Here is a 56,585-nt window from a genome sequence, read left to right on the forward strand (position 1 = left end):
TCACAAATTGGATAACAGATCGCATCCGCCGCTGTGATCTGGCGCCATGGGGAATGGGCCGTCCGCATTGTTTGAGGCTGTGGGGATCAGGACCGCAGCACAGAGCAGATGATTGCCAGCAGATCGGTCTGCTGACAGATTGACGCATCTTCGTCCATTGATGATATTCTGTCCAATATCTATCTCGTCTTTCTGAAATACGTTTTACAGATATCACGATGGAACTCCGGCATATCCGATATTTCCTGGCGGTTGCGGAGGAGCGCAACGTCACGCGCGCCGCCGAGAAGCTGGGCATCGGGCAGCCGCCGCTGAGCCAGCAAATTCACGCGCTGGAGGACGAACTGGGCGTCCGGCTGTTTCGTCGTACCGGCCATGGCGTGGTGCTCACCGAAGCCGGTGAGGCGTTCATGGTCGATGCGAAGCGCGTGCTGGAGAACGCCCGGCAGGCGGTCCAGAACGCCCGAAGCGCGGGACGCGGCGAAGTCGGGCAACTGAATATCGGCTTTACGGGATCCGCGGCTTTCAATCCGGTCGTGGTGAATCTGATCCGCAAGTTTCGCCAGTCCTGGCCCGCCGTCTCGCTGACACTGGCCGAAGGCAATACGGCGCAGCTGCTTTCCTATCTGGACGATGGCCGGCTCGATGTCGCGTTTGTGCGTCTTGGCAACCAGTCGCCCGCCGGCGTGGCGTTCCACCATATTGCGGTCGAGCCCATGAAGCTCGTTTTGCCGACCACGCACCCATTGGCCAGGAAGCGAAAGATCCCGCTCAATGCGCTCGCTCAAGATCCCTTCGTGCTGCTGCCGCGCGAAGCCAGCCCGACTTTGCATGACGTGATCGTCGGAGCCTGTCTCGATGCCGGGTTTGCCCCCGTGATGGGCCAGCAAGCGCCGCAACTCTCGTCGGTCGTCAATCTGGTCGCGGCGGAATTCGGCGTATCGCTGGTTCCCGCGTCGGTATGCCAGATCCGCGTCGAGGGCGTAGTCTATGCGGACGTCCTCGGCGACAACATTTCGATCCGCCTCGCGCTCGCTTCGCGCAAAGACGCCGCGACCGCCAAGATCGCCAATTTCCTCGCTATCGCGAACATGCCCGCGACGCCGCTCTCGTCCTGAGCGGCAGCTCCAGCCCTATTCGGCCCAAAAAGCGGTCGCGCCACCGGGGCCCGATCCCGGCGTTGGCTCGCAGCTTCCATTTGGTTGCACGCGCAACCAGTTGAGCCGATGTCTTGCCGATGCGCGCCAACCCCGCCCGAGCCTTGCCTGGCGGGCCTTTGGCCTGATCTCGCCGTATTCCGCAGACCATTTTCCTAAGTGAAAACGATGATGCGCCCGGTGCGACTTGTTCTTGCGCGCTCAAAAATTATGCTAGAGAATCCTTAAAAAATCCCACAAACGATGTTGTGGCATACAAATAGCCCTCGACCCGCTACTTGACGCCCTCCCGGAGACAGCACGAATGAAGGAATTGACCGCCCAGAATGTGGGAGCCAAGTCTGACGCTGGCTGGTATCGCAGCTGGTTTCTACTGCTTCTCGTCCTGATTTACGCATCGAGCTTCATCGACCGGATCATCATCGCCGTGGTCGGGCAGGCGATGAAGGTGGAGATGAACCTCAGCGACCTGCAACTCGGCCTGCTGAACGGGCTGGCTTTCTCGATCTTCTATTCGCTGCTCGGGCTGCCGATCGCGCGGCTCGCGGAGCGCTTCAATCGCGTCCTGCTGATCGCGCTTTCGATTGGCGCGTGGTCGGTGATGACGACGCTCTGCGGCACGGCGGGCGCGTTCTGGCAACTGCTGGTTTTCCGGCTCGGCGTGGGCATTGGCGAAGCGGGCAGCACGCCCACGGCGCACTCGCTGATCTCCGACCAGTTCGGCCCGCGCCGCCGCGCGAGCGCGCTGTCGATCTACGCGCTCGGGCCGCCGGTGGGCGTGCTCGTCGGCGCGCTCGGCGGCGGCTGGATGGTGCAGCACATGGGCTGGCGTCCGGTGTTCTATGTCGTCGGCCTGCCGGGGCTGATCTTCGGCCTGCTCGCCTGGATCACGCTGCGCGAGCCGCGGCGCGGCGCGGCCGAGGAGGGCGGGGCCGCGCTCGCGGCCGGCGTGCCGCCGCTGCGCGACGTGCTCAAGGTGCTGCTGGGAAGCCGCGCGTTCGTGCAGATGCTGCTCGGCACCGTGGTGGGCGCGTTCGCGCAGTACGGCATCAACCTCTTCATTCCGGTCTATCTGACGCGCGTCTACGGACTCAGCTATGCGCAGGCCGGCCTGATCTTCGGGCTCGTGATCGGCGTGGGCGGCCTGATCGGCAACGTGCTCGGCGGCGTGCTCGCCGACTGGCTGGGCGCGAAGAGCCGCCGCTGGTATGCCTGGGTGCCCGCGTTCGGCACGGCGATCGGCTTCCCGCTCGTCGTGACCGCGTTCACGCTGGGGCAATGGCCCGTTGCCGTGTCGCTGATCTTCGTCGCCACGGTTTTGCTGAGCATGTGGAACGGCCCGACCTTCGCGGTCGTGCATGGCATCGTCGAGCCGCGCATGCGCGCCACGGCGTCGGCCTGCGTGTTCCTCGTCATGAATCTCGTTGGCCAGGGGCTGGGCCCGGCGAGCGTGGGCTTGCTGAGCGACCGCTTTGCTGCGCGTCTGTTCACGCAAGGCTCGTTCAAGCTCGCCTGCACGGCGGCCGGTCCGCACGGCCCGCATGGCGCGCCCGCGCCGTTGCACGGACCGTTCGCGGCAGCGTGTCACGACGCCTCGGCCTATGGCATCCGCTACGCGATGCTGGCCGTTAGCGTGGTGCTCGTGTGGTCGGCCGTGCATTACTTCCTCGCGTCGCGCCATCTCGCGGCAGGTCGTTCGACGCAGTAGGCGATGGCAGCACAAAGCGGCTCAGCCACGCATCGATTTGTAAGGATCACTAAATAAAGCGGACACTATAGTCCGCCCTCTCAGGAGATCGAAAAGTGAGCAAGAAGTGGGTGATGAGCGCGATGGCCGCCGCAGTGGCAGCCGCATCGGCGGGCGCGGCGCACGCGCAAAGCAGCGTCACGCTGTACGGCATTATCGATACCGGCGTGACCTATGTGAACAACACGGCGGGATCGAGCCAGGTCAGCATGGCTTCGGGCATCAACCAGGGTTCGCGCTGGGGCTTGCTCGGCAACGAGGACCTCGGCGGCGGCCTGAAAGCGATCTTCAATCTGGAGAGCGAATTTTTCGTCAACAACGGCGAGATGGCGTTTCAGAACATCCTGTTCAACCGCCGGGCCTACGTGGGCCTGCGCAGCGACCAGTTCGGCACACTCGTGGCCGGCCGCGATTACGACTTCCTCTACGACTACGTGTCGTACTACACGAACGTCGCGCAGTTCGCGCCCGCCTACGCGTTTCACCTCGCCGACGACATAGACCGCCTCGCGGGCGAGCAGGTGCAAAACGCCGTGCGCTATGAAACGCCGCTCTGGAATGGCGTGCAGGCCGGCGTCATGTATGGCCTCGATGGCGGCAACTCGGCTGTCACGCCGCACGTGCTGAGCGTCGGCATCAAGTACAGCCCGACCGGCTCGTTCCACGCGCCTTACTCGATTTCGGCGGCCTATACGAAGACCGTGGGCGGCGGCACGACGATCGCGACGCCGGCCGGCACGGGCGCGACGCTGGCGCAGATGGCCTCGGGCGCCGACTCGATCTATACCGCGGCCGTGGCGGGGCAGGTGACGCTCGACAAGTTCTCGATCAACGCTCTGTTCACCTATACGAACCAGGACGGCATCACCCGCATGGGGCCGATGGTGGCCAAGGTGACCAGCGTTTATGAGGCCGGTGTCCAGTACCATCCGTCGCCGGTCTGGACGTTCGGCGTGGGCGATGCGTGGATCGACCAGCACAAGTCGGGCCAATACAACCAGTTCAGCTATGGCGTGGACTACCGGCTCTCCAAGCGCACCGACGTGTTCGTGTTCGGCACCTGGCAGCGCGCGTTCGGGGCGGCCACCAACGCGGGCCTGTTCCTCGCGACCACGCCGGGCCTGATGAACCAGCCCGCGCTCGGGCCGGAGGCGAATACGGCCGCTGGCCTCTCGACGACGCGCGACCAGTTCGCCACGCAGATCGGCATCCGCCACCTCTTCTAAAGCGGTCCTGCACGCCGCGCCGCCAGGGCGGCGTGCAGGAAGCGGAGCACTGTGGTTCGCGGCGGACGCATTCGGGTAACACACGATTGGGCGTTTGGTATACCTGCGGGGTATGATACGGAGATTAAACGCCGCCGCTGGTCCTGCTTAAGGCAACGCGGTCCTCCGAAACTCCCTGTCTGCCATTCAATGAGTCAGCCCCCCAAACTGAGCCTGTCGGCCGAAATCAAGGCGCTGCTGGAATCGGAAATCGAACGAGGCGATCTCGTTCCCGGCGCGGCGCTCGACGAGCGCGCGCTCGCCGCGCGCTTCAACGTCTCCCGCACGCCTATTCGCGAGGCGCTGCAGCAGCTCGCCGCGCAACAGTACGTGCAGATCGTGCCGCGCCAGGGCGTGTTCGTGACCAAGATGACGGTGCCGCAGTTGCGCGACATGCTCGAACTGCTGCACGAGCTCGAAGCCGTCTCCGCGCGCCTCGCGGCGCGACGCATGAACGATGCGCAGCGCGTCGAGCTGCAGCGCACGATCGACGAAGGCGTCGAAGCGCTGAACCAGAGCGACGCGCGCCGCTTCGCGCGCAGCAATGCGGAATTCCACGAGGTGATTTGCCTGGCCTGCCATAACGACTATCTGGCCGAGCAGATCCGTTCGATCCGCCGCCTGATTTCGCGCTACCGTCCCAAGCTGTTCCTGGCACCCAGCCGGCGCGAAAAGGTGATCGCCGACCACAAGCGGCTCGCGCAGGCGCTGCTCTCGGGCGACGAGGTGACGGCCGAGGAAGTGATGGCGCAGCATTCGCCGGGCGGCGACGCGGGCTTCTCCGAATTCCTCGCGACCTTGCCGGCCGAGTTCTTCAACGATGCACCGATGGCCGCGCCGCGCGAAACGGCGGGCGCGGGCGCCGAGGCGGCCGCGCGCGAGGAAGCGCAGGGCAACGACTGAATCAGAGATCGGCGAACCGGCCGTTTTCGGCGGCGAGCTTTTCGAGCAGCGGCGCCGGTTTCCACCAGTAGCCGTACTCGTCGTGAAGCCGCTTGACGTCGCGATAAACGTTCGCAAGGCCGATCTGATCCGCGTAGTACATCGGCCCGCCGCGATGGGCGGGAAAGCCGTAGCCCGTCACGTAGACCACGTCGATGTCGCTCGCGCGCAAGGCGATGCCTTGCTGCAGCAGCTTCGCGCCTTCGTTGATCATGCCGTATACGCAGCGCTTGACGATCTCGTCGGCCAAAATCGGCCGGCGCGCGATGCCAAGCCGCGCCGATTCCTCGACGATGAACCGTTCGAGCTCGGCATCGCGCAGCGGCTCGCGGCTGCCCGGCTCGTAGCGATACCAGCCCTTGCCGCTTTTCTGGCCGAGTCGCCCCATCTCCACGAGCTTCATGATGAGGTCGTTCCAGCGGCGATCGGTGGGACGCGTCGCCATCTGCGCCTTGCGCGTCTGATAGCCCACGTCGTTGCCGGCCATGTCGTGCACGGCGAAGATCCCCATCGCATAGCCGAAGTCCTTGAGCGCCGCGTCCACTTCGTGCGGCAGCGCGCCGTCTTCCACGAGGAAATGCGCCTCGCGGTTGTAGTGGCGAAAGAGCGCATTGCCGATGAAGCCCGGATAAATGCGCGCGAGCACCGAGACCTTGCCCATGCGGCGCCCGAGGTCCATGAGCGTGAGGATCACATCGTCGGCGGTGTGGGTCGCGCGCACGACTTCGAGCAGACGCATCACGTGTGCGGGACTGAAGAAGTGCGCGCCTACCACGTCGGCGGGGCGCTGCGTCACGGCGGCGATGGCGTCGATGTCGAGACCCGAGGTATTGGTGGCGAGCACCGCGCCCGGCTTCGCGTGCGCATCGAGCTCGCGGAAGATGCCTTGCTTGAGCGCGAGATCTTCGTAGACGGCCTCGATCACGATATCGGCCTGCTTGACATCGGCGATCGCGAGCGAGCCCGCGATGCGCGCGAGACGCTCGTCGCGCACGGCGGGATCGAGCTTGCCGCGCTTGACGCTGCTCTCGTAGTTCTCGCGGATGCGCGCAAGACCGCGCGCGAGGCCGTCTTCGCTGGCGTCGATGAGCGTCACGGGAATGCCCGCCGCAGCGAACGCCATCGCAATGCCGCCTCCCATGGTGCCCGCGCCGATCACGGCCGCCTGGGCGATCGGGCGCAGCGTGGCCGTCGCGGCGCTGGCGACGGGGATCTGCGCGGCAGCCAGTTCGGCCGCTTTCACATGTGCGAGCGCCGCCGCTTGTGAGGCTTCAGGCGCGGTGGATTTCTGCGGATTCAGTTGGTTGGTTGTACTCATGGTGTCTCGTGCCTCATGCGGGGGACGTTTGCGCATCGGGACGCCCGAGCGGTTTCGCCTTGCCGTCCACGAACTCCTGCAAACGCTTTGCGGTCTCGGGCGAGCGCGCCATGTTCGAGCTCATGTATTCGAGGAAGAGCCCGTCCTCGTGCGAGAGATCGTTCACGCGCGGCAGCAGGTTGGTGATGCGCCAGTTGGTGTCGGGCGCATTCTGCGCGATCTTCGCGGCCAGTTCCTTCGCTTTCGCGAGCGCTTCGCCCGGCGGCGTGAGATAGGTGACGACGTGCTCGCGCAAGCCTTCTTCGGCCGAGAGCAGGCGGCCCGTGAGCATCAGGTCGGCCATCAGGGTGTAGCCGATCACGCGCTGGATGCGCACCGTGCCGCCGCCGCCCACGAAGATGCCGCGCTGGCCTTCAGGCAGGCCGAAAAACGCCGTGGTGTCGCCCACGCGCACGTGCGCGGCCGTGGCGAGCTCCAGACCGCCGCCGACCACGGCGCCGTGCAGCGCGGCGACGAACGGGATTGGCCCGCGCGCGACGATGTCGAACACCTCATGCCACGAGTGGCGGCGGCGCTTGCGCGGCGGCGCGTTCTGGCCCGTGGCGCGCGCGAGCGCTTCGCGCAGGTCGAGGCCCGCGCTGAAGTTGCCGCCGTGCCCGAACAGCACGCCCACGTCGGCTTCGTCGCCGGCGCGCACGACCGCGTCGCGCAGTTGCGCGATCACGTCTTCGTTGATGGCGTTGCGCTTGTCGGGACGGTTCAGGCCGATCAGCGCGACCGCACCGTCGAGTTCATAGGTAACGAGAGATGCACTCATTTCGGATTCCATAGGGATATTAGAGGTCGAGCACGAGGCGGCCGCTCTTGCAGCGCGAAACGCACACCTGCATGACCTTGCCGCTCGCCTTGTCGGCGTCGCTGAGATAGGTGTCGCGATGCTCGATCTCGCCGCTCGCCACGCGCGTCGAACAGAGGCCGCAGTAGCCCGCGCGGCAGTCGTACATGACATCGGCGCCGTGTTCTATCAGCGTGTCGAGCAGCGATTTATCGGCGGGCACGGTGAGGCGCTTGCCCGACGACTTCAGTTCGACTTCGAACGCGGTGTCGCCTTCCTGGGGCGCCGCCTCGGTGAACAGTTCGTAGTGCAGATCGCACTCGTGCCAGCCGCGCTTGCGCGCGGCGGCCAGCACCGCGTCGATCATGCCCGCCGGCCCGCACACGTAGATGGGCTGGTTCACCTGCGCGTTCTCTAGCAGCGCGTCGATCGAAAAGCGCGTGGCCGGCTCGTCGTCGGCGTGCAGGATGAGACGTTCGCCCGCGAGCGCGCGCAGCTCGTTGACGAACGGCAGCGCCTCGCGCGTGCGGCCGCTGAAATGCAGCACATAATCGCGCTGCTGCGCCGCGAGCGCGCTGGCCATCGAAACGATCGGTGTGATGCCGATGCCGCCCGCGATGAGCAGCACACACGGCGGCGCGGCGAGCGGGAAGTGGTTGACCGGCGCGCGCACGGTGAGTGTGGCGCCCACTTCGAGCGCGTGCATGTGGCGCGAGCCGCCGCGGCCTTCGTCCTCGCGCCGGATGCCGAGCCGGTATGCACGCACGCCTTCGCGCGGGTCGTCGTGCGGGTCGAGGTGGATGAGCGAATACGAGCGCCACTGCGGCGCGCCGCCGTTCGCACAGGGGATTTCGACCTGCAGGTGCGCACCCGGCGTATAGCCGGGCAGCAGTGCGCCATCGGTTGCTTCGAGCGTGATCGACTTGATGAGCGATGTCGGGGCCTCGATCGCGGCGACGCGCAGCGTGAGAAGCGAGGGGGCAAGTGTCGGGGCAAGCATCGGGGTCATTTCGTGAGTCCGGCTCAAGCCGCCGTGTCGGTCAGCGCGCGCCAGTCCGCGCCCGCCGGCAGCACGCCGCCGATCGAGATCGCGCGCGAATAGTCGAGCTCGGGGTTCTCGGCGAGCGTGGGCGTGTTGCCCGCCATGAATTCGCGCGCCGATTTGAGCAGCAACGCGCGCACGCGCAGCACGGCGCCATCTGCGGAGCAGAGCTGCTCCGTCGTGCGATCGGCAATGGGCCCCTGGCCGAGGAACATCGCGAAGTCTTCGGTGCCCAGATGCTGATGAAAGCCCGTGGCGTGGCCGCGTTTCATGAGGTCGCGGTTCTGGCCGAAGCTCTGCTCGCGCGGGCCGGGCGGCAGCGGCGGAAAATTCCAGACGTCGGGCGTAGCCGACATCACGGTCATGCCGAGCTTGCGCGTGGGATTGAAGTGCACGAACCACGCGCGGTGCGTGACGTCGTCCACGGGCGTGGAGAAGAACACGGTGCTCGGGCTGTTCGCATCGGGCGCGCAGATGATGCCGTACCACGGCATCACGAAGTTGTTCACGCGCGCATAGATCTTGTCGTCGGGCAGGTCGCGCAATGCGGCGTAGCGATAGCCATAAGGGCGCTCCTCAAATTCGAGCCGTGGCGCGAGCGCCTTCGTCATATGCAGGCGTTCGTTGCCGCCGCCCGCCGTGATCTGCGTGGTCGATTCGTGCAGCACGCCCACGTGCGAGGAATCCATCGACGCCTCCACGCCATGGACCCAGTTCGTGGGTACCTCGACGCACGTGACCGAGCGCTGGTCGGCGGGGAGCTGCGTGAACGGCAGGTCGGGAAAGCGCGGCGGCCTGTCGCTCTCGCTGTTCTTGCTGTTCTTGCTGTTCTTGCCGAGCCACACCCAGACGATGCCGCCGCGCTCCTCCACGCCATACTGGCTCGTCTTCACGCGCGTGCAGAACTGCGCCTGATCGCCCACCTGGTTGGGCGCCTCCACCACCTTGCCTTGCACATCCACCTTCCAGCCGTGGAAGATGCAGCGCAGGCCGTTGTGCTCGTTGCGCGCCATCATCATCGAGGTCTTGCGGTGCGGGCAGAGCTCGTCGATCAGGCCGGCCTTGCCGTCGGTGGTGCGAAACGCCACGTAGTTCGAGCCCAGCAGGCGCACCAGCACGGGCGCGCCATCCGCTTCGAGCTTCGCCGAGGGCACGGCCGGAATCCAGTAGTGCTGGCGTATCATCTCGCCCATCGGCGCGCCATTCTCGACGCGGGTGAGCAGGGCGTTTTCTTCGGCGGTCATCGCCATGATCAGGCCTCCTGATAGTTCTGGAACGCGCGCGAATAGAGCCGGGTGCAGTTGCACTCGAAGACCTTGCGGCGCTGTTCCTCGGTGAGCCACTCGATGCTTTCGATCACCGGCTTCATGTCGTCATAGTCGCGGCCCGAGATGGGGTCGCGTGCGCTGCCCGTGCCCGGCTTTTCGGTGCCGAACAGCACGTTGTCGGTGCCGGCCACCTTGAGCAGCAGCTCGATCGATTCCTTCGAATAGTTGCAGGTGTCGAAGTAGAGCTTCTTCAACTGCTCGTCGAAGGTTTGCGGATGGTTGCGGCGCGCGGCCCACGAACGGAAGCGCCCCATCTGGTAGGGAATCGCGCCGCCGCCATGCGCGACCACGATCTTCAGGTCCGGGAATTTCTCGAACACATCCGATTCGAGCAGCGAAATGACCGCGATGTTCTCTTCGTTGATGAACTTCAGCGTGTACGACTCGCGCGGGCTGCAACTGCCGGCCGAGTGGATCAGCGCGGGCACGTCGAGCGCCGTCATCGCCTCGTAGAGCGGATGCCAGAACGGATCGCCGAGACCCGGCGGCGTGGGGCCCGCGGACTCGGTCGGGTCCGGATTCAGCAGGCAGCCCACGAAGCCCAGCTCGTTCACGCAGCGCTCGAGCTCCGCCACGACGCGCACGGCCGGCGATTCGTTCATGGACTGCGGCAGCCCCGCCACGCCGCGGAAGCGATCCGGGAACATCGCGACGAAGCGCGCGATCAGGTCGTTGCAGTGGCGCGACCAGAGCTCGGTCACGCGCGCGGGCTTGACCGAATGCATCTGCAGATAGGGGCGCGGCGAGATGAACTGAATATCGGTGCCGACCGTGTCCATGCTGCGCACGAGCTCTTCGGCCATCTTGCGCACGGAGGCGTCGGGCACGTTGGGCTTCGTTGACGGATTGGCGCGGCCGCCGACCAGCTCCGCCATATAGCGGAAGCTTTCGGGCGGCATGACGACGTGGGCGTGGGAATCGATGATCACGTTGGGACCTTTGTGGAAGCGTTACGTTGAGAGGGGGAGCGAGGTGCTAAGGATTGCGAATCGGGAATCAGGACAGCACGGCGAGGATTTCGAGCTGCAGCGCCATGCCGTGCTGGAGCTCGTGCACGACGATGTGGCGAGCGGGGCGCTGCGCCGGGTCCGGCCAGCAGGCAAGCCAGTGCGCATTGACGGGCTCGCGCACGGCGTTGTCCTTCACGTACACGGTGAGCTTCACCACGTCGGCGAGCGTCGCGCCGCCCGCGTCCAGAAAGCGCCGGAGATTGTCGAACGCGAGCCGGGCCTGATCGGCCGGGTCGGCGGCGAGCTTGCCGGTGGCCGGGTCCTTGCCGGCGATCGCCGACGAGCACAGCACATTGGCCACGCGCGCGCCCAGGGGAATCGGGGCGTTGTGCGCAAGGCCGGGAACGTCGATGGAGCGGGGCATGTTGTCTCCGTACTAAATTATTCAGGATACCTTGATGTTAGTTAGGCTCTCAGGCCGACTCTCGGCCCGACTATCAGTCCGCGCCGAAGTCGAAGAAGTGGCGCGGCACCGCCGCGAGGAATTCGGAAAAGCCCGTGGTGCCGGCCGGCACGTGCCGGCGCATCGCGTCGGCGGCCTTGGCTTCGTCGCCGGCCTGGATCGCACGGGCGATCTCGAAGTGCTCCTGGAGCGACCGCCCGATCTGGCTGCGGTTGCGCAGGTCGGCCACGCGGTAGCGCGCCGACTGGCGCCGCGCCGTGCGAATCTGGTCGGCCAGGCATTCGTTGCGGCTGCCTTCGTAGAGGGTGTCGTGGAAAGCTTCGTTGGCGCGCGCGTACTCGCCCGCGTCGCCCACCACGGCGGCTTGCTGGCACGCCATCAGCGCGTGGTCGAGCGCCGCGTGCAGCGTGTCGCTCGCGCGCCGCGCGCAAAAACGCGCGCACAACGCTTCCAGCTCGCCGATGTATTCGAGCATCGAGCGCACCTTCGCAATCGAAAGCCGTGCCACCGCAATCCCCTGGCGCGGCGAGATCGCGACGAGTTCGCGCGCCGCGAGATGCTGAAGCGCTTCGCGCACCGGCGTGCGCGAGACGTTGAAGCGCGCGGCGAGCGCGCGCTCGTCGATCGGGGTGCCCGGCGCGATTTCGCCCTTTTCGATCTCGGCCTGCAGCGTCTCGCGGATGTCGTTCGCGAGACTGGCCCGCGTGCGCGGCGCAAGCGCGGGCAGGCTGGAGGCCGGGCCTTCGGGGTCGACGCTCAGATCGGCTACGGATTTCATGAGAGTGGGCGGATGAACTGTAGAGGGCTTAAATATACCAATATGACGTTGTGGCATTCAATAAGATGTTTTGCTTATACGAACGCGACGCACGGTGAATGCGACCATCTGACGGCATAAATATCATTAAAATCAAATAGATGAATGCGAGTTCCGCGCCGTTTGGCCCTGCACTAGGGGAAAACACCAGCCATCAAAAACACACTCTGGTGTATTGAGATAGCGCTTCTGGTATGCCAGAATGTGTCTCATCCGATCCGATTCCGGCACGCGAAGGCCGGCGTCCCTATCAAGAAGAGGCATGACCTGATGAGTAAGTCACTCCCCGATGCGGCCGGCCTGTTGCCCGTCGAACGCGTGCTCAAGCCACGCTCGATCGCGATCGTCGGCGCATCCGCCGATCCCCGCGCGTTCGGCAACTTCGTGCTGCAAAACCTCGAGCGTTTCGGCTATGCGGGCGAGATTCATCTCGTCTCGCGCAGCAGCCAGGAGATCAATGGCCGGCCCTGCGTGGCGAGCGTCGAGGCGCTGCCCGAGGGCATCGACCTCGCCGTACTCGCGATTCCAGAAGCGGGCGTGCTCGACGCCGTGCGCACGCTGGGGGCGCGGCGCGCCGGTGCGGCCGTGATCTTCGCCTCGGGCTACGCCGAAGCGGGCGAGCAAGGCCGCGCGAAACAGCAGGCGCTTACCGAAGCGGCCCACGCCGCGGGCATCGCGCTCATCGGCCCGAACTGCATGGGCTTCACGAACTTCGAGGCCGGCGTGCCGGTCACCTTCGAGGCCATCGCGCCGTATCCGTGCGCGGGCCGCCGGGGTGTGGGCGTGGTCGCGCAAAGCGGGGCGATGGCCGCGAACCTGCGCGACGCGTTCATGGGCCGCGGCCAGCCGATCACGGCAGCGGTGTCCACGGGCAATGAAGCGGTGCTCGGCATCGAGGACTATCTCGCGTGGTTCATCGCCGACCCGCAGACGAGCGCGATTGCCGTCTACGCCGAGCAGGTGCGCCGCCCGCAGACTTTTCTCGCGCTGGCGCGCGAGGCACGTGCGGCGGGCAAGCCGATCGTGATGCTGATGCCAGGCAAGAGCGCGCGGGCGCGCGAAGCGGCGCAGTCGCACACGGGAGCGCTCGCGGGCGACCATGCCACGGCGAGCGTGCTGCTCGCGCGCGAAGGCGTGGTGGTGGTGGATTCGTTGGACGAACTATTCGATACCACGACGATCCTCGCGCGCTTTGCGCTTCCCCCGGCGGCGGGCACGGCGGTCATGACCGCCTCGGGCGCGGTGAAGAACATCACGCTCGATTTCGCCGACGACATCGGCCTGACGCTGCCGCCGCTCACCGCGCCGACGCTCGAAAAACTCACCGCGCTGCTGCCCGACTTCGCCGTGGCCGATAATCCGCTCGATTACACGACGATCGGCGTGCGCAATCCGGGCCTGATCGGCGAACTGATCGACACCGTGCTCGCCGATCCGAACATCGGCAACCTCGTGCTCTCGATCATGGGCGGCCCATCGATCGCGCAGCGCGACAAGGCCGATCACCTCGTGCCCGCGCTCGCACGCGCGACGAAGCCGGCCGTGCTCGCCGTGATGGGCGACAACAACGCGCTCGAACCGTTCTTCGTGGAAGCGATTGCGGCGAGCGGCGTGCCGTTCTTCCGTTCGCCGGACCGCGCGCTGCGCGCCTGTGCGCGCGTCGCGGCCTATGGCGAGTCGCTCCAGCGCGCAGCGCGTGCGCAAGCGGTACCGCCGAAGGCGATCGCGCTGCCCGGTCCCGTGCCGGCCAATGGCATCTTCGCGGAATACCATGGCAAGCAATGGCTTGCCGCCGCTGGCCTGCCCGTGCCGCCGGGGCGTCTTGCCACGACAATCGACGAAGCGCTGAGGATTGCAGAGGAAATCGGCTATCCGGTCGTGCTCAAGGCCCAGGCGAGCGAGCTGCCGCACAAGAGCGACGTGGGCGGCGTGGTGGTGGGACTGGCCGATGCGAGCGCGCTGCGCGCGGGCTGGGACAAGCTGCACGCGAGCGTTGCCGCGCATCGTCCGGAACTGCAACTCGACGGCGCGCTCGTGGAGGCAATGGGGCCGCGTGGGCTCGAACTCGTGGTCGGCGCTAAGCGCGATGCCGAATGGGGCCCCGTCGTACTGGTGGGGCTGGGCGGCATCTGGATCGAGGCGCTCAAGGACGTGCGCCTGATTCCCGCCGACATGGCCGAAGCCGATATCGTGGTCGAGCTACGCCGCCTGAAGGCCGCCGCGCTGCTCGAAGGCGTGCGCGGCGCGGCAGGCGTGGACGTGGCGGCCATCGCGAAGGCCGTGGCCGCCATCGGCGCCCAGATGCGCGCGAACGAGCGGATCACCGAGATCGACGTGAATCCGCTCGTGGCGTATCCCGACCGGGTGCTCGCCCTCGACGCGCTCGTGGTATGCGGCGCACCTGCGCAAGACAGCGGCGCGCATGGATCGCATGGATCATAAGGAAAACGAATCAATGAGACTGGAATTCTCCGCAGAGGACGAGGCCTTTCGCGCCGAGGTGCGCGAGTTCGTCAAAAGCAACCTCTCGCCGGCGCTCAAGCGCAAGGCCGAATTGGGCCTGCGTCTGGAGCGCGCCGACTATGTCGAGTGGTACACGCGGCTCTACGAGCGCGGCTGGATCACACCGTCGTGGCCGACCGAGGCCGGCGGCCCCGGCTGGACGCCGCTGCAGCGCTATATCTTCGACGAGGAAACGCTGCTCGGCGGCGCGCCGCGCATCATCGCGAGCGGCATCAACATGCTCGGTCCCGTGCTCAATGCGTTCGGCACGCCGGAGCAGAAAGCGCGCTATCTGCCCGCGATCCGCCGTAGCGAAACCTGGTGGGCGCAGGGCTTCTCGGAGCCGGGCGCGGGCTCGGATCTCGCCAGCGTTCGGACCACGGCGGTGCTCGCCAAGGACGATGAGGGGGAGCATTTCATCGTCAACGGCCACAAGGTCTGGACCTCGTATGCGCACTGGTGCGAGATGATGTTCGCGCTCGTGCGCACCGACCCGCATGCGACGCCGCAGGAAGGCATCTCGTTCCTGCTCATCGACATGAAGTCGCCGGGCGTGGAGCTGCGGCCCATCCGCATGCTCGAAGGCGGCTCCGACCTCAACGAGGTCTATCTCGACAACGTGCGCGTGCCGGTCCAGAACCTCGTGGGCGAGCTGAACAAGGGCTGGTCGTACGGCAAGTATCTGCTGGGTCACGAGCGCACGGGCATTGCCGGCATCGGCTCGTGCAAGCAGCAGCTCGCGCGCGCGCGAGCGCTCGGCAAGCAGCAGGGCCTCGCGGGCGATCCGCTGTTCGAGGCGCGCGTGAGCCGCTTCGAGATCGAGCTGATGGCGCTCGAATTCACGGGGCTGCGCATGCTGAGCGCGAATCAGCAAAGCCGCGTGCCGGCAGTGGAAGCGTCGATGCTCAAGGTGCGCGGTACGGAGCTGCGCCAGGCGATCTACGCGCTGCTCGCGGACATCGCTGGGCCCGAAGGCATTCCCTTCGACGAGGCCGCGCTGCTCGATCAGGCGGGCCACGAGCCGCCGAGCCCCGAGGAACTGATCGGCGTGGCGGCCAATTACTTCGACGCACGCAAGCTGTCGATCTACGGCGGAACCAACGAAGTGCAGCGTAACTTGATCAGCCGCGCGTTCTTCAACGCCTGAAGCGGGACACGAACCATCATGGACTTTTCTCTGACTGAAGATCACGTCGCGCTGCAGAATGCGGTGCGCCGATTCTGCGACGGCGAATATCCCGCGCATCAGCGCGGCAATGCGGAAGACGCGGCGCTGGCTGCGCACCGCCGCCAGGGGCTAGCCGAACTCGGCGTGACGGGCCTCGCCATCGACCCGGAGCAGGGCGGCAGCGGCTATGGCGCGGTCGAAACGATGCTCGTCGCGCAGCAACTGGGCCGCGCGCTGGGCGGCGCGGGCTGGCTCGCGAGCGGGCTGCCCGCCGCCGCGCTGATTAGTGCTGTGGGCAATACTCAGCAGTGCTCACAATGGCTCGCATCGGCCGCCACTGGCGAAAAGGTGCTCGCGCTCGCCGTGAGCGAGGCCGATGCGCGCTACGACCTCGCGCGGCTTTCGGTGCGGGCGACGGAGACGGGCGACGGCTGGCGCATCGACGGCACCAAGACGCTCGTGTTCGACGGCGCCATTGCCGATGCCTTCGTGGTGGCGGTGCGCACCTCGGGCGAACGCGGTGATGCGCATGGCCTCTCGCTCTTTCTCGTCGATGCGAAGGCGCCGGGCATTGCGCTGCGCCGCTTTGCGACGGTCGATGCTCGCGAAGCCGCCCATGTGAGCTTCGCTAACGTGGTGGTGAGCAACGCCGATCTGATCGGCGAGGCCGACACTGCGTATGCACTGATCGAAGTGGCGCTCGACCGCGCGAACGCCGCGTTATGTGCGGAATCGGTCGGCGCGCTGGAGGCGCTGCTCGAACTCACTGTCGAGCATCTGCGCACGCGCACGCAATTCGGCGCGCCACTCGCGAAATTTCAGGCGCTCCAGCATCGCGTCGCCGACATGCTGATCGCGCTGGAGCAGGCGAAGTCGATGGCGTGCGCAGCGGCCACAGCCGTGGACGAGAACGATCCTGAGCGGCGCGGCCGCTTCGTTTCGGCGGCGAAGGCGTTTATCGGCGAGGCCTGCAAAAGCGCTGCCGAATGGGCCATTCAGTTGCACGGCGCGATGGGCATGACCGAGGAATGCCGCGCGGGTCACTACGCGAAGCGCCTCTATGCGATCAACATGACCTACGGCGACGCGAGCTGGCATCTGAACCGCTTCACGGCGCAGCGTCTCGCGCGGGAGGCCGCATGAGCCTGAACGGACAAGCGTATATCGTCGGCGCCTACGAGCACCCCACGCGCAAGGCCGACGATCTCTCCGTGGCCCGCCTGCACGCCGACGTGGCGAAGGGCGCGCTCGAGGACGCCGGCCTCACGAAGGACGATATCGATGGCTATTTCTGCGCGGGCGACGCGCCGGGCCTCGGCACCACGACGGTCGCCGAATATCTCGGGCTGAAGCTGCGCCATGTGGATTCGACCGAATGCGGCGGGTCCGCACCGATTCTCCATGTGGCGCACGCCGCGGAGGCGATCGCGGCGGGCCGCTGCAACGTCGCGCTGATTACGCTGGCAGGCCGCCCGCGTGCGGCGGGCGCCGCGCTCGCGCTCCGGGCACCGGACCCCGATGCGCCCGACGTGCAGTTCGAACTGCCGTTCGGGCCGGCCACGCAGAATCTGTATGGCATGGTCGCGAAGCGCCATATGTACGAATACGGCACCACGAGCGAGCAGCTTGCATGGATCAAGGTGGCGGCTTCGCACCACGCGCAGCACAACCCGCACGCGATGCTGCGCAACGTCGTGACGGTCGAGGACGTCGTGAATTCGCCGATGGTCGCCGATCCGCTGCATCGTTTGGACTGCTGTGTGATGAGCGATGGCGGCGGCGCGCTCATCGTCGCGCGGCCCGAGATCGCCAGGCAGCTCAAGCGGCCGCTCGTGAAAGTGCGCGGCACCGGCGAGGCGCCGAAGCATGCGGCGGGCGGCAAGATCGACCTGACCTGGTCGGCGGCGAAGTGGTCGGGCGCGGCGGCTTTCGAGGAGGCGGGCGTGAGCCCGGCCGATATCCAGTACGCGTCGCTCTACGACAGCTTCACGATCACCGTGCTGATGCAGCTGGAGGATCTGGGCTTCTGCAAGAAGGGCGAGGGCGGCCGGTTCGTGCAGGACGGCGGCCTGATTTCGGGCGTCGGCAAGCTGCCCTTCAACACCGACGGCGGCGGGCTGTGCAACAACCACCCCGCCAACCGCGGCGGCGTGACGAAGGTGATCGAAGCGGTGCGCCAGTTGCGCGGCGAGGCGCATCCCGCCGTGCAGGTGCCGGACTGCGGTCTCGCGCTCGCGAGCGGCATCGGCGGCGCACTGGCTTCGCGCCATACGGCTGCAACACTCATTTTAGAACGGGTATGACGATGAGGATGACTAATCAGAATCAGCCGGCGCAGAAGGAGACGGCGGCCAGGCCTGCCGGCCCGCGCCGGATCTCCGCGCCGCGCGCGCTGCCCGAGGCGCTGCCGTTCTGGGAGGCGGCGAAGGAAGGGCGCCTGCTGGTCAAGCGCTGTGCGGATTGCGGCGAGACGCATTACTACCCGCGCGATATCTGCCCGCATTGCCTGAGCGCGAACACCGCATGGATCGAGTCGACGGGCAAAGGCACGATCTACTCGTGCAGCACGATGGGCAAGGACGAGGCGCGCTACACGCTCGCCTATGTGACGCTCGACGAGGGCGTGACGATGCTCACCAGTCTCGTGGATTGCGATCCGTCTGCGCTCGCGATCGGCCAGCGCGTGCGGGTGGCGTTCAAGCCGAGCGACGGCGGCTATCCCGTTCCCATGTTTACTCCGGCCTGAGGAGAGCGCGCTCATGACCGCCGAACTCAACGATATTCTCAACGACACGCGTAAAGTCGTGCGCAGAGGCGCGCTGTCGCGCTTCACGATCATCGACGCCTCGCGCGTGCGCGCCGGCCCGACCGCGATGCGCCTTTTCGCCGACATGGGCGCGCGCGTCATCAAGATCGAGATTCCGCCCGGTGCGCCGGGCGGCGACGACATGATCGGCGGGCGCGACCACAATCGCGCCGATTACGAAAACCTCCATCGCAACAAGGAAAGCCTCACGCTGAACATGAAGGACCCCGCGAGCCGCGAGATTCTTCACGCGCTGGTCCAGCGCGCCGATGTGTTCATCGAGAACTTCCGCCCCGATGTGAAGGACCGTCTGGGCATTGGCCCCGATGCGCTGCGCGCGGTCAATCCGCGCCTCGTCTATGCGAGTATCTCGGGCTTCGGCCAGGACGGGCCCTATGCGAAGTGGCCGGGCTTCGACTCCATCGCGCAGGGCATGGGCGGCTTGATGAGCGTGACCGGCAAGCCCGGCGAAGGCCCGATGCGCGTGGGCATTCCGGTCGCGGACCTCTGCGCGGGCCACTTCTGCGCCATGGCGATTCTCACCGCGCTGCTCGAGCGCGAGGCGTCGGGCGAGGGGCAGTGGGTGCAGACGTCGCTGCTCGAAGCGCAGCTCGCGATGCTCGACTTCCAGGCCGCGCAATGGCTCGTGGACAAGAAGGTGCCGCAGCAGGTGGGCAACGAGCATCCGCTCACGGTGCCCACGGGCGTGTTCGAAACCCAGGACGGCTACCTGAATCTGGCCGCCATCGGCCAGACGATGTGGACGCGGCTGTGCGAGGCACTCGGCCTAGATCATCTCGCACGCGCGCCGGGCTTCGACTCCGATCCCGCGCGCGTGGCGAACCGCGAGGCCGTGAATCGCGCGGTGGGCGAGGCCTTCAAGACGCGCACGACGAAGGCATGGACCGACATTCTGATCAAGGCCGGCGTGCCTTGCGGGCCGATCCACCGCATCGACGAGGTGTTCGAGGACCCGCAGGTCAAGCATCTCGGCATGGCCTGGCCCGTCGAATTGCCGGGTAAGGGCCAGGTGTCGTTCGTCGGCCAGCCGTTCCGGCTTTCGCGCTATCCACGCGAGGCGTCACCGCGTCTTGCGCCCGAGCGGGGCGAGCACACCCAGGCGATTCTGCGCGAGCTCGGCTACGCGGACGAGCAGATCGAACAATGGCGCGCGGCGTTCGTGGTTTGAGCGCGGCGCGAAGCAACAACGCATGGAAGGAGAGAAAATGGCACGTCTCGTAGCCGCATTCGGCTCGTCGCACAGCATCATGCTGGTGTCGCAGCGCGAAGACTGGCAGCATGGTTTTCGCGCGGTCGACCCGAAAAATCCGCATTACTACGACAAGGCCGGCGATCGCGTGAGCTATGACGCGCTGCTCGAACGCGCACCGGCCAACTCCGGGGAAATGGTCACGCCCGGGAAAATGGGCGAGCGCTATGACCAGGCCGAAGCCGCGATGGACGAGCTGCGCGAGCGCATTCGCGCGGCGAAGCTCGACGTGCTGATCGTGGTAGGCGACGACCAGACCGAATTATTCAGAACCACGAACAATCCGGCGTTCGCGATCTACTACGGCGAGACGATCCGCAATGCGAAGCGCGAGACCGGGCCGAACGACAGCTGGTATGCGCGCGCCCGCACGATGCGCCAGGAGCCCGATGCCGACGTGCACTATCCCGTCAAGTCGGTGATGGCGCGCTGGATGATTGGCGAGCTTTGCGAGCGCGATTTCGACATCGCGGCCATGGATGGTCTCGAACGCGGGCAGTATGAGGGTCATGCGTTCTCGTTCGTTCATCGGCGTTATTTGCAGGGCCTCGACTTGCCCGTCATTCCCTTGATCGTGAACACCTTCGATCCGCCCAACCAGCCCACGCCGCGCCGCTGCATCCAGTTGGGCGCCGCGCTGGGCGAGCTGATCGAGGCGTATCCCGAGGACCTGCGCGTGGGCGTGCTCGCCTCGGGCGGTCTCTCGCACTTCGTGGTGGACGAGGAACTCGACAACGGCATTATCGAAGCGATTCGCCGCAAGGATAGCGCGTGGCTCGCCGCGCTCGATCCGAAGCAACTGCAGGCGGGTAGCTCGGAAATTCGTAACTGGATCATCGCCGTGGAGGCGGTCAAGTCGCTCGATCTCGAATGGGTGTCGTACACGCCGGGCTACCGTAGCCCCGCGCTCACGGGCACGGGGCTCTGTTTCGCTGCGTGGCGCACGCTGGCCTGATGGTCTGATCGGGCTTCATTCTGCGCGAACCATCGACGCACATTAATTTCGGAATACTACACAAGGTAACAGCATGGCTGATCAAAACGTACAGCGTCTGCGCCGGCTCGATTGCTGCGCCGTCTCGGACGCGCTCGACAAACTCAGGCTGTCCGGTGTCGTGAGCGGACTGCCGCAACGCTCGGGCGCGGGCCGCATCGCGGGCCGTGCGATCACGGTCAAGCTCGGCACCGGCGAGGCGCCGCCCGGACCACCCGTCCACCTGGGCTGCACCGCCGTCGAGCAGGCCGACGCGGACAGCGTGATCGTGGTCGAGCAGCGCAGCGGCGTGGAAGCGGGCTGCTGGGGCGGCCTGCTTTCGCTCGCCGCGAAAGTGCGCCAGGTCGCGGGCGTGGTGGCCGATGGCCCCGTGCGCGATATCGACGAAGCCATCGCCTACGAACTGCCCGTATTCAGCCGCGCGACCACGGCGCGCACGGCGCGCGGCCGCGTGGTGGAGAAAGGCACCCACGTGCCGGTGCAGATCGGCGAGTTGCGGGTGGAGGCGGGCGACTACGTCGTGGCCGACAACAGCGCCGTGATCTTCATCCGCGCGGCCGATATCGGCGTCGTGCTCGACACCGCCGAAACGATCGTCGCGAAAGAGGCCGCCATGGCCAAGGCGATTCTCGGCGGCACGCCGGTCGGCAAGGTCATGGGCGGCAACTACGAACACATGCTCGCCTGAGCCCATCCCCATCCACGCCCATCACGAGACACCATGAACACCCACGACAACCGCAACGTCGAGCGCGCAGGCAAGCTCGACACCGCCACGCTTTCCGATGCGCTCGACAAGCTCGGCATCAATGGCCAGTGCTACCGCATCAAGGCGCGCAGCACCGACTTCCGCCTCGCGGGCCGCGCCTGGACGCTCAAGTACGGGCCGGCCGCGAATCCGCCCGGCACGGTGGGCGACTATATCGACGACGTGCCGCCCGGCGCCGTGGTCGTGCTCGATAACGGCGGACGCGAAGACGCGACCGTCTGGGGCGACATCCTCACCGAGATCGCGCACCGGCGCGGCCTGGCGGGCACGGTGATCAACGGCATTTGCCGCGACGTCGCGCTGTGCCTGAAGCTCGGCTATCCCGTGTTCAGCCGCGACCACTGGATGCGCACCGGCAAGGACCGCGTGCAGGTCGAGGCGACGCAGGTGCCCGTCAATATCGGCGAGGCGCGCGTGCAGCCCGGCGATATTCTGCGCGGCGACGCCGATGGCGTGATCGTGATTCCGCGCGAGCACGAAGACGCTGTGCTCGACGCGGCGGAGGCGATCCACCATGCGGAGGAGGCGATTCGCGCGGCGTGCCGCGGCGGCATGCGCCTGGACGAGGCGCGCAAGCAGTTCAAGTACCACCAACTTCAGACGCGGGAGCAAACGGCATGAAAGAGCACGATTCGGCGACGACGATTCGGACTGCCATCGAACGCGTGAACGCTCAAATCGTCGAGACGGCGCGCAGCCTGCCCGCGGCGACGCTGCACGAAGCCGGCGGCAAGATCGGGGCACTGCCCTCGGCGATCAAGGCGGTGGCGCCGGGCTTCAGGATCTGCGGGACGGCGGTTACCGTGCACTCGCCGGGCGGCGACAACCTCTGGCTGCATCGCGCCCTCGTGCTCGCGCAGCCCGGCGACGTGCTCGTGGTCTACACGAGCGGTGTCTACGAGCACGGCTATTGGGGCGAAGTCATGACGACGGCGGCGAAGGTGCGCGGGCTCGCGGGGCTCGTGATCGACGGCGCCGTGCGCGACGCGGACCTGCTCGAATCGATCGGTTTCCCGGTGTTTTCGCGTGGGCTCTCGATTCGCGGCACGGGCAAGGACTATGGCGCGATCGGCTGGATCAACGAGCCGGTGATGATTGGCAACGTGACGGTGAGCGCGGGCGATCTGATCGTCGGCGACCGCGACGGCGTGGTTGCCATCCCGCGTGAGCGCGCGGCGGACGTGGTCGCGAAGGCGGCGCAGCGCGAAGCCGACGAAGCCGCGATCTGCAAACGCATCGAGGCCGGCGAGAGTACCATGCAGATCTACGATTTCCACTGAGCCCCACGATGACTGACAATCCTACGTGCTCACCGGGCGAGGCGCCGGCGCTCGCCGTGGTCGGCGCCATAGCGACCATCACGCTGCGCCGCCCCGAAGTGGCGAACCGGCTGGACCCCGAGGACCTCGTCACGCTGCGCCGATTCATCCGCGAAGTGAACGCGCGGCGCGAAGTGCTCGTGCTGCGGCTCTACGGCGAGGGGCGCCATTTCTGCTCCGGATTCAATATCGGCAACGTGGCGGACGGCAACGCGGGGGCGAGCTTCGAGGCGCTCGCGAACGAACTCGAAGCGGCGCGCCCCGTGACGATCGCCGCGATCAACGGCGGCGTTTATGGCGGCGCGACCGATCTCGCGCTCGCGTGCGACTTTCGTATCGGCGTGCAGACGAGCCAGATGTTCGTGCCGGCCGCGCGCCTTGGCTTGCTGTTCTATCGCGGCGGCATGCAGCGCTATGTGTCGCGGCTCGGGCTGAACATGGCCAGGAAACTGCTGCTCTCGGCCGCCACGCTCGACGCCGCGCAGATGCACGCATGCGGCTTTCTCGATACGGTCGTCGCGCCCGAAGCCCTGCATGCGGAGGTCGAACGGCTCAGCGCCGAGCTGGCCGGCATGGCGCCGCTCGCGCTGCTCGGCATGAAGAAGCACCTGAACCGGATTGCGGGGGGACGCTTCGACGAACACGAGTTCAGCCGCGACGTCGCGGAGGCGGATGCCTCGCAGGACCTGCGCGAAGGTGCGCTCGCCTGGAAAGAGAAGCGCAAGCCAGCGTTTTGCGGCAAATAGAAAGATGTGTACACAACGATCTAGATAAAACAATCGAATCATGACAATCGACGATAGCGAGATTCGCAGGCGCATATACGGAAGCGACGATGGCGCGCCACCCATCACGACGACGCTCGGCGGCGAGTTCCTTTCGTTCGACGAGAGCGCACTCGAAATCGTCTATGCCGGCGCGCCGTCGTTCCTCAATCCCGCGGGCAACGTGCAGGGCGGTATGCTTTGCGCGATGCTCGACGACGTGACGGCCACGCTCGTCAGCTCGACGGTGGCGGACGGGGAGCATTGCGCCACACTGAGCCTGAATGCGGCGTTCTTGCGGCCGGCGAAGCCTGGCCGCCTGCTGGGCCGCGCGACGCTGGTGCGGCGCGGGCGCGGCGTATGCAACGTCAACGGCGAACTCTGGCAGGACGACAAACTCGTGGCAACGGCTTCGGCGGTTTGCATGATCGTCGCCCGATGATGTTGTATCGTGCGCCCAAGGTGGAGGCGGGCGCGGAAGTTGCGGCATCTATCGGCGGCCATCCGAGTTCGCCCCCTGAAGTACATACTTCCGGCGACACTTGTAAGCCCGGCTGCGTCAGCGTAAACTGCATGCGGGAGATGGCATTCCTCCCTAAAACCGCCCCGCGGGGCTAATGATGCCTACAGGCCTGGGAACAGGCATGTAGGCGTGCGCGCAAACCGCGTTACCCCTCGTCATGTCTGTGCCGCGATTGCGGCGTTTCCCAGATCCCCATCCCCGTTCCGGCTAATCAGGCTAGCTGGAGGCAGTCTTGCGCGCGTTGACCGCGCCTGCGAGCGGTAGACAAGGGATAAAAATGGCATTCCATAGCATCCTCTTCGAGACACCCGAGGACGGCCCGCCGTCTGGTGACGTTAGCGAGCCGGACTTTTTCGGCGATCTCAATCTCGACCAGTTTGTGAGCGAAGCGACGCGCGGGTTCGACGAATACCGGCTCACGCCGTTTTTTCACACGGAGCTGAACCGCGAAAGCGCCGTGATCTATCGGCACGAAGTCATGCAGGACGTCGACGATTCCGAGCTGTTGCTGGCCATTCAGGCGTTCGCTCTTGCCATGCGGAAAACCCGAGCATGTCTGGGCGAGGCGCAGCGGCTCTATTACCCACGGCAGAAGCAGTGGTGGTTCCTCGAAGCGACGTCGCGCTATGGCAAGGGCGTGCAGGCCTTTTGCGAAGCGCTTCGCGCGGCGAAGCCACCGTCCAGGGGATTGAGCGCCTTCAGCGCGTGGCTCACCGGGTATGCCGGTTCGGAGCCTTTTGTGCAACTCTGCCGCGACATCGACGAAGTTCGGGACGCGCTGGCTGCGGTGCGCTATTGCATTCATCTCGACGGAAGCGCCGTCACCGTTCTCAACTATGATGATGAGGAGGACTACGGGACTTACGTTCTGGAAATCTTCGAACGCTTCAAGCAGGGCGAGGTCAAGGACCACAGCGTCGAGCAGAAAGACTGGCCCGAGATGAATCACGTCGAGGCGCATATACTCGACTTCGTTGCCGAGCTCAATCCGCAGCCGTTCTATCTGCTGGATGCGTTTTGCTCTCGCCATGCGGACTTTATCGACACAACGATTGCGGCCTTCGATCGAGAGATTCAGTTTTATGTCGCTTGGCGCAGCTATATCCAGTTGTGTCGTGACTCGGGGCTGCCGTTCAGCTATCCGGTGGTGTCGGGCACGACGAAGGCCGTACGCTGTGAGGGCACGTTCGACCTCGTGCTGGCCCACAAGCTCTGTGCGGACAAGATCGCCGTGGTGTGCAACGACCTTTATCTCGAGGGGCCGGAGCGGATCTTCGTGGTTTCCGGGCCCAATAATGGCGGCAAGACCACGTTCGCCCGAACATTCGGTCAACTCCACTTTCTCGCCAAACTGGGCTGCCCGGTTCCTGGACGCAACTCGCATCTCTTTCTTTACGATCGGCTCTATGCGCACTTCGAGCGCGAGGAGAACACCCTCGACCTGCGCGGCAAGCTCCAGGACGACCTGATGCGAATGCACGCCATCCTGCGAGCGTCTACGCCGCGCAGCATCATTCTGATGAACGAAATCTTCAGCTCGACCACGCTCGCCGACGCGCTGTTTCTCTGCCGCCGGATCATCGGCGAAATCATGGCGCTCGACGCGCTGTGCGTCTGCGTGACGTTCATCGAGGAACTCGCGCGGCTCGGGCCCCAGACCGTGAGCATGGTCAGCGAGATCAACCCCGACAATCCCTCGGTTCGAACCTTCCGGGTGCGCCGGCGCCCGGCCGATGGGCGCGCCTATGCGCTTTCGGTGGCCGAGCAATACGGGCTCACGGCTGAACGTCTCAAGGAGCGCCTCGCATCATGAAAGCCTGGCTACTCTATGACGCGAGTGATTTTCCGTGGCGTCGCGACGAATTCTGGAACGAACGGACCCTCAACCAGGATCTGGAGCTGAACACGCTTTATCAGGCCATGGCCGCCGGCGACGAATATCTCTATGACACGGTGAGGAAAGTCGTTCCGCTGAGTCTGAGCGACGTCGACGAAATTCTGTATCGCCAGGCAGTGCTCAAGGATTGCATCGAGCACGAGCAGGTCGTGAGGCAGCTCTATGCGATTGCGGTCGAGGCGCTGGAAGTCGAGCGAAAGAGCTTCTATTGGGCGATGAGTGCTTCGGCGAGCAGCGTCCTGCATGGCGCGCGCGATCTGATTCAGTCGATGCTGGGCGTACTGGGAAAGCTGCGCCGCGTGGCCGACGACAACGTCGAGCAGTTCCAGTCGGCGGGCTTTAGACGCTTCTACGCGATGATCCGCGAGGAATTGACCGATCACTATTTCGTGACGATCACCCGCTGTCTCAAAGAGCTGAAATTTAGTCATGGCGTGCTGATCAGCGCGCATCCCGGCCACGGGAACAAGGGCGCGCACTACGTGCTCAGGAAGCCCCATGAAAAGGACCCCAACCTGTTCAAGCGCCTGCTTGCGAAAGGGCCGCCATCGCGGACGTTTCATATTCCGGACCGGGACGAAAACGGCGCGCGGGCAATCAGCGAGCTCGAATCACGAGGCATCAATCATGTGGCGAACGCGCTCGCCCAATCGGCCGACCACATCAAGAGTTTCTTCTTCATGCTGCGGGCCGAGCTGGGTTTTTATCTCGGCTGCCTGAATCTGCGCAACGAGTTGCTGCGCCGTGGGATGCCGCTCTGCATTCCGACACCGCACACCGTGGCGGAGCGCAGGCACCGCTATCGGCAGCTTTACGACGTGAGCCTCGCCTTGCGCATGGAGCAGGCGCCCGTCGCGAACGATGCCGATGCGAACGGCAAGGATCTCATCGTGATCACCGGCGCGAACCAGGGCGGGAAATCGACCTTTCTGCGCAGCATCGGGATCGCCCAGATACTGCTGCAGGCGGGGATCTTCGTCGGCGCCGCGGAGTTCGAGGCCAATATTGCGCGAGCGATCTTCACGCATTACAAGCGCGAGGAAGACGCCACCATGCATGGCGGCAAGTTCGATGAGGAGCTCAAGCGCATGAGCGAGGTCGTCGATCATATGGTAGAAAACGGCCTGTTCCTGTCGAACGAATCGTTTGCGTCGACCAACGAGCGCGAGGGTTCGGACATTGGCCGGCAGATCGTCGATGCGCTGCTTGGGTATCACGTGAAGGTCGTTCTCGTGACGCACCTTTTTACGTTGGCAAAAGGTCTTTACGACGAGGACCCGTACCCGAAGATGTTCTTGCGCGCCGAACGCCGCGACGATGGCGTCCGCACGTTCAGGCTGATGGAGGCCGAGCCACTGCAGACGAGCTTTGGCCAGGACCTGTATCAGCAGATCTTCGGCGAGTCGCGGGACGAAGCGGAAGGAGGCGTGCAATCCCAGGGAGCCTTGTCAGGGGTGGACGAACCCTGAGCCTGGTACAGGATGGCGGACGTGGCCGGGATGCTGACGAATAGCCCTGGTCGCGCACGTGCCGCATCGATGAGCGAGGCCGCGTGGATGGTTACCGAAACTGATGTGTCGTCACGTGCTGTTGCCCGGTCCGGCAGTGCAGGGCGGTTCTCCAGCCTGATGTTTCCCTGGACGAGGGAGGCCATCCGCCGTGACACAGGCACGCAGCCGGACTGCTTCACGGATCTGAACCTCGACCAGGTCGTCGATGCCATCGTGGCCCGGCAAGACGAGGCGATATTGCGGCCATACTTTTACAGTCGCTACCCGGACGAGGAGGTGGTCCGGTACCGGCTCTCGATATTTCGTGACGTCGACAGGCCGGATGTGCTGCCTGTCGTGACTTCGTTCTGCGAGGACATGCGACGGGTGCGTCTCGCCCTTGATTACGCAGCCAGAACGTTCGCGCTTCGCCATCGGCAGATGGTCGTGCTGGAGGCGCGATCGCTGTATTGCTCGGCCGTCGTGAATCTCCATCAGCGCCTGGCCTCCGTGCCGCTCGGCTCCCCCGGCCTTTGCGCTCTGCGCAGCTATCTCGAACGCTACCTGGCGTCGGTCCGTTTCAGCGCATTGAAGCAGGAGACGGCCGGGGTCGAGGCCGCCTTGTCGGGCGTCGCGTACGGAATGCTGTTTCGAAAGGACAAGGTCACGGTTCGCCGCTACGCGGAAGAGGAGGACTACACACAACGTGTGAACGATCGCTTCGAGCGATTCAGCGAGTATGAGGCACCCGCGGCGCCGGAACGGCGCTTTAACGACTACGGGCTGAATCATATCGAGGAGGTGATCCTGTCGTTCGCCGCCGACCTGTTTCCTGCGTCGTTCCAGCCGCTCAGCGATTATGTCGGACGCCATACGAATTTTATCGATGACGTTCTTGCCACGGTCGAGCGCGAACTCGGGTTCTTCATCGCCTACCTCGCGTATATTGCGCCGCTCAGGAAGCGGGGACTGCCTTTTTGTTACCCGACGGTTTCCGCCACCTGCAAGGACGTTTGCGCCACCGGCGCTTTTGACCTCGCACTCGCGCACAAGCTGGCAGCCCGAAACGAGTCGGTCGTGTCGAACGATTTTTATCTGCGCGGGCACGAAAGGATCCTGCTCGTCTCCGGTCCCAACCAGGGTGGCAAGACAACCTTTGCCCGCATGGTCGGGCAACTGCATTTTCTCGCGGGCCTGGGCTGCCCCGTCCCGGGCGTTCAGGCACAGCTCTTTCTCGCCGACCGGATCTACACGCATTTCGAGCGTGCCGAGGACGTCGCGCGTCTGCGCAGCAAGCTCGAGGACGAACTCATCCGGCTCAAGGCGACCTGTACGGCGATGACGGCGCAGAGCGTCGTCATTCTCAACGAAGTCTTCAATGCGACCAGCCTGGAGGACCAGATCCTGCTCAGCACCCGGATACTGCAAAAGCTGCTCGCCGGCGATGTTCTGGGCGTATGCGTGTCGTTCATCGATACGCTTGCCGCGCTCGATCCGAAGATCGTGAGCATGGTTACGGCCGTGGCGCGCGATGATCCGGCCAGGCGGACGTTCAGGATCGAGCGCCGCCCCGCCGACGGTCTGGCCTATGCCCTTTCGCTGGCGCAAAAGCATGGCGTCACCTACGAGCGACTGCGCGCGAGAATCCGCTCATGAAAGTGCTCCTGCTGCATCCCGAGCGTGATTTCGTGCCGCGGAACGCGCCGCCCGAAACGCTGAACCGGTTCGCAACGGACCTCGGTCTGGGCATTCTGCTGGACGCCGCCTGCGGCGACGACCGCTACCTGTCCGAGGTGTTTTCCGCGGCGTTGTCGAGTGCCTGGGACAACGATGCGCGGACGATCGTCCACCGGCAGGAGGTGTTGCGGGACTGCGTGAAAAACGCCGCGTTCGTGAGAGCGCTGTACGCCCTGGCATGCGAGCCGTTCGGGCGGGACCAGAGCTGGAACTTCGGACTCTATGGCGGACAAACCTCGGCGCGGGTTTCGAGTTCGGTCAGGACGCTTCGAAGCAGTCTGTCGCTGCTGCGGAGGATACGCGATGCGTGCCGCCTCAACGCGGCGAATTTTTCGTCTCCGGGCTTCATCCGTATGTTCGAGACGCTGGAGCGCAACCTCGACGACGACTATCTTCAGGCCGCCAGCCGCGATCTGGATCATCTGCGGTTTCGCGCGGGCGTTCTGCTCAGTGCGCACGTGGGCAATGGCGGCAAGGCAAAAGACGTGAGCCTGCGGGTGCCGCAGCCCCGTGACCTGAACGTGGCGCTGCGCACGCTGACCCCCGGCCCGCGGAGCTTCACGTTCAGGCTGGATCCCCGCGATCTTTCCGGTGCGCAGGCTTTTGGTGAACTCCAGGACCGCGGGCTCGCGCTCATCTCCGAGGCGCTATGGAATTCCGCGCATCATGTGCTCGGCTTTCTCAAGGCGCTTCGCACCGAGCTTGCATTTTATGTTTCCTGCCTGAACCTCCACGACCGGCTGGCAGCGATTGGAGAGAACGTGACCTGGCCCGAACTGCAACCGGGCAGTCGGGGTTTCAGATGCCGGGGGCTGACGGACGTGTGCCTGGCGCTTGCCATGAATGCGTGCGCGGCGGGCAATGACGTCAACGCGGAGGGCAAGCCGCTGGTCATTGTCACGGGCGTCAATCGGGGCGGAAAATCGACTTTTCTGCGCAGCGTCGGCCTCGCACAGCTTTTATTGCATGCCGGCATGTTTGTGACCGCCACGCATTTTTCGTCTGCGCCGCATACGGGTCTGTTCACGCATTTCAAGCGCGAAGAGGATCGCGCAATGGAAAGTGGCAAATTCGACGAGGAACTCGCGCGCCTGGGCGCCATGGCCGATCATATCCGGCGCGGAGCACTCGTTCTTTTCAACGAATCGTTTGCCGCGACGAACGAGCGGGAAGGGGCGGAAATCGCCCGGCAGGTGACGGGTGCGTTGCTGGAAGAGGGCGTCACGGTAATCTACGTGTCCCATATGTACGACTTTACGCGCTCTTTCATTGGCAGGGACGACGTGCTCTTCCTGCGTGCCGACCGCACGGAGAACGGGAGCGACGCGTTCCGGTTGAATGAGGGACTGCCGAGGTCGACGAGCTTTGGCCTGGATCTTTACAACCCGATCTTTGAAGGACAGGCTTGTATGAGGGCCACAGACATGGATGGCGCGTCGCCGCGCTAACGGCCGTTCATTCCATACGGTCGCCAGAGCGGCTTCATTTCCCGGACGAGTCGCTGAATTCGGCAGACCGGAGACGCGCGATATCGTCCCGCAGGTTTTGCACGGCGTGCTGCATGGCGGAGTCGCCCGGGCCATGCTCTGCCTGGAGCCGCTCGATATGTTCCGTGAGCGTTTGAATCAATGCGACCAGCGCGCGCTGCTTCCATGCCTCCAGCAGCTCCAGATACGCGCAGAGCGAACGTTCGACGATTTGCACAGACGCGCTGGCCTCCAGGGCGCTGCGTGCGCCGAACCAGAATCCCCAGCGCCCGAATACGCGTCCCCATGATCGCGGCAGCATCGTACTTGGCAAGGTATCCTGAAGAATGAAGGATGGTGCGATGAACGAGACCGGCAAGGGCGGGACGAGCCGACGCAACCCCAGCGTGTCGGCCAGATGATGCAAGGCGACGCTCGCTCTCGCATGGAGTGTTTCGACCGTTCGCATTGCCGCGCCCGAAAACGAAAGGGCGCGTGCATTCGCGGCAAGCTCGACCAGCCGGGTGGCGTCGAAGGACATATCGTGCGTCTCCGACCATAGCGCGGCAGCGTTGTGGGCAATTTCACCCATGAGACTGTTCATGGTGCGTTCGACCGTAATCGCGGGGTCCGGCTGCGAATGCAGGGCCGCTTCAATCGCCTCGCGGCTTGCAAGCAGGGCGCGCAGGGCGTCGTCCAGATGCGCGCCCGCATGGGTTTCGGGCGCGTGCCACATCAGGCGGAGCTGGAGCGCGTCGAGCACGTCGCGACGCAAGGTGGCAAGCTGGCGCTGACGCATCTCCGTTTTTTGTTCGCGGCACTGTGCGAGCGTATCGGCAAAGGGCCCGTCGATCCAGGCGCGTCGCCACGGCGGGTCTTCCTCCCGCGTGCTGACCAGATAGACGGGAACGTCGAGGTGGGTGCTTTTCCAGAGGCCGCGCACGACGTGCTCGTAGATTCGCCACCGGTCGTCGGCGCCCACGAGATCGATCTTCGTGACGAGCACGGCAACGCGTGCGCCACGGCTGCAGAGCTGGCGCACGAGCGCGGCCTCGCGCAACGTGAGCGGCGCCGCCGCGGAAATGAGCACGACCGCGATATCGCACCAGGGCGCGGCCGGCGGGCTGCCCTGCGCAATGTCCCATTCTTCCCAGTCGATGCCCGGGGTGTCGATGAGGGTAATGCCGCCGGAAAGTAGCGGAGCCGGCGTTTCGAATACGATCCGCGTTATGCCCTTGATGTTCTCGGGATTCGAATGCGCGTCGACGAATTCGGCGATGCGTGCGCGATCGATGAGCTCGGTCTTCGCCGCGACGAATTCGACGGTGCCGCGTTCGACTTTGCCGTGCCGGATCTCGACCGGCATGGCCGTGGTCGGCAACGCGGCGACTGGAAGCAGCGCGCTGCCCAGCAGGCTGTTGAGCAGCGAGGATTTTCCGGCGCTCACGGCGCCGAACATGCCGACGACGATATCGTCCGACCCGTAATGCCGCGCGAAGTCGATGCTGCGGCGGTGAAGATCGCCGAGGCCGTGCGCCACGGTAATGCGTTCGAGTTCGGCCACCAGCGGGTGAGGTGGTGCGTTGCTCGAAGCGTATTGCGGGCCGCCGAGAGCAGGCGAGGCAACCGGTTTTTCCTGCTGTACGCCCATGTCGATATCGCGGGAGAGCGAGCCTTGCAGCGCATCGAGCAAGGTCATCAGATGACCGACGAGCCGGCAAGCATCCTCCTCGACGTCTTCGCTCAGATCTTGAGCGCTTGCCATGCTGCTTGCTGCGCTCGCGGTGCGCGGGTCCAGTTCCGATAGCGCGAGCATCGCTTCGCTGATACGGAGCCTGCACGATTCGATGGCGCTCGTACTGGGCGCGGGCAGTGAAATCCGGTGACGTGCGCTGATGGTCTTCATGGCCGCCCGAATCAGTTCCAGCTCGTTGAGCATGAGCTGATGCTGGACCGGCACGGCATCGGCGACGCGCGACGGGAACGGCGACTGCTGCACGACCGGCTGGAGATAGTGCAGCGCATCGGTAAGGCAGGCATCGATGCGAACGAAAGCCTCCCCTACGCGCCGGGAATAGGCGGCGGGGAAGGCGCGAGCTTTATCGTTGTGCGGCATGGCGATCTCTTCGCTTATTCGGGAGGGAGGGTCCGCAGAATTTCGCCCCAGCCGCTGCACCAGCCAATGGCCGCGATGAGCGCGCCGCGGTCCTCGGCGGTGTCGGTTCCGCGGCTGTCCCAGCGAAACGCATGCTCGAAGCGCCCGAGATGCCCGGCGATGCGCGATACGGTCTCGCCATGGTGGCGCAGGACCGTCGCACCATCGTGCTCCATCGCTGCGATCAGGTGAGGTCGGCAAAGGACGCCGCTGCCGTTTCCAGCGCATTGACCGCAGATATGAGGCAGCCATCCATCGCGATTTTCACTTGCGAACGCGCGTGCATTGGCGAGATCGCGGCCTTGCGCAAGCCGCTCCGGTGGAGCGTTACCCGATGACGCGGGGCCATAGCCGAGGCTGCACATGTGGCATGGGCCGGAAGGACGCAACCGGTGCCGTGTCATGCCCGCCGGCGCCACGCTGTACAGACCATGACCGTCCATCAGGTGTGCCGCGCGCCGCATCAGTTCGTTATACAGAATGGTGCTGCCATGGATCAGATGCGGACGAAACGCCGCCTCTACGCAGAAAAAAGCCAGCGCATGTCGCGCGCACATGCCCCAATGCGCGTAGAGGCGCGCTCGCACGTCCGCGTCCATGATGCTGCCCTGGATAAACCACCAGAGAAAATCCACCTCGCCGTCGGATAGCGCCAGCGCGGAAGAAGGCTGCGAAACAAGACCAGTGGGGACGGGCACGATGCGCTGTCCGGTAAGCGAAACGGGGCACAAAACCTGGACAGGGGCATGGCGATGACCCAGCAGCTCCCGACCAGGAACCGTAGGCATCATTAGCCGGGCAAGGCCGGCGGTTTGAGGAGGTATGCCATCTCCCGCAACACAGGTTCATTTTAATGACGGCATGCCGAATTGGCAACGGAGCGCCCGAAACGATATCTAAGTTGTCCTACACTGTGTCCAAGGACCGGGGAGGCGTAAAAATGGCGGGACCATCGGAGAACACGCGGCGTGCGTTGCGAGGGCATTTCTGGCATCTGCTCGAACTGCTTGAAAAGATGCGCGAGATAAGTGAGCCGGCGGGAAGCAACCGCGTTCGCCTCAATTATCTGCACCGCCCGGATGGAGAAAAGCTGCACGATGTCGAGCGTTTCCTTGAAGGTATCAGCGAGGAGATCAATCGGGCGGCGGCGCTTTGGGGAATCGATATCGACGGAGAGCAGATCGACGCGATCCATGCGCTATCGGTCTCGCTGCAATTCGTCGGCATTGCGCTAGAGGAAATGTCGCCGTCGCGCCTCTCGGGTTTTGGCGCGCTAGATCCCGCGTTCGAAAAGGACTACGCCGCATTTCTTCTGAAGCTCCGCATTCATGTGGACACGCTCCAGCGTGCGCTCGCAACCAGCAAAACCGACCGCCCAGGTTTCCCAGGTTAGCTGCGCAGCGTTGCGATCAACCGCTTCGGACGCAGCAGCAGTCCCAGGCCGTCGACCGCATGGCGCACGACAACGTCGGCGGCTTGCAGTGCGCCGGTGGCAAGCCCTTCGGTGCCGAGCACGACGATACCCAGCGCCGCCTGTTCGAGCATGAGCGCGTCGTTGCGTCCATTGCCCATTGCTGCAACCCCGTCCGGACCCAGCCGTCGTACGTAATCGCCCTTGGCGAGCGCCTGGCCGTTGGCGGGCAGGCAGGCGATTTCCACGGGGCAATTGCGCAGATGCTCGCGCGCATCGCCGTAGGTGTTGCCCGTGACCACGTGAAGGTTCAGTTCATTGGCGAGCGCCGCAAGACGCGACTCGACGCCGTCGAGCAAACGTCCATCGACGGCAAGCGTGCCATTGAAGTCGAGGACAAGATGCTCGAGGTTCAGGGTACGAAACCCCGGAATGTCTATGACGATCATCCGTCTCTCCTTGCGCGCCGCTGCGGACAATCGGGTCCGCCACGGCGCAATCCGGCGATTGCCCGTGCCATCGGAGCAGGGGAAGACAAGACATGCGCAACAGCGCGACCCGATGTCCGGACGGCTGCAGGCATCATTAGCCGGTCGGCGCCGGCGGTTGGCGGAGAATGCCATCTCCGTAGATCTGTATTCCACTCTAGACAATGCCGCGAAGCTGCGCAATCGGGTTTTGAGGGGCGGCGGCGCAGGCAGTGGCAGGTGCGAATCGTGCGTGCTACACTGCGCGAAAAGGAGATGGCATTCCTCCTTAACCAACCGCCGGCTTTGCCCGGCTAATGATGCCTACGGTCCCTGGGTCAGGAGGTCGTAGGCATTGCCAAAGCGTCCTGCTGCCCAGATTGGTTCACTCTACGAATCTGGCTTTTCATGCGATCAGTTCTTTTTCCGCGCCATATGGAGCGCGGTGAGCGCGTGCGCTCATGTTCCCTCGATGTGGCAATCGGGCCGTTCGTGCGGAGGCGCCCATGAAGGGGAGCCAGCTTACCCTGTACGCGGCGAACCAGAGCCACCGTGTGAAGCACATGACGGTGGTCGAATGGCTGCTCGACGAAGCGAAGCAGACTGGTATCGTCGGCGCAACCGTGGTCGAAGTTGCCGAGGGCGTGGATGCCAAAGGCAGATACCACGCTGCACGCTTCTTCGAGCTTGCCGACCAACCAGTCGCGGTCACGCTGATCGCCGGGGATGAAAAGATCGATGCGATGCTGGCCCGGCTCCGGGACAGCGGCATTCGCCTTTTCTATACACGCGCGCCAATCGAATTCGATACCCTGGGCACAGTGGGAGGCCAGTGATGGATTTCAACGCCATTCCCCCGGGCGATAACGTGCCCGTGGAAGTCAACGCCGTTATCGAAATTCCCGCCCAGAGCGAGCCGGTGAAATACGAGGCCGATAAACGTCTCGGACTCCTGAGGGTCGACCGGATCATGAGCGCGGGAATGCGCTATCCCGCGAATTACGGATTCATCCCGCGAACGCTCGCGAGGGACGGCGATCCGCTCGACATCATCGTCATCGCGCCGTTTCCGCTCGAGCGGCTTTCGCTGATTACCTGCCGCCCCGTCGGCCTGATGAACATGACGGACCAGGCGGGCCCGGACGAAAAGGTGATCGCGGTCCCGACCGATGGCGTTTGCCCCTCGACGCGCGCGATCACGGAGCTGGAGCACGTGGGCGAATACACGCTGAACCAGATCCAGTTCTTCTTCGAGAACTACAAGAAGCTCGAACCGGGCAAGTGGGTGCAGTTCGAGGGATGGGCCAATATCGACGCCGCGTATCAGGCGATCCGCAGCGCGGTTGCCGCATTCCACGACGCGCACCCCTGAATCCGTCCATTTCCCACATCGAGGTGGCCGTGTGCGACGAACGCGCGGCCGCCGCTTGCGAATGCAGAATCAACGGGAGCCGCAATGAGCAACCACGCAGTGATCGACACGATACTGGCCGATGAAATTCTCGATTCGCGAGGCAACCCGACCGTCGAGGTTACCGTCACGCTCCGCAATGGCATCACGGCCAGCGCCGCGGTGCCTTCGGGGGCGTCGACGGGGGAGTTCGAAGCGGTCGAGTTGCGCGACGGAGATCCCCGGCGCTACGGCGGCAAGGGCGTGCTTTCCGCAGTCGGGCACGTGAAAGAGGAGATCGCGGGGGCACTCGCGGGCATGAGCGTGGACGACCAGCGGCGCATCGACGAGAAGCTGATCGAGCTCGATGGCTCCGAGAACAAGGCGGTGCTGGGGGCTAATGCGATCCTGGGCGCGTCGCTCGCCTGTGCGAAGGCCGGGGCGATCGCAAGCGGCTTGCCGTTGTTCCGCTATCTTGGCGGCACGAACGCCCATCTGCTGCCGGTCCCGATGTTCAACGTGCTCAATGGCGGCAAGCATGGCCATCAGGGCCCGGACGTTCAGGAGTTCAAGCTCGTGCCGCTTGGCGCGCCGACGTTTCGCGAGGCGCTGCGCTATGGCGCGGAGACCTATCACGCACTCGGCGCCGTGCTCGCCGATGCCGGCGCATCGACGAACGTGGGCGATGAAGGCGGCTACGTGCCCCAACTACCTTCGAATGCGGCGGCGATGGAGCTCATCGTGCGGGCGATCGAGCGAGCCGGCTACCGGCCGGGGGAAGACATCGCGATCGGTATCGATCCCGCGGCGAGTTCTTTCTACGAGGATGGCCGCTATCACCTGACGCGGGACAGCCGGGTGCTCACGTCCACGGAAATGATCGCGTACTGGGCCGACTGGGTGAACCGCTATCCGCTGGTGTCGCTCGAAGATCCGCTTGCGGACAACGACTGGGAAGGCTTCGCCGCGTTGACGCGCGAGCTGGGCAGCCGCGTGCAGATCGTGGGCGACGACCTGTTCGTGACGAACCGTAAGTTCCTGCAGCGGGGCATCGACGAGCACTGCTGTAACAGCATTCTGATCAAGCTGAACCAGATCGGCACGGTGACGGAGACGCTGGACACGGCGCAGCTCGCCTTCTCCGCGGGATATACCTGTCTCGTCTCGCACCGGTCCGGCGAGACCGAGGATACGAGCATTGCCGATCTCGCGGTCGCGCTGGGCTGCGGCCAGATCAAGTCGGGCGCGCCGGCGCGCGGCGAGCGCGTCGCGAAGTACAACCGGCTGCTGGCCATCGAGCGAATGCTCGGCGACGACGCCCGTTTCGCGGGGCGTGCCGCGTTTCGTCAGCTTCGGCGTAGCTAGCGGCGGCATCGTCGCGACAGGATGAAGGGAGAGCGAGGAGATGGCCGCGACCGCATCGATCGTGCGCGTGATGGGAGAAGAGGTGCTGGATTCGCGGGGCAATCCGACCGTGCAGGTGACGGTCGTGCTCGAAGACGGATCGCTTGCCAGCGCCACGGTGCCCTCGGGGGCTTCGACGGGGGAGGCCGAGGCCGTCGAGCTGCGCGATGGCGACCGGCGCCGCTATGGCGGCAACGGCGTCCTGAAGGCGGTCAGGAACGTCAATGAGCTGATTGGCCCTGCGCTTATGGGGCTGCTTGCCGACGACCAGTGGCGCATCGACGCCACGCTGATCGAGCTCGACGGGACGGATTCGAAAAGGCGGCTTGGCGCCAATGCGACGCTGGGCGTGTCGCTCGCGTGCGCGCGCGTGGCGGCGCAGGCCTGCCGCCTTCCGCTGTTCCGGTATCTCGGCGGCGACGAAGCGCACGTGCTGCCCACGCCGATGCTCAACGTGCTCGACGGCGGCATCCACGGCCAAGGCGGCCCCGATCTGCAGGAGTTCATGCTGGTGCCACTCGGCGCGCCGACGTTTCGCGAGGCGCTCCGCTATGGCGTGGAAACGCGTCATGCGCTGCGTGAGTTGCTGGTCGAGCGCCACGCCGCGACCAATGTGGGCGACGAGGGCGGTTTCGTGCCGGTGCTCTCATCGAATGGCGCCGCGCTCGACCTGATGATGCAGGCGATCGAGCGCGCGGGATACCGGCCCGGTGAAGACATCGCGCTGGCTCTCGACTTCGCGGCGACCCATCTCTGGCACGACGGCCGTTATCGGCTGGCGCTGGAGGGGCGCAGCCTGTCGATGGAGGAGATGACGGGTCTCTGCCGCGAGTGGGGCGAGCGCTATCCGCTCGTCTCCATCGAGGATCCGCTGATGGACAAGGACTGGGATGGCTACGCCGAATTGACGCGCGAGCTCGGCGAGCGGATGCAGATTGCCGGCGACGACCTGTTCGTCAGCAACCGGTCCTTTCTCGTGAAGGGCATTGCGCAGCGGTGCTGCAACTGTGTCGTCATCAAGCCCAACCAGGTGGGCACCGTCACGGAGACGCTGAACACCGCGCGCATGGCGCTTGCGGCGGGCTATGCGTGCATGGTGGCGCACCGGTCCGGCGAGACGGAGGACACCAGCATTGCGGATCTGGCCGTCGCGCTGAACTGCGGCCAGATCAAGGCCGGGGCGCCGGCGAGGGGCGAGCGCGTCGCCAAATACAACCGGCTGTTGACCATCGAGGCCAGTCTTGGCGAACGCGCACACTATGCGGGGCGCGAGGCATTCCAGCGGCGGCGTTGATCGTCGGCGCGCCATGTCGGAGGACGAAGAGGCGGATTGCTCGCGACCGGTTGAAGCGCGTCCCCCGGTGCTGAGCCATCGATTCGGTTTATAAGGACTCTTGAAGGCCATGCTCGACCATGCCCGGCGTCCATTGGTCCGGCGCCGCACGTTTCGCCGCGTTGCAGCATGCGCGAGCCGTTTCGTCATGCACTAGAATGGCTTGTGGGACCGCCGGTCCCTGGCGCTGTCGTCGTGACGGTATCGTGGTGTCGTTTGAAGGAGGCAGACATGAACGGCTACCAGTTGACTTTTTACACCGAGCAGAATCGCCGCCACGGTCATCATACGGTCACCGACTGGCTGCTCCATGAAGCGAAGCAACTCGGCATTCATGGCGCCACGGTCATCAATTGCGCAGAGGGCACGGGACATGCGGGGGCGCATCACGCCGCGCACATGCTCAGGCTCGACGACCAGCCGGTGCAGATCATCCTGGCCGTCACGGAAGACGAGGCCGAGCGGATGCTCGACGCGGTGAAAGCCGAGCACGTGCATGTTTTCTATACCCGTTCGCCGGTGGAGTTCGGCTTGCTCGGCGGCGAGGGCCATGAAAGCGCAGGCAAGCATTTTTCTCTGTTTCACCGGCGGCCGCACTAGCCGCACTAGCCAAAGTGTGCAGGCTTGCATGTATCGATGTGTCTCCTATACTCGATACTGTTGTTTGCGGAGATGGCATCCTCCCTTAACCGCCGCGTCGTCCTCCACGCGGCTAATGATGCCTGCCAGTCCCCGGAAGCCGGGGCCGGTAGGCATATTTGGCCGGCTCGCATTCACGAGCATCCCGGGCATGTCAATGCCAGAAAAAAGCGAAGAATATGGGATGCACCAGCGAGTATTCATGGCGAATTCCCTGTTGCGTTGACCTTTGCGGCGCCATGCGGTCCTGGCAGGCGTGGCCTGCATGCGTGCGCGGCATGCCGGAAGTCGACGCCCGTGCCCCAGGACGGGCCGGAGCGCGGCCATGAGCGCGCGCGACGTCCTGCTCCAGATCGCCCAGGTGGTCACCGTGCTCCTGCTGTCGCCGCTGCTGCAGGGCGTGATCCTGCAGTGGGAGGAGCGCATCCAGCGCGGACGCGGGCCCGGGATCTTCCAGCCCTACCGGGATCTGCGCAAGCTTTTCCTCAAGCAGATCGTGGTGCCCGACACCGCGTCGTGGATCTTCTGGTGCGCGCCCGTTGTGGCGTTCACCTGCATGATGACGGTGCCCATCCTGATTCCGGTCCTCACTGATTTCCCGCTGCCACTCTCCGATATGGGGGACATCCTGGGCGGCGGCCTCATTCTCACCTTGGGTTCCTTTGCCATCGTTCTGGCGGGCCTCGACTCGGGGAGCGCCTATGGCGGCATCGGGTCGAGCCGTTCGGTGATGCTCGGCATCCTGGCGGAGCCGACGCTGATCCTCGTGCTCGTGGGGATCACGCTGCTCGCCAGGTCGATGCTGCCGTTCGTCGTCAATCATCTGCTGGTCCAGCAACCTTCGGTGTACTGGAGTCCTGCACATCTCTTTCTCGTGTTCGCCTTCTTCGTGCTGCTGCTTGTCGAAACCGACCGCCTGCCGATTCATTCGAGCACGCATATCGAGGTCTACATGATCGAGGAGGCGCGCATCCTCGAATATTCGGGCCCACTGCTGGCACTGCTGAAGTGGGCGTCGATGATGAAGCAGTTCATCCTCTTCACGATCTTCTGCAACGTGCTCACCTTGCCGTGGGGGCTTTCACAGCATGGCACGGCATTCGGCGCGCTCGGCGCCGCAGCGGGATTGTTCGCGCGGATGCTCTTGGTGGCGCTGGTGATCGTGTTCGTCGAGACGGCGCAGTCGCGTCTGCGCTTTTTCCGCTATCAGGAGCCGCTCGCCGCCTCGTTCATGCTCGCGGTGCTCGCGATTGCCGCCAACCAGCTACGGTGACCCGATGCTTCTTGCCCACCTGAGTCCTCTGGCGGCTTCGCTGTTCAGCCTGCTCGCGATCGGCAGTCTGCTGCTTGCGTTCGTGATGCTCGGTTCGCGCTGGCTCAAGGATTACCTGCTGGCCTTCACGGCGGAATCCTGGCTGATCGCGATTCTGTCCGGAACCGTGGGCTATTACGGCAACTACCACGAGCTCTATTTCGTCGCAGTGCTCACGGCCTTCTTTCGCGGGCTGGTCCTGCCGTACCTGATCTGGCGGATCATGGCGCGCCTGTCCGTCGAACGGGAACTGCACGTCACGCTGCAGCCGAGTTCGTGCCTCGTGCTCGGCGCGCTGCTGGTGCTCTTCGCCTTCGTGGTCTCGAATCATCTGGGCAACTCGCTGGGCCTCGGCGGCACCGTGGTGGTGCTCGCGCTGACGGTCATGCTCTCGATGAAGCTCATCGGCTTTCTGATGCTCGCCGTGCGGCAGGAGGCGATCAGTCAGGTGCTGGGCCTGCTGGTGCTCGAGAACGGCATCTTTCTGGGCTCGCAGATCCTGGTGCCCGGCATGCCGCTCCTGATCGAACTGGTTCTGCTGTTCGACCTGCTCGTCATCGTGGTGAGCTTCGGGGTACTCGTCCGTTATCTGGTTGCCCATGTGGGCAGTACGAGCAGCCGCGAGCTGCGGCGCCTGGTGGGGTGATCATGATCGAAGCGTGGCTCGTTCTCGTTGTCGTCGCCCCGGTGCTCTCCGCCGTGATTGCCGGTGCCAGCCAGCATGGGCGCGTGGCCGAGTACGCCAACCTCGTGGCGGCCATCGTGTGCCTCGTTGCTTCCATCGTGCTCGTCATCCATGTCGATGGCGCCAGGACCTTCGTCAACGGCTACGTGCTGTTCGATGCGCTCGGCGCCTGGACGCTCGTGTGCACGTGCGTGGTCTACTGCCTGGCCTCGATCTACGCCGTCGGCTACATGCGCCTGCTGAAGGAGGAGGAAGCGCGCCTGCCCGGCTTCTACGCGCTGTTTGCGCTGTTCGCCGCCACGATGATCTGCGGGCCGCTGATGAACAACATCGGCGTCTACTGGATCGCCATCGAGCTGACGACGCTCGTGAGCACCTTCCTCGTGGGCTTCGAGCGAGGGCAGGAAGCGATCGAGGCGGCGTGGAAATACATCATCGTGGTGTCGGCGGGCATCAGCCTCGCGCTGCTCGGCACGGTGCTTTTCTACTGGGCGGGCAGCCTCGTGCTCGGGCCCACCTACGACATGACCTGGGACACCCTGCGTCGCGCGGCGCCCCGCATGAGCCCGGCGCTCACGCAGATGGCCTTTCTGCTCGTGCTGGTCGGTTACGGGACGAAGGCGGGCCTCGCGCCCATGCACACGTGGCTGCCCGATGCCCACAGTGAAGGCCCTGCGCCCGTATCGGCCATGCTCTCCGGGGCGCTTTTGAACACGGCGATGCTCGGCGTCGCCCGCTTTCTGACGATTACCGATGCCGCGAGCGGCTCCCTGTTGCCGCGGACCGCGCTCGTTGCATTCGGCGCCTTCTCGCTGTTCGTCGCCGCGCTGTTCATCGTGCGGCAGCAGGGCATCAAGCGGCTCATGGCGTATTCGAGCGTCGAGCACATGGGCGTGCTGGCGCTCGGCTTCGGCTTCGGCGGCCCGCTCGCCATCGCCGCAGTGCTCTATCACATGCTCAACCATTCGCTGAACAAGTCGCTCATGTTCTTCGGCGCGGGCAACGTGATGCGCGTATATGGAACCAAGGACATCGATGCGATCCGGGGCGTCTGGTCGCGCTTTCCGGTCACGGGTGCGCTGTGGATCGCGGGGGCGGTCGCGATCACGGGCGCGCCGCCGTTTGGCCTGTTCCTGAGCGAACTGGCGCTGATGCGCGCGGGGTTCGCCACGCCCAACGCCTGGGCTGTGATTGTGCTGCTGCTGCTCCTGATCGTGATCTTCATCGGCTTCCTCAATCACTTCCGGACCATGTACTTCGACACCCGCACGCCGATAGCCGCTGCGCCGCCCGTCACCCACGGCGTCGAGGTCAGCCCGTGGATGACCTTGCCCATGTGGTTGGCACTCCTGCCCGTCTTCGTGCTCGGGATCTGGTGGCCGCAGGCATTGTGGCGGTATTTCGAGGTGGTCGCCGCGGATCTCGTCGGGGGCGCGCGATGAGGAACTGCGAATACGTCACGCTGCCGGTAGCGGAACTCGCGGCCCGCGCGCAGGAATTGATAGCGGCCGGCGGGCGTTTTCAGGGCGTGTATGCGTGGTTCCCGTCTGCGACTGAGGCGGAGCTTCGCTACGTTGCCACGTTGCCGGGTCAGGAGACGTTCCGCGGCTGGCGCGTCCCGGTGAACGGACGCCCGGTGCCGAGTCTCGCGGCCATCAGTCCGCTGCTGGGCTGGCACGAGCGCGAAGTCATGGAAATGAGCGGCGTCGCGTTTTCGGGCCACCCGGAGCCCGAACGGCTGCTCACGGCATTCCTGCCGCGCACCGACCGGGGCCCGCTGGAGCCAGCCGGCGCACAGGGCGAGAGCATTGCCGCGAAACTGCCCGCGCCGTCGCTGCCGACGGTATCGGGCAAGCACGTCCAGCTGCTGCCCTTCGGGCCGGTGCGGGCCGATGTGCTGGAGTCCGCACAATTCATTTTCTACTATCTGGGCGAAGGGATCCTGCACTATCACCCGAATCTGTTTCTCAAGCATCGGGGCATGGAGAAGCAGTTCGAGGGCATGGACGCCGGCTCGGCCGCGTTGCTGGCGGAACGGGTGACGGGGATCGACAGCGTGGCGCACACGATCGCCTATGCGCAGGCCATCGAGGATGCTACGGAATGCGAAATACCCGAACGGGCCCGGTGGATCCGGCTGATAGCGGCGGAACTCGAACGCATCTACAACCATCTTCACTACCTGGGCCACCTCTGCCATACGACCACGCTGAAGGTGGGCGAGGCGCAGGGCAAACTGCTTGAAGAGCGGGCCAAGCAGATCAACGGGCGCGCCAGCAGCAGCCGTTTTCTGCGCGGCCTCGTGTGGCCCGGTGGCGTGCGGCGCGACCTCGATCTCCGGGTCGTGAGCGAAGGGCTGGCTGCATTGAAGCCGCAGATCGACCAGTACATCGGGCTGATCGAAAGAACCACCAGTCACCTGGATCGCCTGATCTCCACGGCGCCATTGAGCCAGCAACTCGCCTTCGACCAGGGCGCGACGGGACCGGTCGAGCGGGCCTCGGGCGTCGATCGCGATCTGCGGCGGGATCATCCGTATGCCGCTTATCGCACGCTACAACCCGAGGTGGCGGTGGCGCAGGAGGGCGATGCGGCCGCGCGGATGAGGGTTCGCATCGCCGAGCTGCGCGCGAGTATGGCGCTCGTCGACGAGGCCATTGCCAGAGGCCTGCCAAACGGCCCGCTATCCGCCGCATGCATCCCGCAGGCAGGCGCCGAGGGACTGGGATGGTCGGAGTCGGCGCGTGGCACGATTCTCTATGCCGTGCATCTCGATGCGAACGGGCGATTGCAGCGCGTGAAAATCAAGTCGCCGTCGTTCGCGAACTGGCGTGTTTTTCCGTCGACCGTGCACGACAGCAACATGATGGACTACGCGATCAACGAGGCAAGTTTCGGTCTGACGATCTCGGGCTGCGCCCGCTAGCCGGTACCGGCATTTCGAGGAACGTGCACCATGTCACTCTGGACCTGGTTTGGACTCAAGGAAGGCCGCGCGAGCACGGACTGGCCGCTAAAGCACGGCGAGGGCGGTGATGACGGGCAGCAGGGCGTGCTGGGCATGCCGCGCTATGACCCGTCGAAATGCCGGCCGCAATGCGATGCGTGTGCCGAGGCCTGCGTGACGCATGCCATCCGCCTCATGCCGGCGGAGCACGCGGCGACGGCACCGGAAGTCGACTGGGGACGCTGTATCGTGTGCCAGCGCTGCACGCAGGTGTGCCCGACCGGCGCGTTTACGGAATCGGAGGACTGGGCGCTCGGCGTGAGCGAACGGCTCGACCTCGAATGGGACGAGGTCGTGAGCGAGCGCATCGCCCGCAAGGGCGTGGAGCGCGGGCGTCGCGCCTTCAGCCGCAGCCTGCATATCCGGCACGTGGACGCGGGCTCGTGCAACGGCTGCGAGTCCGAGCTTCAAGCATTGAACAACCCGTTCTACAACCTGCACCGGCTGGGCATTTTCTTCACGCCGTCCCCGCGCTTCGCGGACGTGCTGCTGGTCACGGGGCCGGTCACGAAGGCGATGCACGGGCCACTGCTCGAGACCTGGAACGCGATGCCGGTGCCGCGCTGGGTCATTGCGACGGGGACCTGCGCGGTGTCGGGTGGCGTCTCGGGCGGTAACTACGCATGCGGCAACGGACTCGACGGCGTCGTGCCAGTCGACGTCTATCTGCCAGGTTGCCCGCCCAATCCCGCAGCGTTGATACACGCGCTGCTGATGCTCGTCGGGCGCGAGGAACAGCGCATGAGGGGAGGCCGGATTGAACGCTAACCTGTTGCTCGGCCTCGCGGTCGCGGTCTGGGTGCTGGCCGCCATCGTGTCGCCGCTCCGTGTGATGCATCGCATCGCGCGCGCACTGCTTGGCGCGGGCTGCGTGCTTGGCATGCTCGCCTGCCTCGTCGCGTTGCCGCTGGGCACGCCGCCGGCCGCATTGGGCATTGCGCTGGCCTCGCATCCCGTTTCATTCGCGATCGAACCGTCCGGCCTCTGGTTGCTCGGCTTCGGACTCGTGCCCGCGATCTTCGCCTGCTGGCTGGGCTCGCCGCTCGCGGGCCGCCCGGGACGCTGGTACGCGGGCGCGGCATTCAGCCTGCTCGGCGCGCTCGGCGTGGTCGGCCTCCAGGACGGCACGGCGCTGCTGGTCGCGTGGGAGCTCATGAGTCTCGGCGGCGCGCTCATGCTCGCGGGAGAACGTGCAGAGGAGAACGAAGCGAAGCCTGTGTTGCTGATGCTCGCGCTTCTCGAGGTGGGGGCGGTCGCACTGGTCTTCGCGGTCATCGTGCTCGACCATGCGGCGGGAGGAATCGGGTTTGCAAGCTTCGCTGCCGCCGCGACGACATCGAGCGATGTCGTGTCCTGGTTTGCGGGCATCGCGCTCCTGATCGGGTTCGGCGCGAAGCTCGGTCTGCTGCCGTTCTACGAATGGTTTCCGCGCGCCTATTCGAGCGGCAGCGGCGCAACGGGCGCGCTGTTCTCCGGCGTTGTGCTCAATGCCGCGTACTTCGCCTTGAGCCGCGCATGGAATAGCTGGCTCGATGTGGCCGTGCATCCCGATACGGCGTTCGGCCTCGGCGTGATCGCGATTGCGGTGGGCGTGATCAGCGCGATCCTGGCGGTGCTCTTTGCGTTCCAGCAGGACGACTGGCGCGCGCTGCTGAGCTACTCGTCGGCGGAGAACGCGTCGGTCGCCATCGTCATGCTGGGCGTGACGCAGCTTTTTCGCGCCGACCATCTCCCGGATCTGGCCGGCCTCGCCTGGACCGTGGCGCTGCTTCATCTGGCGGGGCACGCGCTCGCCAAGGGCGCGCTGTTCCTCACTGCCGATGGTGTTTTCCGAGCCGCGGGCAATTACGACATCGTCCAGCATGGGTGGCTCAAACGGAGTGGCTTTCTGCTCGGGCTCGGCGCCGTGTTTGCGGTGATGAGCCTCGCGTCGGTCCCGCCGCAGGCCGGTTTCGTCAGCGAATGGTATGTGTTCCAGTCCGTGTTTCAGGGTTTCCATCTCTCGTCGTTTGTCGGACGGCTGGTGCTGGTGCTCGCGGGTGCGGGGCTTGCGCTTGCCGCAGCCGTTGCGCTCGCAACTTTCGTGAAGGTCTTCGGGCTGGGATTGCTCGGCTTGCCCGATGTCGATGTCACGCCGCCGGTGCCCCGGGCCAACGCCATGGCGGTCGGCATCCTGGGCCTTTGCGTGCTCGCGGTCGCCGTTGGCGCGCCACTCTGGCTCAATGCGCTGGCGGCGGACGCCCAGGCGCTGTTCAACGCCAATAGTCCGCAGGCGATGGTGTCCGGCTGGTTGCTGGTTCCGCTGACCGACAAGTTCGCGTTCATCTCACCCTCGAAGCTCATTATCGTGATGCCGCTGCTCGCTATTCTGCCCATTGCGCTGCTTTGGCTGACGAAGCGTCGCGCCGTGCGGCGTGTGCCCGTGTGGTTCGGCGGCATGACGACGAACCCGCGCGACGCCATGACCACGGCGCTGACGTTTTCGAACGCGATGCGCACGTTCTACAGCTTCGTGTACCAGCCGACCATCAGCACCACGCGCGAGCACGAACAGCGCGAATACTTCATCAAGCGGCTGGTGTTTTCCGCGGGCGTGACGGATCTGTTCGAACGGCATCTGTTCGACCCCGCGGTACGGGTCGTGAACCATTGCGCGGAAAAGCTGCGCGCCCTGCAGTCGGGCAACCTGAATTTCTACCTCGCATTGATCGGAGGATTGCTGATCGCGATTCTGTTCCTCACGCTCCTGTAGCGCCGTCCCGCAAGCCATCCGGTGCCGCCCGTCCACGCACAATCGAGCGGGCTGTGCGTCGTTTTTGCGACACCCGGCTTGCAGGCGGATACATCGTCCCTTAAAATCGCCCGGCTTTCGGAGATGGCATGCCTCCCTTAACCGCCGCGTTCTTTTAGCGGCTGATGATGCCTACGAGTTCCTGGGTGAAGGAGGTCGTAGGTCGTCCGTGCGGTGCCGCCGTCGCCCAGGTTTGATGTCGCTTCAAACCTGGATAACATGAAAAACCTGAAGTCTCTCGAGCAGGTCGCGATGCTGCCGTATCTGGCGCGCTGGCTGCTCCTGTCCTGCATCCTCGGTGCGCTGGCCGGCACCGCATCCGCCGTCTTCCTCTACGCGCTCGATCGCGCGACCGATATCCGCCTCGACAATCCGTGGCTGCTATGGCTGTTGCCACTGGCGGGCTTTGCCATGGGCTGGGTCTATCACCGCGTGGGCAAATCGGTCGAAGGCGGCAACAATCTGCTGATCGACGAGATTCACGATCCGCAGAAGATCGTCCCCAAACGCATGGCGCCGCTCGTGTTGATCGCGACCGTGGTCACGCATCTCTTTGGCGGCTCCGCAGGCCGTGAAGGCACGGCGGTCCAGATGGGCGGGGCGCTCGCCGATCAGGTGACCGCGCTCTTCGGGCTCGATCGCGAGGAACGCCGGATCCTCCTCATGGGCGGCATTGCGGCGGGTTTCTCCTCGGTCTTCGGCACGCCGCTGGCCGGCGCGATCTTCGGGCTCGAAGTGCTGGCCATCGGCCGCCTGCGCTACGACGCGCTGCTTGCCTGCATCGCATCGTCGCTGGTGGCCGATCAGGTGTGCCGCGTCTGGGGCATTCACCACACCGTCTACAGCATGCCGGCCGTCCCTGCCGTGACGGCGCTGGGCGTGGGCTCGGTCATCGTGGCCGGCATTGCCTTTGGCATCGTTGGCATGCTGTTCGCCGATTCGACGCATGCCCTGTCCGCCTTCATCAAGCGCAAGATCCCTTACGCACCGGCGAGACCGCTCGTGGGCGGCGCGGTCGTGGCCGTGGCGGGCGTCGTCCTGAACGTCCCGCAGTATCTGGGTCTCGGTATCCCCACGATCGTTCAGGCATTCCACGGACCGCTGCCCGTCTACGACTTCGCGGGCAAGTTCGCCTTTACGGCCGTCACGCTCGCGTCGGGCTTCAAGGGCGGCGAGGTGACGCCGCTGTTCTACATCGGCGCGACGCTGGGCAACGCCCTGGGTCATGTGCTCGCGTTGCCGATTCCGGTACTCGCGGGTCTTGGCTTCGTTGCCGTGTTCGCCGGCGCCGCGAACACGCCGATCGCGTCCACCATCATGGCCATCGAGCTGTTCGGCTCGGACATTGCGGTCTATGCGGCGCTCGCCTGTGTCGTGGCCTATCTTTTTTCCGGACATACGGGCATCTATCGCGCCCAGCGCGTCGGCCACGCCAAGCATCCGCTGCTGCCGGCGGGAATGCGGCTTTCCGACATTCCGGCGCTCCGGCGTGCGCGTCGCGCCGCAACTGCTGCAGCTTCGCCGACTCAGTCGTGACTCCAACATCCGTTTCCTGAACATCATGTCCAAACTGATTTCGCTTCGTCTGTATTTCCATCATTCCGAGCGCGCCCATGCGCATCAATCGAAGCGCTTCTGGCAGCGCCTCACGCGGCCGAGTCTCGCCCGCCATTTGCTCAGTCATGCGAAGCTTGCCGGTATCGAGCAGGCCGTGCTGCACCGCGTGCATGCGGGTTATCTGAACGGAGACCGGCTTCACCACGAACACGTCGAGGCCGCGCATCATCGCTTCCCGCATTGCATCGAACTGATCGACCTGGAGACCAAGGTGAGGGCATTCTGGGGCACGCATGGCAAGGGCCTTCAGAACGTGCGCGCCGTGTTTCTTCCCTGTGAGGGCGCGGTAGTCGAGCGGTGATCCGCCGTTTGGCCAGTCGCTGCATTCCCCGTTGCTTGCGGAGGCGTCATGAAGGATACCGGTGGAGGTCTCGCGGCGAGACGCGCGATGCGCTTCGTACTTCTTGTCGGTGTCCTGAGCTTTTTCGCGGACTTCACCTATGAAGGCGCGCGCAGCGTCCTGGGTCCGTGGCTGGCCACCATGGGCGCGTCCGCGACGATCATCGGGATCGTGGTCGGCTTGGGCGAACTGCTCGGTTATGGCTTGCGGGTGGTGTCGGGGAGACTGGCCGATGCCTCGCGCCAGTTCTGGCCGATCACGATCGTCGGCTACGTCGTGCAGATGAGCGCTGTCCCGCTTCTTGCGCTCGTCCATAGCTGGCAGCTCGCAGCCGTCCTGATCGTGCTGGAGCGTACGGGCAAGGCCATTCGCAATCCGCCGCGGGACGTGATGCTCGCCAGCGCGGCAAAGCGCATCGGCGGATATGGCTGGGCCTTCGGGATTCACGAGGCATTCGACCAGTTCGGCGCCATGGTGGGGCCGCTCGTCGTCGCTGGCGTCATTGCAGTGCACGGAAACTACCGTCTCGCGTTTGCCCTGCTGGCCATTCCCGCCTTCATCAATCTGTGCTTCGTCGCGCTGGCGCGCATTGCGTTTCCGCGCCCCCAGGACCTCGAAGAACGAGAGGCGGAGGAAGCAGTCGTCGGTCGTTATCCCGTCGACTACTGGGTCTACCTTGCAGGGGCGGGCCTGGTCGCGGCAGGCTTCGCGGATTACCCGCTGATCGCCTATCACTGGTCGATCCATCGCGTGATCCCGGCCGACTGGGTGCCCTTGCTTTATGCCGTCGCGATGGCGGTCAGTGGCGGCGCCTCGCTCGTCCTCGGACGGCTGTTCGACCGCTACGGCTTTCGCATCCTGATCGCGCTGACCGCCGTTGCAGCGGCTTTCGCGCCGCTCGTGTTTCTTGCCGGGCGCACTGAATATGCGGTTCTGGGCGCCGCGCTCTGGGGCATGGGCATGGGGGTTCACGAATCCATCATTCCCGCGGCCGTGGCGCCCATGGTCAGCCGGTCGAGACGGGCCTCCGCGTTCGGCATGTTCACGGCCGTCTATGGGGTTTGCTGGTTTGCAGGTAGCGCGTTGATCGGCTGGATTTATGACCGGTCGATCGTGGGGGCGGTCGTCTTCTGTGTTATCGCACAGGTGCTGGCGCTGCCGGTATTCGCATGGGTTAGCCGTCGGCGCGCGGCACCGCGGAATCGATGATTTACTACCGGTCAGGATGTCCCGGGAGTGCGCTGCAGGGTATTGCGTAGCGCAGCGCTCAACCGGCGCTCGATATCCGGGTCCGATGCGTAGATCAGGGCTTCTGCGAAGTGCTTGAGGCACGTTCCTGATGTGGCCAGCAGCGCGTCATCGTCATGCTTCGCGCGGGACACCTGACGAATCAATTGGGCAATGGCTCTGCGGGCTGCAATTTCTTCTGCGTCACAGGCGGGGCACGCTTCGCGCTGGAATGCCCCCGGTGCGGGCACCGCGCTGTTCGGCTGGGCCGCGCGGCCAACCGCGTTGAACCATCGGAGTTTGCTGCGTCGATGTCTTTTCGGGGCTTCATCGGCACGCTGAGCGGTGGGGGCTGGGCGACCGGGCAACGCGGCCTCGATATAGCGCCGAAGCGCCGCGCGCTGGAGGTCTCTATTTGTCTGCGCAAGGCAAAGCAGCAGATGATTGCGACAGGTCGGAAGCGTGATCCAGCCAGGCTGTTCGAGACGCACGTTTTCCGCGGCGGCCATCAGCCATTGGCTGCGCGCGTTGCGGATCGCCTCGCAGATCGGGCACGCACAAAGCGCATCCGCGAGAGGCATGCGGTCGTGCGCCAGCGGGTAAAGCACCCTGCATACGGCAGCGACGCCATCATCGAAGCGGATGGCCGCCGGCGTATCGAGCACCTCGAACGCCGTGTGCGCAATGTTGCGCAACTGACGCACGAGACGTCCGCGCAAGGGCGGTTCCGTGCGCCGGACAAGCAGTTGGGTGTGGACGAAACACAGTGGCGGAAGTGGGGCGCGTTTGCCATCGCTTTCAAGGCCGTGTAGCACACGGGCCACGGCGCGTCCCTCGCTGCGATGAAAATATGCGCAAGCGGGGCAGCGCCCACGCGCATTGAACAGGATGTCCTGGAGCAGTTCGTCCTGTAAGGTCGCGCGCTCGAGCAATGAGCCGAGATGGCGGCCCGCTTCGCGAATAGTCGCCTCCAGCGCCGGAGGCGTCTTGTTGCCGGGCGATGCGATCACGGCAGCGTGATCTGGACAGAATCCCATGCTCGTTGCAATGGTCTGCGCGATTGCCGTTCGCGCCCGCGCATCACGCATCAGGTATCCGAAGTACCTTCCGTCTGCACCAGCAAGCTGCGCGCAGATAACGCAGTCTGCGTCGTTGGCGGCATGGGTCTGGTCCATCGAATCGACATCGCACGCGCCAGTGGCCATGAAACGGTCGTTGCACGAAACGGCATGGTCAGACAGCGGGGATTGCGCAGAGGGCATGGCAGTCACGTTCCGGTTCTGCTTGCGTGACCTGGGATGGCGCTTTGGCTCGTTGTGGTCGATAACCTACGGCACCCCCAGGGGTTCGTAGGCATCATTAGCCGCGAAGGGAAGACGCAGCGGTTGGAAGGAGAATGCCATCTCCTTCCGGACAGTCTATCGCAGATCGAAACGGTTCCGCAACGTGGGGAAACGACGCGCGGCGGCTTTCTCGCGGGTCCATGCAAACACATTGCGACACGCATAAAGCAGCGATAAAATTGATGAACACTGGTGGAGATGGCATTCTCCCTGACCGCCCGCCTGGGCTGATGATGCCTGCCGGCCTGCTCGAAGGCGGCACTGGCGCGACCACCAGTTCCCTTTCGGCCAGATTGTGCTCATCGCACGTGGCCGTACCTCCGGTGCCCAGATTCAGCCGCTCATGCGGGCCCTGGTCACTGCCAGATACCTGCCTCCCTGCTGTTCCAGTCGCTTCATTGCGATGGTTGCGTATATCGCTGCCGACTCGTAGCCCCGAATCGACAGGATCGCGCAGACATTGCATCAGATCTGAAAGGTTAGATACCCTTATCAATGAGGAACGGAGAGAATCCCGATGAACCTGCGCGAATACGAAAACGCAAAGTTCGAACTCGCCAGCAAGCTGCGCTCCTTGCAGGAGGCCGCAAAGGACAAGGGCGAGCTAACCGGCGAGAGGATTCGCGACCTGTTTGTGCGCCTCGCGGAAGACCGCTTCAATCTCGCGGTGGTCGGCCGCTTTGGGCGCGGCAAGAGTTCGCTGATGAATGCACTGATTGGCGTGGAGCGCTTGCCGACCGGCATCCTGCCGCTTACGTCGGTCATCACGACCGTCGTCTATGGCAGCACGGAGAAAGTCATCATCCACTATGAAGGGCGACATCTGGCGACAGAGATTGCGCTCGACGCACTTCCCGAATTCATCACGCAACGCGCCAACCCCGGCAATGTACGCGGTGTGAGAACCGCGGAGGTACAGTTGCCCGCCGAACTGCTGCGGCGAGGATTCCATTTCATCGATACGCCGGGTCTGGGTTCAGCGATCACCGAGAACACGCGCACGACCGAGTCCTTCCTTCCGGAGGCCGATGCGATGCTGATCGTCACCAGCTACGACAGCCCGCTGTCCGAAGAAGAGTTTGCCGTGCTGCGCCTTGCCGCCCGCCACGATCGCCACGTATTCATGGTGCTGAACAAGCAGGACACGGTCACACAGGCGCAGCGTGAAGAAGGGCTCGCGTACGTGAACGAGCAATTGCAGCGCGTGCTCGGGCCACGTGCGTTGCCGCCATTTTCCGTCTCTGCGCGTGATGGCCTGGCCGCGAAGTTTCGAGGCGATCCCGAAGCGCTGCGGGAAAGCGGGGTAGCCGGGCTTGAGGAGGCGTTGGTCGGCTTTCTCGTCGACGGCAAGCGGCGTGCATTTCTGGCGAGCTTTTGCGAGCGGATCCTCGACGTTACGCGGCTGGATCCTTCAGATGCGAAATTTGCCTCGGTGGCGCTGGATATTCAGGAGTCCATCCATCGTATTGAAGCGGACAGCGGTACTGTGCGTAGTCCTCGTCCGCGTCTTCCCAGTTCAGACGTCGATCTTGGCTCGCTGCATGACCTCCAGCCCTGCGAAATCTGCGAGCGCGTCCAGTTGGTCAGCTTCGACTTTCTGTGTCGCTACCAGTATGAATTGAGTGTGAGTGCGCAGTCGCAGGACCAGCATGCACAAGCAAGAGGGCTCTGTGCCACGCATACGCGACAACTCGCGGCGCTTGCGGCACCACGCGGCGTCGCGATTGGCTACCCTGCGCTGCTCGGGGCGCTGTCCGCAACGTTGGAGCGCGCGGCGCGGGCCGCATCCGCAGGCATCCAGGACGTGCTCGATCGCAAGGACGTTCTGCCCGACGCGCACGAGTGTGCGCTGTGTCGACTGTGCATGACGACCCTGCAGACTGCGATTAGGGAGATTGCGGATCGTCTGGCGCAGGACGCCACGCGTGGTGTCGATTCATTGTCCGGCATCTGCATGCTGCACCTTCCGGCACTGGTTGCGGGGCTGCATGACGCGGGGCTGATAGAGCGAGTGCTCGCGCGCGAAGCAGCGATACTGTCCAGGCTGGCGGATGATCTGAGGCGCTATGCGACGAAACACGACGCCATACGCAGGCAGCTTGCCAGTGCCGAAGAAACCGAGGCCGCGGAAAGAACGCTCAAGCTGATCGCCGGGCTAGTCAACGTGCACGTGCCGTGGACAGACGAATGAGCGGGGAGGTCACCGGGCGATTAGCGAATTCGACGGTTGCGCCGTCATGCTGTCGCCATATGCGAAACCGCGCTGACTGTCGCGAACCCCAGTATCGTCATGACGATCGAGGCCGAGAGATGAATGGCGACTTCGCCGGCAGCCCAGCCAAATCGGCCCTGCTGGAGATCGCCCACGACTTCAGCGGAAAACGTCGAAAAGGTGGAGAGGCCGCCCATCAGTCCTGTCGTCACAAACAGGCGCCACTCTGGCGGAATCTGGGGTAAGCGCGCAAAAAACGCAATGGCTACGCCAATGATGTAGCCAGCAATGGCATTTGCTGCAAGCGTGCCGAGAGGGAGATCGGGATAGAGTCCGTTTAGACGCACCCCAAGAAACCAGCGGAACAGCGAACCAAGTGCTCCACCAATGGCAACTGCCAGAACCGATTGAAACATGTCCGATGCCCCAGACTTGGATTTGACCTGGACGAAGACCCATAGAGGGCATTCGTCTCGCGGGTTTTGTAGGCATCATCGGCTCGTTGTGAGCGGTTAAAGGAGAATGCCATCTCCTTGGGCGATTCTAGCATGGCGCAATGCAGCGTCAAGCCGGGCGCCTTCGCTGGCGGGCGCTCCGCCAGGGTCCGGCGGCGAGGCTTAAACGAATCTGGTTAGGTTAAAAATCGCGTGCTAGACTCAGAGCGCGGAGATGGCATTCTCCCTTAACTGCCGACTCACCGGCTGATAATGCCTACTGTGTGTGGTGCGAGATGCACTTGACCCGACACGTCTACAGTAGGCTCACCATGAGAAAAACTCTCTTTCACTGCATTGATCGGCTGTTCCGGTCTGCAGCACTTCGTCCATTACCCCGCAATGCCGTGTTCGGGCCGTACCCGGCCCGATGCGTGATTCCCGCTTTCGTATCGAGCGGGCGGGAGACGTCGCATTACGCTAAGCAAAACTAACGTCGCCCCTGCGGGTTCAAGCGGTTTGACAAAAATAACTGCGGCTGACACGAGCACCGGCTCGTGGCTGATGATTGATGGAGAGGGAAACCGGCAATGCAGATCAATCCGGATAAAGGTCCATGCGGGGGTGTATTCGTGCTCAATGCCCAAGGCCACGATGGCGGCACTGGACGTGAGAGCGGCGCCGATATGAGGATGCCGCCAGGGCATGCGGCTTCCGGGACAAACGGCGCAGCGCCCGGTAAGGACACAGCGTTTTGGGAGGCCGCCTTGCGCGCGCTCGGTCACGTGAGCATCTTTGCGTTTGCGACCGGCGACTTCATGGTGATCGGTCCGGGGGGCATGCGCGTCCGTGGAAATTCACTCACCACCGCGCTGCGGGAAACGTTGCGTTGCCTCGGATTTGAGGTCGATGGCGGAGACAAGCCTGGCTGATTTCAGCGAAGGCGTGGGGCAATGGCGCGCCCTGTATTGCAACGCCCTGTATTGCAAGGCAACTCGTTGCGTGGCGGGAGGTAATCATGCATGACATTCTCGCGGGTTACGATGGATCGACTTCGGCGCAGGAAGCCGTCTTGTTCGCGAAGGAACTCGCCGACAAGGAAGGAGCCCGATTGCATATTCTCACGGTCGCCCGTCCACCCGACTGGGGCAAGCTCTCGTATGAGAGGCCGGAGTGGCTCGAGGCGGAAAAACGTCATTGCCACGACCTGATCACGGAACTCAAGGGCAAGCTCGGGTTATCCGGATCGGCTGTTCAATATGAAACGGTTGTCGGGCATCCCGCCAAGGAACTCGTCCTGTACGCCGAGCAGCATGATATTGACCATCTGGTCGTCGGACACCGCGGACACACTGCGTTTGATCGCTGGCTGCTCGGGTCCGTTGCCAGGCAGGTAATCGCCTATGCGCCGTGCTCCGTCACGATCGTGCGCAATCGCGACGATGGCCCGAGGGGACATCGCTGAAGCCGGGCGGTGCACGACAATGGCAGCGATGTGCGCCTTGCGGGTCAATGACGGATCTGGCTCAGCGTATGCAGGACACGCCCCAGATCCTCGATGGTATCCACCGCAATCGCCGCCGTGAAGCGCGGCCCGACGGCGGACGCCCAGAACCCCTTGATGTTCACGCCATTATCCGCGAGGCGCCGGATGAGGAGTGCGCTCAAGCTGCGTCGCTCGGGACCCTCTAATCTGACCAGGTACAAACGACGTCCCAGGTCGAAGCCCGCCTCGCACGCGGCAACCTTTGCACGATCGGCAGTGCCAGGTGCAATGAGGACGCTGCCGTGCGTCGAGTCCAGCGTGTCGAACCGTGCCAGTACCAGCGCCAGATCTGCCCCGGCGCTGCAGAGCGCCTCGAGTTTGTCGGCCAGCACCGAGGGCTGGACGCCAATCTCCGCGCGCCAGGCGTCGAGCGTTTCAACGGAGAATTCCATGTCCATCTCCCACGCGTGCGGTCGTGCGCAGAGAAGGCGGGTAACACGCAGTCCGTGTCGAATCGAGGAGCATCGGCGGCTGCACGGCCATCCCGAACGAACAGGCCTCACGCGATCCTTTCTGGAAATTCGCAGCGAAGCGAATGGCTTCACGAGCGTACCAGACGTACCGGTGAGCAGGCATCATCAGCCCGGGCAGGCGATTGGGAGAATGCCATCTCCCTACGTCTGAGTGTAGTGCCGCAGTCGCGCAATGGCAACGCGATGACTTATTGGACAAGGGAGTGAACGGCAGATGGGCGAAATGCACC

Annotated in this window: 52 protein-coding genes and 11 riboswitches (1 of these 63 running past the window's edge); of the genes, 39 read left to right on the forward strand and 13 right to left on the reverse strand. The window is 64.7% G+C overall.

Annotated features, from left to right (window positions below):
- The first annotated feature begins 218 nt into the window (after positions 1-218).
- From U5775_RS29380 to U5775_RS29395, 4 genes are all read left to right on the forward strand, one after another.
- Complete coding sequence (locus U5775_RS29380) at positions 219-1,118, forward strand: LysR family transcriptional regulator (protein WP_322061629.1); 900 nt, start codon at positions 219-221, stop codon at positions 1,116-1,118.
- 343 nt (positions 1,119-1,461) lie between these two features.
- Positions 1,462-2,865 carry an MFS transporter gene (locus U5775_RS29385; RefSeq protein ID WP_322061630.1) on the forward strand — a complete coding sequence of 468 codons (1,404 nt, stop codon included), beginning with the start codon at positions 1,462-1,464 and terminating at the stop codon, positions 2,863-2,865.
- Between the two features lie 95 nt (positions 2,866-2,960).
- Entirely contained in the window at positions 2,961-4,130 is a 1,170-nt protein-coding gene (locus tag U5775_RS29390) for a porin (RefSeq protein ID WP_322061631.1), read from the forward strand.
- Between the two features lie 189 nt (positions 4,131-4,319).
- Complete coding sequence (locus tag U5775_RS29395) at positions 4,320-5,072, forward strand: GntR family transcriptional regulator (RefSeq protein WP_322061632.1); 753 nt, start codon at positions 4,320-4,322, stop codon at positions 5,070-5,072.
- A gap of 1 nt (position 5,073) precedes the next feature.
- On the opposite strand, the gene U5775_RS29400 is transcribed toward U5775_RS29395, so the two are convergent.
- The 7 genes from U5775_RS29400 to U5775_RS29430 all read right to left on the reverse strand — a co-directional run bounded on the left by U5775_RS29400 (position 5,074) and on the right by U5775_RS29430 (position 11,825).
- A complete protein-coding gene (locus U5775_RS29400) occupies positions 5,074-6,429 on the reverse strand; it encodes a 3-hydroxyacyl-CoA dehydrogenase (protein WP_322061633.1) in 1,356 nt (451 codons plus the stop codon).
- A gap of 13 nt (positions 6,430-6,442) precedes the next feature.
- The gene (locus U5775_RS29405) at positions 6,443-7,246 is read right to left on the reverse strand and encodes a crotonase/enoyl-CoA hydratase family protein (protein WP_322061634.1); all 804 of its coding nucleotides are present in this window, start codon (positions 7,244-7,246) and stop codon (positions 6,443-6,445) included.
- Positions 7,247-7,265: 19 nt separating this feature from the next.
- Positions 7,266-8,273, reverse strand: a complete 1,008-nt coding sequence (locus tag U5775_RS29410) for a PDR/VanB family oxidoreductase (protein ID WP_322061635.1) — start codon at positions 8,271-8,273, stop codon at positions 7,266-7,268.
- A gap of 14 nt (positions 8,274-8,287) precedes the next feature.
- Complete coding sequence (locus U5775_RS29415; RefSeq protein WP_322061636.1) at positions 8,288-9,556, reverse strand: aromatic ring-hydroxylating dioxygenase subunit alpha; 1,269 nt, start codon at positions 9,554-9,556, stop codon at positions 8,288-8,290.
- Positions 9,557-9,558: 2 nt separating this feature from the next.
- Positions 9,559-10,563: an amidohydrolase family protein gene (locus U5775_RS29420; protein ID WP_322061637.1), complete on the reverse strand. Its 1,005-nt coding sequence runs from the start codon at positions 10,561-10,563 to the stop codon at positions 9,559-9,561.
- Positions 10,564-10,630: 67 nt separating this feature from the next.
- Positions 10,631-11,008, reverse strand: a complete 378-nt coding sequence (locus U5775_RS29425) for a RidA family protein (protein ID WP_322061638.1) — start codon at positions 11,006-11,008, stop codon at positions 10,631-10,633.
- Positions 11,009-11,081: 73 nt separating this feature from the next.
- Complete coding sequence (locus U5775_RS29430) at positions 11,082-11,825, reverse strand: GntR family transcriptional regulator (protein WP_322061639.1); 744 nt, start codon at positions 11,823-11,825, stop codon at positions 11,082-11,084.
- Positions 11,826-12,134: 309 nt separating this feature from the next.
- On the opposite strand from U5775_RS29430, the gene U5775_RS29435 reads away from it, so the two are divergent.
- The 16 genes from U5775_RS29435 to U5775_RS29510 all read left to right on the forward strand — a co-directional run bounded on the left by U5775_RS29435 (position 12,135) and on the right by U5775_RS29510 (position 30,551).
- Complete coding sequence (locus U5775_RS29435) at positions 12,135-14,306, forward strand: acetate--CoA ligase family protein (protein WP_322061640.1); 2,172 nt, start codon at positions 12,135-12,137, stop codon at positions 14,304-14,306.
- A 13-nt stretch (positions 14,307-14,319) separates the two neighbouring features.
- Complete coding sequence (locus U5775_RS29440) at positions 14,320-15,513, forward strand: acyl-CoA dehydrogenase family protein (protein WP_322061641.1); 1,194 nt, start codon at positions 14,320-14,322, stop codon at positions 15,511-15,513.
- Between the two features lie 18 nt (positions 15,514-15,531).
- Positions 15,532-16,677 (forward strand): acyl-CoA dehydrogenase family protein, encoded by a 1,146-nt coding sequence (locus tag U5775_RS29445; RefSeq protein WP_322061642.1) that lies wholly within the window; start codon positions 15,532-15,534, stop codon positions 16,675-16,677.
- Entirely contained in the window at positions 16,674-17,837 is a 1,164-nt protein-coding gene (locus tag U5775_RS29450) for a thiolase domain-containing protein (protein WP_322061643.1), read from the forward strand. The genes U5775_RS29445 and U5775_RS29450 overlap by 4 nt, the downstream gene beginning before the upstream one ends.
- 8 nt (positions 17,838-17,845) lie before the next feature.
- Positions 17,846-18,280 carry a Zn-ribbon domain-containing OB-fold protein gene (locus tag U5775_RS29455; RefSeq protein WP_322061644.1) on the forward strand — a complete coding sequence of 145 codons (435 nt, stop codon included), beginning with the start codon at positions 17,846-17,848 and terminating at the stop codon, positions 18,278-18,280.
- A gap of 13 nt (positions 18,281-18,293) precedes the next feature.
- A complete protein-coding gene (locus tag U5775_RS29460; protein WP_322061645.1) occupies positions 18,294-19,529 on the forward strand; it encodes a CoA transferase in 1,236 nt (411 codons plus the stop codon).
- 37 nt (positions 19,530-19,566) lie between these two features.
- Entirely contained in the window at positions 19,567-20,565 is a 999-nt protein-coding gene (locus U5775_RS29465; protein WP_322061646.1) for a protocatechuate 3,4-dioxygenase, read from the forward strand.
- Between the two features lie 73 nt (positions 20,566-20,638).
- Positions 20,639-21,292, forward strand: coding sequence for an RraA family protein (locus U5775_RS29470; RefSeq protein WP_322061647.1), 654 nt, complete (start codon positions 20,639-20,641; stop codon positions 21,290-21,292).
- Positions 21,293-21,325: 33 nt separating this feature from the next.
- The gene (locus tag U5775_RS29475) at positions 21,326-21,994 is read left to right on the forward strand and encodes an RraA family protein (protein ID WP_322061648.1); all 669 of its coding nucleotides are present in this window, start codon (positions 21,326-21,328) and stop codon (positions 21,992-21,994) included.
- Positions 21,991-22,653, forward strand: a complete 663-nt coding sequence (locus U5775_RS29480) for a 4-carboxy-4-hydroxy-2-oxoadipate aldolase/oxaloacetate decarboxylase (protein ID WP_322061649.1) — start codon at positions 21,991-21,993, stop codon at positions 22,651-22,653. Before U5775_RS29475 ends, U5775_RS29480 begins: the two co-directional genes overlap by 4 nt.
- 8 nt (positions 22,654-22,661) lie before the next feature.
- Positions 22,662-23,438, forward strand: coding sequence for an enoyl-CoA hydratase/isomerase family protein (locus tag U5775_RS29485; RefSeq protein ID WP_322061650.1), 777 nt, complete (start codon positions 22,662-22,664; stop codon positions 23,436-23,438).
- Between the two features lie 40 nt (positions 23,439-23,478).
- Positions 23,479-23,898 (forward strand): PaaI family thioesterase, encoded by a 420-nt coding sequence (locus U5775_RS29490; RefSeq protein WP_322061651.1) that lies wholly within the window; start codon positions 23,479-23,481, stop codon positions 23,896-23,898.
- A gap of 127 nt (positions 23,899-24,025) precedes the next feature.
- Positions 24,026-24,090, forward strand: a riboswitch (Fluoride riboswitch).
- A gap of 121 nt (positions 24,091-24,211) precedes the next feature.
- Positions 24,212-25,792 (forward strand): MutS-related protein, encoded by a 1,581-nt coding sequence (locus U5775_RS29495; RefSeq protein ID WP_322061652.1) that lies wholly within the window; start codon positions 24,212-24,214, stop codon positions 25,790-25,792.
- On the forward strand, positions 25,789-27,345 hold the full coding sequence (locus U5775_RS29500; protein ID WP_322061653.1) for a MutS-related protein: 1,557 nt from the start codon (positions 25,789-25,791) through the stop codon (positions 27,343-27,345). The genes U5775_RS29495 and U5775_RS29500 overlap by 4 nt, the downstream gene beginning before the upstream one ends.
- Before the next feature lie 30 nt (positions 27,346-27,375).
- The gene (locus tag U5775_RS29505; protein WP_322061695.1) at positions 27,376-29,022 is read left to right on the forward strand and encodes a MutS-related protein; all 1,647 of its coding nucleotides are present in this window, start codon (positions 27,376-27,378) and stop codon (positions 29,020-29,022) included.
- Positions 29,019-30,551: a MutS-related protein gene (locus U5775_RS29510; protein ID WP_322061654.1), complete on the forward strand. Its 1,533-nt coding sequence runs from the start codon at positions 29,019-29,021 to the stop codon at positions 30,549-30,551. The genes U5775_RS29505 and U5775_RS29510 overlap by 4 nt, the downstream gene beginning before the upstream one ends.
- A gap of 34 nt (positions 30,552-30,585) precedes the next feature.
- On the opposite strand, the gene U5775_RS29515 is transcribed toward U5775_RS29510, so the two are convergent.
- Positions 30,586-32,685, reverse strand: a complete 2,100-nt coding sequence (locus U5775_RS29515) for a dynamin family protein (RefSeq protein WP_322061696.1) — start codon at positions 32,683-32,685, stop codon at positions 30,586-30,588.
- 14 nt (positions 32,686-32,699) lie between these two features.
- Positions 32,700-33,515, reverse strand: coding sequence for a hypothetical protein (locus U5775_RS29520; RefSeq protein WP_322061655.1), 816 nt, complete (start codon positions 33,513-33,515; stop codon positions 32,700-32,702).
- Positions 33,499-33,566, reverse strand: a riboswitch (Fluoride riboswitch). (Overlaps the previous gene by 17 nt.)
- Positions 33,567-33,625: 59 nt before the next feature.
- Between U5775_RS29520 and U5775_RS29525 the strand changes: the two genes are divergently transcribed.
- Positions 33,626-34,117: a hypothetical protein gene (locus U5775_RS29525; protein WP_322061656.1), complete on the forward strand. Its 492-nt coding sequence runs from the start codon at positions 33,626-33,628 to the stop codon at positions 34,115-34,117.
- Here U5775_RS29525 and U5775_RS29530 read toward each other — a convergent pair.
- On the reverse strand, positions 34,114-34,584 hold the full coding sequence (locus U5775_RS29530) for a hypothetical protein (protein WP_322061657.1): 471 nt from the start codon (positions 34,582-34,584) through the stop codon (positions 34,114-34,116). The two genes, U5775_RS29525 and U5775_RS29530, sit on opposite strands and share 4 nt — an antisense overlap.
- Before the next feature lie 120 nt (positions 34,585-34,704).
- Positions 34,705-34,771: riboswitch (Fluoride riboswitch) on the reverse strand.
- A gap of 94 nt (positions 34,772-34,865) precedes the next feature.
- Positions 34,866-34,936, forward strand: a riboswitch (Fluoride riboswitch).
- Positions 34,937-35,108: 172 nt separating this feature from the next.
- Here U5775_RS29530 and U5775_RS29535 point away from each other — a divergent pair.
- The 14 genes from U5775_RS29535 to U5775_RS29600 all read left to right on the forward strand — a co-directional run bounded on the left by U5775_RS29535 (position 35,109) and on the right by U5775_RS29600 (position 50,329).
- Positions 35,109-35,438: a DUF190 domain-containing protein gene (locus tag U5775_RS29535; protein WP_322061658.1), complete on the forward strand. Its 330-nt coding sequence runs from the start codon at positions 35,109-35,111 to the stop codon at positions 35,436-35,438.
- Entirely contained in the window at positions 35,438-35,974 is a 537-nt protein-coding gene (ppa, locus tag U5775_RS29540) for an inorganic diphosphatase (protein ID WP_322061659.1), read from the forward strand. Before U5775_RS29535 ends, ppa begins: the two co-directional genes overlap by 1 nt.
- 84 nt (positions 35,975-36,058) lie before the next feature.
- Positions 36,059-37,357 carry a phosphopyruvate hydratase gene (eno, locus tag U5775_RS29545; protein WP_322061660.1) on the forward strand — a complete coding sequence of 433 codons (1,299 nt, stop codon included), beginning with the start codon at positions 36,059-36,061 and terminating at the stop codon, positions 37,355-37,357.
- 40 nt (positions 37,358-37,397) lie between these two features.
- Positions 37,398-38,690 carry a phosphopyruvate hydratase gene (gene eno, locus U5775_RS29550; protein WP_322061661.1) on the forward strand — a complete coding sequence of 431 codons (1,293 nt, stop codon included), beginning with the start codon at positions 37,398-37,400 and terminating at the stop codon, positions 38,688-38,690.
- Between the two features lie 270 nt (positions 38,691-38,960).
- A complete protein-coding gene (locus U5775_RS29555; RefSeq protein WP_322061662.1) occupies positions 38,961-39,329 on the forward strand; it encodes a DUF190 domain-containing protein in 369 nt (122 codons plus the stop codon).
- 59 nt (positions 39,330-39,388) lie between these two features.
- Positions 39,389-39,461, forward strand: a riboswitch (Fluoride riboswitch).
- A gap of 232 nt (positions 39,462-39,693) precedes the next feature.
- Positions 39,694-40,641 carry a respiratory chain complex I subunit 1 family protein gene (locus U5775_RS29560; protein ID WP_322061663.1) on the forward strand — a complete coding sequence of 316 codons (948 nt, stop codon included), beginning with the start codon at positions 39,694-39,696 and terminating at the stop codon, positions 40,639-40,641.
- Between the two features lie 4 nt (positions 40,642-40,645).
- A complete protein-coding gene (locus tag U5775_RS29565) occupies positions 40,646-41,326 on the forward strand; it encodes a hydrogenase (protein ID WP_322061664.1) in 681 nt (226 codons plus the stop codon).
- A 2-nt stretch (positions 41,327-41,328) separates the two neighbouring features.
- Positions 41,329-42,807 carry a proton-conducting transporter membrane subunit gene (locus U5775_RS29570; RefSeq protein ID WP_322061665.1) on the forward strand — a complete coding sequence of 493 codons (1,479 nt, stop codon included), beginning with the start codon at positions 41,329-41,331 and terminating at the stop codon, positions 42,805-42,807.
- Positions 42,804-44,291 (forward strand): NADH-quinone oxidoreductase subunit C, encoded by a 1,488-nt coding sequence (locus tag U5775_RS29575; RefSeq protein ID WP_322061666.1) that lies wholly within the window; start codon positions 42,804-42,806, stop codon positions 44,289-44,291. The genes U5775_RS29570 and U5775_RS29575 overlap by 4 nt, the downstream gene beginning before the upstream one ends.
- A gap of 30 nt (positions 44,292-44,321) precedes the next feature.
- The gene (nuoB, locus tag U5775_RS29580; protein WP_322061667.1) at positions 44,322-45,140 is read left to right on the forward strand and encodes an NADH-quinone oxidoreductase subunit NuoB; all 819 of its coding nucleotides are present in this window, start codon (positions 44,322-44,324) and stop codon (positions 45,138-45,140) included.
- Positions 45,130-47,124 carry a proton-conducting transporter membrane subunit gene (locus U5775_RS29585; RefSeq protein ID WP_322061668.1) on the forward strand — a complete coding sequence of 665 codons (1,995 nt, stop codon included), beginning with the start codon at positions 45,130-45,132 and terminating at the stop codon, positions 47,122-47,124. Before nuoB ends, U5775_RS29585 begins: the two co-directional genes overlap by 11 nt.
- A 110-nt stretch (positions 47,125-47,234) precedes the next feature.
- Positions 47,235-47,305, forward strand: a riboswitch (Fluoride riboswitch).
- Positions 47,306-47,382: 77 nt separating this feature from the next.
- Positions 47,383-48,699: a voltage-gated chloride channel family protein gene (locus U5775_RS29590; RefSeq protein WP_322061669.1), complete on the forward strand. Its 1,317-nt coding sequence runs from the start codon at positions 47,383-47,385 to the stop codon at positions 48,697-48,699.
- 25 nt (positions 48,700-48,724) lie between these two features.
- Positions 48,725-49,081, forward strand: a complete 357-nt coding sequence (locus tag U5775_RS29595) for a DUF190 domain-containing protein (protein ID WP_322061670.1) — start codon at positions 48,725-48,727, stop codon at positions 49,079-49,081.
- A gap of 48 nt (positions 49,082-49,129) precedes the next feature.
- Positions 49,130-50,329: an MFS transporter gene (locus tag U5775_RS29600; RefSeq protein ID WP_322061671.1), complete on the forward strand. Its 1,200-nt coding sequence runs from the start codon at positions 49,130-49,132 to the stop codon at positions 50,327-50,329.
- A gap of 11 nt (positions 50,330-50,340) precedes the next feature.
- On the opposite strand, the gene U5775_RS29605 is transcribed toward U5775_RS29600, so the two are convergent.
- Entirely contained in the window at positions 50,341-51,552 is a 1,212-nt protein-coding gene (locus U5775_RS29605; protein ID WP_322061672.1) for a hypothetical protein, read from the reverse strand.
- A 138-nt stretch (positions 51,553-51,690) separates the two neighbouring features.
- A riboswitch (Fluoride riboswitch) is annotated at positions 51,691-51,763 on the reverse strand.
- A 112-nt stretch (positions 51,764-51,875) separates the two neighbouring features.
- Positions 51,876-51,937: riboswitch (Fluoride riboswitch) on the forward strand.
- Between the two features lie 270 nt (positions 51,938-52,207).
- Here U5775_RS29605 and U5775_RS29610 point away from each other — a divergent pair.
- Complete coding sequence (locus tag U5775_RS29610; protein WP_322061673.1) at positions 52,208-53,881, forward strand: dynamin family protein; 1,674 nt, start codon at positions 52,208-52,210, stop codon at positions 53,879-53,881.
- 44 nt (positions 53,882-53,925) lie between these two features.
- Here U5775_RS29610 and crcB read toward each other — a convergent pair whose 3' ends face one another.
- A complete protein-coding gene (crcB, locus tag U5775_RS29615; protein WP_322061674.1) occupies positions 53,926-54,318 on the reverse strand; it encodes a fluoride efflux transporter CrcB in 393 nt (130 codons plus the stop codon).
- Positions 54,319-54,380: 62 nt separating this feature from the next.
- A riboswitch (Fluoride riboswitch) is annotated at positions 54,381-54,444 on the reverse strand.
- A 114-nt stretch (positions 54,445-54,558) separates the two neighbouring features.
- Positions 54,559-54,623: riboswitch (Fluoride riboswitch) on the forward strand.
- Positions 54,624-54,926: 303 nt separating this feature from the next.
- Here crcB and U5775_RS29620 point away from each other — a divergent pair.
- Entirely contained in the window at positions 54,927-55,268 is a 342-nt protein-coding gene (locus U5775_RS29620; protein WP_322061675.1) for a hypothetical protein, read from the forward strand.
- Positions 55,269-55,354: 86 nt separating this feature from the next.
- A complete protein-coding gene (locus U5775_RS29625; protein WP_322061676.1) occupies positions 55,355-55,801 on the forward strand; it encodes a universal stress protein in 447 nt (148 codons plus the stop codon).
- A 44-nt stretch (positions 55,802-55,845) separates the two neighbouring features.
- Here the strand turns inward: U5775_RS29625 and U5775_RS29630 are convergent, their stop codons facing one another.
- Positions 55,846-56,274, reverse strand: a complete 429-nt coding sequence (locus U5775_RS29630) for a hypothetical protein (protein WP_322061677.1) — start codon at positions 56,272-56,274, stop codon at positions 55,846-55,848.
- A 170-nt stretch (positions 56,275-56,444) separates the two neighbouring features.
- A riboswitch (Fluoride riboswitch) is annotated at positions 56,445-56,505 on the reverse strand.
- Between the two features lie 64 nt (positions 56,506-56,569).
- Here U5775_RS29630 and U5775_RS29635 point away from each other — a divergent pair.
- A protein-coding gene (locus tag U5775_RS29635; RefSeq protein ID WP_322061678.1) for a hypothetical protein crosses the window boundary here: on the forward strand, positions 56,570-56,585 show its 5' end (the start). The gene runs 215 nt beyond the window's last position; only the first 16 of its 231 coding nucleotides appear in the window; the start codon lies at positions 56,570-56,572; its stop codon lies off the right edge, out of view.

The organism is Paraburkholderia sp. J63 (assembly GCF_905220245.1).
GTDB lineage: Bacteria > Pseudomonadota > Gammaproteobacteria > Burkholderiales > Burkholderiaceae > Paraburkholderia.

Excerpts from the sequence above, each read along its gene's own strand:
- U5775_RS29380 (WP_322061629.1), top strand. The coding sequence starts at position 219 with ATGGAACTCCGGCATATCCGATATTTCCTGGCGGTTGCGGAGGAGCGC.
- U5775_RS29385 (WP_322061630.1), top strand. The coding sequence starts at position 1,462 with ATGAAGGAATTGACCGCCCAGAATGTGGGAGCCAAGTCTGACGCTGGC.
- U5775_RS29395 (WP_322061632.1), top strand. The coding sequence starts at position 4,320 with ATGAGTCAGCCCCCCAAACTGAGCCTGTCGGCCGAAATCAAGGCGCTG.
- U5775_RS29400 (WP_322061633.1), bottom strand. The coding sequence starts at position 6,429 with ATGAGTACAACCAACCAACTGAATCCGCAGAAATCCACCGCGCCTGAA.
- U5775_RS29405 (WP_322061634.1), bottom strand. The coding sequence starts at position 7,246 with ATGAGTGCATCTCTCGTTACCTATGAACTCGACGGTGCGGTCGCGCTG.
- U5775_RS29410 (WP_322061635.1), bottom strand. The coding sequence starts at position 8,273 with ATGACCCCGATGCTTGCCCCGACACTTGCCCCCTCGCTTCTCACGCTG.
- U5775_RS29415 (WP_322061636.1), bottom strand. The coding sequence starts at position 9,556 with ATGGCGATGACCGCCGAAGAAAACGCCCTGCTCACCCGCGTCGAGAAT.
- U5775_RS29425 (WP_322061638.1), bottom strand. The coding sequence starts at position 11,008 with ATGCCCCGCTCCATCGACGTTCCCGGCCTTGCGCACAACGCCCCGATT.
- U5775_RS29430 (WP_322061639.1), bottom strand. The coding sequence starts at position 11,825 with ATGAAATCCGTAGCCGATCTGAGCGTCGACCCCGAAGGCCCGGCCTCC.
- U5775_RS29435 (WP_322061640.1), top strand. The coding sequence starts at position 12,135 with ATGAGTAAGTCACTCCCCGATGCGGCCGGCCTGTTGCCCGTCGAACGC.
- U5775_RS29440 (WP_322061641.1), top strand. The coding sequence starts at position 14,320 with ATGAGACTGGAATTCTCCGCAGAGGACGAGGCCTTTCGCGCCGAGGTG.
- U5775_RS29445 (WP_322061642.1), top strand. The coding sequence starts at position 15,532 with ATGGACTTTTCTCTGACTGAAGATCACGTCGCGCTGCAGAATGCGGTG.
- U5775_RS29450 (WP_322061643.1), top strand. The coding sequence starts at position 16,674 with ATGAGCCTGAACGGACAAGCGTATATCGTCGGCGCCTACGAGCACCCC.
- U5775_RS29455 (WP_322061644.1), top strand. The coding sequence starts at position 17,846 with ATGACTAATCAGAATCAGCCGGCGCAGAAGGAGACGGCGGCCAGGCCT.
- U5775_RS29460 (WP_322061645.1), top strand. The coding sequence starts at position 18,294 with ATGACCGCCGAACTCAACGATATTCTCAACGACACGCGTAAAGTCGTG.
- U5775_RS29465 (WP_322061646.1), top strand. The coding sequence starts at position 19,567 with ATGGCACGTCTCGTAGCCGCATTCGGCTCGTCGCACAGCATCATGCTG.
- U5775_RS29470 (WP_322061647.1), top strand. The coding sequence starts at position 20,639 with ATGGCTGATCAAAACGTACAGCGTCTGCGCCGGCTCGATTGCTGCGCC.
- U5775_RS29475 (WP_322061648.1), top strand. The coding sequence starts at position 21,326 with ATGAACACCCACGACAACCGCAACGTCGAGCGCGCAGGCAAGCTCGAC.
- U5775_RS29480 (WP_322061649.1), top strand. The coding sequence starts at position 21,991 with ATGAAAGAGCACGATTCGGCGACGACGATTCGGACTGCCATCGAACGC.
- U5775_RS29485 (WP_322061650.1), top strand. The coding sequence starts at position 22,662 with ATGACTGACAATCCTACGTGCTCACCGGGCGAGGCGCCGGCGCTCGCC.
- U5775_RS29490 (WP_322061651.1), top strand. The coding sequence starts at position 23,479 with ATGACAATCGACGATAGCGAGATTCGCAGGCGCATATACGGAAGCGAC.
- U5775_RS29500 (WP_322061653.1), top strand. The coding sequence starts at position 25,789 with ATGAAAGCCTGGCTACTCTATGACGCGAGTGATTTTCCGTGGCGTCGC.
- U5775_RS29505 (WP_322061695.1), top strand. The coding sequence starts at position 27,376 with ATGCTGACGAATAGCCCTGGTCGCGCACGTGCCGCATCGATGAGCGAG.
- U5775_RS29510 (WP_322061654.1), top strand. The coding sequence starts at position 29,019 with ATGAAAGTGCTCCTGCTGCATCCCGAGCGTGATTTCGTGCCGCGGAAC.
- U5775_RS29515 (WP_322061696.1), bottom strand. The coding sequence starts at position 32,685 with ATGCCGCACAACGATAAAGCTCGCGCCTTCCCCGCCGCCTATTCCCGG.
- U5775_RS29520 (WP_322061655.1), bottom strand. The coding sequence starts at position 33,515 with ATGATGCCTACGGTTCCTGGTCGGGAGCTGCTGGGTCATCGCCATGCC.
- U5775_RS29530 (WP_322061657.1), bottom strand. The coding sequence starts at position 34,584 with ATGATCGTCATAGACATTCCGGGGTTTCGTACCCTGAACCTCGAGCAT.
- U5775_RS29535 (WP_322061658.1), top strand. The coding sequence starts at position 35,109 with ATGAAGGGGAGCCAGCTTACCCTGTACGCGGCGAACCAGAGCCACCGT.
- ppa (WP_322061659.1), top strand. The coding sequence starts at position 35,438 with ATGGATTTCAACGCCATTCCCCCGGGCGATAACGTGCCCGTGGAAGTC.
- eno (WP_322061660.1), top strand. The coding sequence starts at position 36,059 with ATGAGCAACCACGCAGTGATCGACACGATACTGGCCGATGAAATTCTC.
- eno (WP_322061661.1), top strand. The coding sequence starts at position 37,398 with ATGGCCGCGACCGCATCGATCGTGCGCGTGATGGGAGAAGAGGTGCTG.
- U5775_RS29555 (WP_322061662.1), top strand. The coding sequence starts at position 38,961 with ATGAACGGCTACCAGTTGACTTTTTACACCGAGCAGAATCGCCGCCAC.
- U5775_RS29560 (WP_322061663.1), top strand. The coding sequence starts at position 39,694 with ATGAGCGCGCGCGACGTCCTGCTCCAGATCGCCCAGGTGGTCACCGTG.
- U5775_RS29565 (WP_322061664.1), top strand. The coding sequence starts at position 40,646 with ATGCTTCTTGCCCACCTGAGTCCTCTGGCGGCTTCGCTGTTCAGCCTG.
- U5775_RS29570 (WP_322061665.1), top strand. The coding sequence starts at position 41,329 with ATGATCGAAGCGTGGCTCGTTCTCGTTGTCGTCGCCCCGGTGCTCTCC.
- U5775_RS29575 (WP_322061666.1), top strand. The coding sequence starts at position 42,804 with ATGAGGAACTGCGAATACGTCACGCTGCCGGTAGCGGAACTCGCGGCC.
- nuoB (WP_322061667.1), top strand. The coding sequence starts at position 44,322 with ATGTCACTCTGGACCTGGTTTGGACTCAAGGAAGGCCGCGCGAGCACG.
- U5775_RS29590 (WP_322061669.1), top strand. The coding sequence starts at position 47,383 with ATGAAAAACCTGAAGTCTCTCGAGCAGGTCGCGATGCTGCCGTATCTG.
- U5775_RS29595 (WP_322061670.1), top strand. The coding sequence starts at position 48,725 with ATGTCCAAACTGATTTCGCTTCGTCTGTATTTCCATCATTCCGAGCGC.
- U5775_RS29600 (WP_322061671.1), top strand. The coding sequence starts at position 49,130 with ATGAAGGATACCGGTGGAGGTCTCGCGGCGAGACGCGCGATGCGCTTC.
- U5775_RS29605 (WP_322061672.1), bottom strand. The coding sequence starts at position 51,552 with ATGGCCACTGGCGCGTGCGATGTCGATTCGATGGACCAGACCCATGCC.
- U5775_RS29610 (WP_322061673.1), top strand. The coding sequence starts at position 52,208 with ATGAACCTGCGCGAATACGAAAACGCAAAGTTCGAACTCGCCAGCAAG.
- crcB (WP_322061674.1), bottom strand. The coding sequence starts at position 54,318 with ATGTTTCAATCGGTTCTGGCAGTTGCCATTGGTGGAGCACTTGGTTCG.
- U5775_RS29620 (WP_322061675.1), top strand. The coding sequence starts at position 54,927 with ATGCAGATCAATCCGGATAAAGGTCCATGCGGGGGTGTATTCGTGCTC.
- U5775_RS29625 (WP_322061676.1), top strand. The coding sequence starts at position 55,355 with ATGCATGACATTCTCGCGGGTTACGATGGATCGACTTCGGCGCAGGAA.
- U5775_RS29630 (WP_322061677.1), bottom strand. The coding sequence starts at position 56,274 with ATGGAATTCTCCGTTGAAACGCTCGACGCCTGGCGCGCGGAGATTGGC.